The organism is Flavobacterium sp. NLM (assembly GCF_002210235.1).
In the GTDB taxonomy this organism is placed as follows: domain Bacteria; phylum Bacteroidota; class Bacteroidia; order Flavobacteriales; family Flavobacteriaceae; genus Flavobacterium; species Flavobacterium panici.
Genome location: NZ_LIAC01000006.1, coordinates 173,014 through 224,178 on the forward strand (window position 1 = coordinate 173,014; position 51,165 = coordinate 224,178).

The following is a 51,165-nucleotide window of genomic DNA, read 5'->3' on the forward strand; positions in this document are numbered from 1 at the left end:
GGCTTTTGCTTTATCAGCATCAGATTTTGCTTTTTTAGCTTTGGCTTCAGTTTTCGCCTTAGTGTCTTTAGTGTCCTGGGCGTAGAAATTAGTAGATAAAACTACTAAAAAACAAAGTAATAATAATTTTTTCATCTTGGTTATATTTTATAAATTCACATAAAATTAAGCAATTAATTCTTATGTTTTTGTTAAACATTAAAAATATGCACGAAGCTGAATATTTCCTGTATGTATCGTATTTCCAGTCTCACTTTTACGTCCCTGATAGTTTAAATTAACATCTAAAAAGGAAGTAATATTTTTCTGCAAAAGCAATTTCCAGACTAAATTCTGCCCCGCCTGAAGTCCTTCAAGCATTTGAAAACCAACAGATGAAAACTCATTTCCCGTAAACTTATTTTCATAAAAAGAAAACTCACCATTTACCGTTACCTTCTTTTCACCCGCAAAAGAAAATGAAGTTCCCAATCGGTTTTGGACTAAATTCTCCTGATTTCCAATTTTGTTTTCTTTGTTCTGAAATTCATAAAAGAAATCGAGGCTCGTATTTTTAGAAAACAAATAACTAATTTTTGGTGCCACCTGATACCCTTTTAAATCATAATTCTTTTCGACAAAATCCTCCGAAATCAAATCTGTTTTTATCGTTTTGGTAAACAAATTAAACAGCCAGCTTTTTTGGTATAAATGGGTATACTGCAATTGGTGTGAACTGTTTTTGACATTTTGCGAACCTATAGAAAGCAAATTTTTACCATTATTAATAAGGTAAGAATACGTAACAGAATGTTTTTGCTTACCGCGATTGTAAAACAAACTATTCCTGAAACTGGAATTTAAACCCAGAATATTTTCTTCAGAAGAATAAAAGGGATTCAGCTCTAAACGATCGCCATTGCTTCGCACTTTACGATCCATAATAGACGAAGTCTGATTATAGAAATAAGAAAGCAATTTCTTCCAACCCTTTTCATTCTGCCATTGCAGCGGATTCAGAATAACCGATTGCGAAAATTTATTCTGATTCGTTTTAATATAAATTTGATTCGGCAAAAAGATTCGAATATATTTCGCCTGATCCGGAAAAGCTGCAATTTCAAACTCTTCCAATTCCTGAATTCCGTTTCCGTTATAATCGTTCCAGGTATAAACGCCTTGTCCCGTAGGAACTTCAACATAAGTAAATTCCTGTTGCGCAATAGTTCCCGAACTCGTCTCATAAGCCGTTCCAATCTGCATAAACTGATTAAAAAAGCGATCGTTATACAAAATTCTCGAATTTAACGAAGGCTCATTTTTTCTGCTCGAATCTGTAAAATCAAGATTTCGATAACTCGCATAAACCGCTAAATCAGTCGTTTTATTTTGGATTAATTTTGACTTTAAAAAGTACGTCTGCGAATTGTTTACATGCTGCAAAAGCCCATTTTGCAAACTATCGTTTCTACGTTGCAAATATCCCAATTCAACAAAAACCTTTGTGCTGTCGCCGCGTCCAACAAAAACGCCATATTCAGAAAACCTTTGGCTTAAAGCCGAAAACTGATTCGTAACTTTATCTTTTTCCTGATTATCTTCAAGCTGTAAACTTCCGCCAACCCAGTTTTTGCCAAAATGATATTTTGCTCTGGTTTGGTTTCTGATAAATTTTGAAGTCGAAGCCGTCGCATCAGAATTTAAAAAACTGCCCTGATTTTGAATCGTCCATTTCTTCAATTTAAACAAAGCCGTTGTTGTATGTCGAGCTCCCGAATAACTTTCGGTAAAATCTAATTTCTCAAATTGATAGGTAAACAAACCAATATTTGAAGTTTCTTTTTTAGCAAATAAATCAAAATTAACGCCCGTAACCAATAAACTCTGATTGCCTAAAAGTGTCGAATTTAAATTCCAGTCGCGGTTAAATTCAATATTATACAAACGCTCAACCGATCTGAAATCTTTCTGCACAAATTGATAATTTGCAAAACCGTCCAGAGTCCAGTCTCTGGTAAAAAGACGTTTTTTAATATTCGTTTTAAAAGCAATTCCTTCGTTATCAGAATCGTCAATTCCGGAAAATAAATTTTTATCATTGTTGCTCATCGCGATTTCAAAGTCAACAAGTGTTTTTTCGTCAGGATTGTATTTCCCTAAAAAAGTCGCAACCTGAATTTTCATAGGCGCAACCAGCTGTACAATTGGTTCGTAATTTCCCTGCGGAATACCGCCAACAGGCGAAACATATTCGTAAATTCTTTCCACAGAATTCGTGTTCTGAATACTATAATTTCCCAGATTATTACCAACAAGACTAAACTTTACATTGTACAAAACATCGGCAGAATTGTTGGAATATTCATAAACTTCAATCCCGTTTACTATCGTTTTTTTATATAATATTTTATTGTCGGCATATTTATCTTCATAAGCAGAAGGAGCCGTCATTTTAGTTTGGTCATCTCCAGCCTGACCTAAAATCTGAACTTGTTCTGTCGATAAATTTTGCTGTAAAGGCTGATTTTTTAAATCATTTTCAGAATACAAATAACCGCCAAAACTCCAGCTTTTATTTTCGGTTGTTGCTCCCGCGTAGGTAACTAATCGGTTATAATTTCGTTCAGAATATTGATATTCAACATTAATCCTCATTTCTGAAGTAATAGGAAAAAGCGAAGTAAAAACAATTTCGCCCGCATTATAATCAATAACGTAATCATTGTTTTCGCCTCGTTTGAGCAAAACACCGTTTACATAAACACGCTCAGAACCAGAAATGACCAAAACATACAATTCGCCATTTTGACCTTTTAATTTATAAGGTCCCTGATTTCCTTCCTGACCCGTAAACGTACTTTTGGCATATTGTCCTTTTACAAACGAAACCGAAGCAAAAACATTGGTTTTACTTTTTTCTGTATCAAAATCAAAACTGGCAGAAAGTCCCTGAACTTTTTTATTGAAACTCAGGAATTGCGTTTTCCGATTCTCCAGAAAAACATCTCCCGCCCGAATGTTCCAGTCATCTGTAAAAAGTTCCATAAAAATATTATCAAACTGATCGAGTTTTTGCGAATAACCACCATCCTGAAGCGGAATATTATTATCCTGAAGCGAAGCCCGCAAACTTACTTTATCTGAAATTTTCCCCGTAATCTGCAAATCCAGATTAGAATTCAAAACCGTACTTTGATTATTTCCAATCGTAACGCCGCGGGTAATACTCCCGGAAGTGTTTAGACCATCAAAAGGCGTTACTTTTTTAGCATTGTTATTATCAATTTTGTATAATTTTTCAGTTCCAACATCATTGCTTACAACCTGACTGTCTTTGTAAAGTCCGTATTCTTTAGTTAGAAAATCAGGATAATTGAGATAATTGACAATTAAAGTATCAGAAACGGAAGTGAATTTTTCGTTTAAAAGAAGCGTTCCTTTTTCAAAATCAATTTTGTAAAAACTCGAATCAATTGGTTGGTTTTTACTGTTTAAAATTTCAAAAAAGCTGGAGTTTATACTGAAATTCTCAAGACGAATTGTGTCTTTTACGGCAATTACTTTTTTTGTTTTGTACAGCGATTCCGTATCCTGCGCCATAAGCCCGGAATACCAAAAAAGCACCGCAAAAAACAGTAATTTTTTCAACATAAACATTTTAACTCTAAAAATTCAAAAGTAGTATATATAATCAAGAAATTACGAGGCTTTTATTTATTGGGAAACCAGCTGATTTTGAACTCAATCGCTCATTTTATATATGATATTTAATTATAATTTGAAGCAGAATTCTCATCACACATCAATCTTTTTTTTAGCTTTGTTCAGTATAAAACGAATTTAAAATATGGATACTGGCAAAGAACTTTTATTCTTTTTTAGTGCTTTGGGAGCTTTCAATGGAGTAATTCTCGGGATTTATTTTTTCTTTTTTACCAAGAAAAAATACCTGACCAATTATTTCCTTGGCGCACTTTTGTTTGCTTTAAGCATCAGGATTGGCAAGTCTGTATTTGTTTATTTTCATCCCGAACTTCCCAAAATGTATTTGCAGTTTGGATTAACAGCCTGTTTTTTTATTGGCCCTTGTTTGTATTATTTTCTAAAATCGGCAGTAGAAGAAATCAATGTAATGCCAAAATCATGGAAATTCATGCTCCTGTTTTGGGGAACCATAATTGTTGCTGTGGGAATTTTATATCCTTATGAATACTATCCTGAACTTTGGAGAGGGTATTTTATAAAAATCATTTACTTTCAATGGTTTGTTTATATCATTTTTTCAGCCTTTACAATTAGAAATATTATAAAGAAAATCGCGAATACAAAAGAAAAAAGGACACCATCAGAAATGTGGTTCGGAATGCTTTTTCTAGGAAATTTTTTATTATTTCTTTTTTACTTTTTAGCCATTATGGGCGCTTCAGGAGCAACTTATATAAGTGGCGCAGTTGTTTTTTCGTTTATTTTATATCTGATAATTTCTATTCTTTTATACCGAAAAAGAACTGACGATTTGTTTTTACTGAATGCCCAGAAAATTTCGGGTAAAAAAATAGATTCGGCGGAAGCCATAATTATTTCCGAAAAACTGGAAAATATAATGAACGATAAAAGTTTGTATAAAAACCCGAATTTAAATTTGCAGGATTTATCCAAAGAAATTAATATTTCGAGCCATCAATTATCCCAGTTTTTAAATAACAATCTCGGAAAGAATTTTACCAGTTTCGTAAACGAATTCAGAATAAATGAAGCTTGCAGAATCATCACTTCAAGCGATAAACTGACTTTAGAATCTGTGGGTTATGATGTGGGTTTTAATTCAAAATCTACATTTTTCGCCGCTTTTAAAAAACATACCGGAACAACACCGCTTAATTATCAGCTTCAGGCATTACAAACTTAAATATGAGTTTAGGTAAAGAAATATTATTCTTTTTTGGTGCTTTAGGCGCTTTCAACGGATTTATTCTAAGTCTGTACTTTTTGTTTTTTACTAAGAAAAAATACATTTCTAATCTATTTCTTGGCGCACTTTTATTTGCTTTAAGCACCAGAATTGCCGTTACCGTTTTTGTGTATTTCAATAACAATCTGCCCAAAACTTATTTACAAATTGGTCTTTCGGCAGGTTTGTTAATCGGGCCGTTTTTATATTTTACTTTAAAATCAGGAATCCAAAATACGATTCCGATAAAATGGAAATCGCATTTAGCCATTTGGATTTTGACTATTTTGATAATTGGTTTTGTATTTCCGTACCAAAATTATCCCGTTTTATGGAATGATTATTTTGTGACTTTTATTTTTCTTCAATGGTTTACTTATATTTTTATTTCAGGTTTTGAAATCAGATTATTATTGGAGAAAATAATTCAGAACTATCAAAATACATTTCCTTCAGAAAGATGGTTTGGAACAATTTTCTTCGGAATTGCTTTAATATTTATATCTTACTTTTTAGGATTTGCCAGAGTTCCGTTTGTTTCCTGTATTACCGGAGCATTGGCATTTACTTTTATTTTATACCTGATAATTTTAGTTCTTTTATACCGAACAAAAACTGATGATTTGTTTTTGCTCAACATTCAAAAAGACAAAAAACTAAACGAAGAAGAAGCTTTCATTTTGTCTCAAAAACTGGAAAAAGTAATGAACGAAAAAGCATTATACAGAAACCCGAATTTGAGTTTAAAAGATTTATCTCAGGAAATAAATATCCCAAGTCATCAATTGTCGCAGTTTTTAAACAATAATTTAGGAAAGAATTTTACCAGTTTCGTAAACGAATTCAGAATCAATAATGCCTGCGAAATTATAACATCAAATGATAAAATAACTTTAGAATCTGTTGGTTATGATGTGGGTTTTAATTCTAAATCTACATTCTTCGCTGCCTTTAAAAAACATACCGGAACCACACCTTTAAATTATCAAATTCAGGCTTTACAGCCATAAAACGGAGTATTAATTTATAAATCCGTACTCCTGATTTCGCTTTCTAAAACCTTATTCACAGATTTTCAGATGACTTTTGTTTCAAATAAAGTCAAACCGCTAATCTTTAAAGTTTATGAAATTTCTTATTGTTGTTGTTGTTTCTATTTATTGCCTGATTTTTTCATCAATCGAAGTAAAAGCACAAGCCGTAAAAAATAATCGGGATAAATCCTATGTTGAAGAGGATAAACTAATTGAAAAAACAACATTATCAGGCTCTGCTTCGGATTCTATACCCAAGGATCAAGATCATAATCAGTTAAATGAAGTTGTGGTAAAAAGCAATCCGTCATTATTAAAATATGGTGCAAACGGAACAATCGATGTCAATGTTAAAGGAACAGTTCTCGCAACAAGCAGTTCTGTAAACGAATTATTGAGCCGCGTTCCCAATGTTGTAGCTGCCGAAGGACAAATCAGTGTTCTGGGAAAAGGCGAAGCAATTATTTACCTAAATGGAATCCTGATTAATTATGAACGTTTTGCTGCAATTCCGGTTTCACAGATTGCTAAAATTGAAGTGATTTCAAATCCATCTTCAAAATACGATGCCGAAGGAAAAGCGGTTGTCAATATAATTACCAAACAAAATATTGAAAACGGCATAATGGGATCAGCAAGTCAGCATGTTACTGTTTCGAAATTTGCAGGAACAAGTACAAACACACTTCTTGATTTTAATTATTCAAAAGGAAAATTCTCCTTTATAACCAATTATGGTTTGCAATTAGGCAAAGGCCGAGAATTGTTATACACCACACGAACACGCCCCAATCCCGACGAATATATGAAATCAGTTTTAACAACAGACTGGAGAAGGGAATTTAATAATTATTCCAATTTTGGATTTGGACTGCAGTATACTTTCTCTGAAAAAAGTTATGTTTCATTAGCTTACAGCGGAAATATTGAAGATTTGGGCGGCGAGGTCGAAAGCAGAAACTCCATTGCTAATAATACCGGAAACAGTTTTTATGCCACAGATATTGCAAAAAATGATGTTTTGCTAAATCAGTTTGTAAACCTGAATTATAATTTGATCACAGATTCAAAAGGTTCGTCGTTATTTATAGGAACGCAATATTCCAATTACAACGGAACGATAAGAGATTTTATTGAAGAAAACAGTTTGGTTGATGAAAGCAACATTCAGAAATACCTTAAAAATAATGTGGGAAGTACTATAAATATTGTCGCTGCTCAAGCCGATTATTCGAAGAAAATAAAAGAAAATACCAAACTCGAAATGGGTGCAAAATACAGTTACGCCACCATAAAATCAGGAACAGATTTTTTAATCGCCAATGCTGATGATATGATTTTTGAACCGGATGACGAGCTTTCGAGTGATTTTAAATACAACGAAAAAATTGCCGCCGCCTATTTTACTTTTGGAAGTACATGGGGCGAAAAAGTCAATTTTTCGGTAGGAGCCAGAGCCGAAAGAACTAATTATGATTTGTACACGAATGCAAACGGAATTCAGAAATTCGGAAAGAACTACAGTAACTTTTTTCCAAACCTGCTTTTGAATTTTGATTTTTCAGAAGATTGGAAAGGGCATTTCTCTTATGTTTCCAGAATTACGAGACCAAGATATCAGGCTTTGAATCCGTATGTTATTTATCAGGACCCATTTACGACAATTGAAGGAAACCCAAATTTACTTCCTGAAAAAGTGCACGCTTTTGAAATTGGAACGATGTACAAGAAATTTGATTTTAAAATGGGTTATACTTATAAAATTGATCCTATTTCTGGCGCTGCTTTGCGAGGCGATACGCCAAACAGTTATATTTTGCGATCATTAAATTTAGAAAAAGAGCACACCTTTTTTACTTCACTTTCCAGATCTTTCAATGTTAAATGGTGGAATTCTACTAATACCGTAAGTATGAATTTAACGAAAGCAATAGACGATTTTTATGAATATGCTACGGGTCCGGTTAAACCGCAAATCTATTTGTATTCGAATAATACTTTTACAATTCCGGATCTTTTTAAAGTGCAATTATTAGCCTGGTATTTAGGCAATAAAAGTTACGGATTACGAAGTGACAATTCTCGTTCAACACTAACGTTAGGAATCGAAAGAAACTTTTTTAAAGATGCCTTAAAACTAAATTTTACGGCAAATGATATCTTTCACAAGTTTATGGTTTCGGGCGATTATGAAGTGGGGCAGACTCAAATTTATTATCACCGAACGTATACCACAAATTATTTTAAGCTGATTGTAACCTATAGTTTCGGGAATTCAAAAAAGACAAATTATAAAAAAACTGAAATTGAGCAGTCTGAGAATAATAGAGCGAGGTAAAAAAACAAAGATTTTCACTTCAGTGAAATCTTTGTTTTTGATTTACCATTTCATTTTGTGGTTTTTTGGCTTAAACCAAAAAACCACAAAATAGTGTATAAAGATAGTTGAAGCTAAGGAATATAATAAACAAAAATACATTTCTGGATCTTTTCGATGATTGAATACAGTTTCTTTAGTAAACTCCTTATCAGAAAAAAAGTAAGCCCAAAAAAATAATAATGTTCCTATAATTATATACAAAAAGCGCCAATATATAGGGAAAGTATATTTGTTTTTAAAAAATCGCATTTTATAATGTAAAAGTTAATTTTGTTTCTGGATAAGAATCTAATACATTATTAATGAACTTAATATCTTGTTGATCTAATTCTAAACGATCTTCAGGAAATTTTTCTAGTAAAGGTTTTGCCTCTGGCCAACAATCTACCGCAGCCCAAACTGTTGCGGTGGTAGCCCCACCTACGGCACCTGCAGCTGCTCCGAAAACAGCTCCACCTATTGCTCCAGCTGCAGTTCCAATTCCCGGAAAAGCTACAGTACCTCCTGTTGCGCCTGTGTAAGCCCCTGAAACCGCTCCTGTTATTGCTCCTGTTGCTATGCCTCTCGAAATATCTTTTCCTTTTCCTTCCATGCAATCCCAAAATCCTGTAGTTTTAGAGTAAGGTGAGCTTTTCTTATATAGTAGAGGATAGATTTTTAGTGTGGTTTCTTCTATTACATCAATAATGAGATTTACTTCTTCTTTAAAACTAGAATCGAATGATAATTTTTTGAGAGCTATTCTTTTATTATCGAGCAAGTTTAAGATATTTTCATCATAGCTATTAGCAAGATCTTGATAGAAATCCAGCATGAATGCGGCTTCATTAATATCATAATGTGGGGCTAAAGTAATTTTAAAAACTGTTTGATTTGATGATCTTTCGGGATTCGTTAATGATTGTTCTCCAACTTTAAAATATTTTTTCAGATCATTTTCTATTGCTCCTTTGTTTCCAATTTTTTGTTGCAGGATAGAAATATTTGCCGATGCATCTTCTTTAATTTCAGAATAATTTACCTTTTTTAAAGTATTATCATTTTCCATAGAATCTTTCTCTTCACAAGAAGAAAATAAGATTAAAAGCATCATAATAGTTAAGTGTGTTAATTTTAAATTTTTCATAAGCATTTGATTAAAAATTAGAAATAGATTTTTAAGTACTAGAAATACCTGTCAACAAATTTAATTTCAGTTTAGGAAAAATCTTAGTCTAAAATCGGTTATTTAAAACCTAAATTTGGTTAATTGTAATTCGTTTCCTATGTTTATATTTGTAAAAATGTTAATTATGAATATAATTATAGGAAATAACTTAAAAATGTTGCGTAAAGCCAAAAATATGTCACAAGAAGAGGTTGCAGATCATTTAAATATTTCGCAGTCTGCTTATGCAAGGATGGAGCGAGGAGAAAGTACCTCTTGGGCAATTCATTTTAATAAAATCTGTCAGGTTTTTGAGATAACTCCAGAAGACTTAGTTAAAAAAGAATTAGGTATTGCTACTTATGAAAGTTTAATGAATACAGAACGTCAAACAGAAATTGCGATGATAAGCATTTACAGAAAAATAATAAAGAAATATGAATTGGAAATTGAAGATTTAAAAACAATTATTAAATATTTGAATAAAGGCAAAAACTAAAAAAGCTTCACAATAAAGTGAAGCCTTTTCAAAAAATATCTGAATTTTAATAATTACCTTTTAAAGTATTAATTTAGTTCTTTAGTTACAATCTGCATGGTTTCGCGGCTTACTTGTTTCAATAAAACCTCTTTGTTTTCTTCAACCGTTTGTGCAGCATTTTCTGTAAAGTGACGAATCGTATAAAGTGTTACATTCTCGCTGTAATCTACTTTGAATTTTTTCGAAAGAATCGCATTCAATTCATTAAAGTTTCCGAATTTATCTTCCACACAAACAGAAAAACTAATTGCAGAATTCTGAATCAGGTTTACTTTGATTTTGAATTCGTGGAATAATCCAAAAATCTCACTAATGTTTTCCTCCATAATGAAAGAGAAATCAATAGACGAAAGCGAAATCAAAAGCTGTTCTCTCTTTACAATAAAACAAGGATATTGCGGCTCCAAATCAACGCCTTTAGAAACACAAGTTCCTTTTAATAATGGATTGATAAATGATTTTACGTATAACGGAATTTCTTTTTTCTGTAAAGGCTGTAATGTTTTTGGGTGAATAACCGTTGCTCCGTAAAACGCTAATTCGATCGCTTCACGATATGAAATTTGGTTTAACAAACTTGCATTTTCAAAATAACGCGGGTCAGCATTCATAACTCCCGGAACGTCTTTCCAAATTGTAACACTTTCGGCATTTAAACAGTAAGCAAAAATTCCCGCAGTATAATCAGAACCTTCACGGCCTAAAGTAGTGGTGAAGTTATTTTCATCGGCACCTAAAAATCCCTGTGTGATATTTAGTTGTTTTCTTGGTACATTTTTGCTGATGTTTTGCTGAGTCGTTTCCCAGTCAACTTCTGCATCTCTGTAATTTGCATTAGTTTTAATGAAATTACGAACATCAAGCCATTGCGTCTGAATTCCTCTGAAATTCATATAATGACTTAAAATATTTGTAGAAATCAATTCTCCAAAACTTACAACCTGATCGTAAACAAAATTGTAGTTTGGCGATTTATTATGTGCCAGGAAATACTCTAATTCTAAAAACTGCTCGTTAACTGCAGCAAATACAGCATGTTTTTCATCATCAAATAAATCTAATAATATTTGATTGTGGTATTTTTTTATTTCTTGTACAGATGAATTCAACTCTGCCGATTTCTCAAAATAATTCTTGATTACAACCTCAAGAGCATTTGTGGTTTTCCCCATTGCCGAAACGACCAAAATCACATCTTCATAACCCACTTGTTGTAAAACGTCGTATACGTTTTTAATTCCTTCAGCATCCTTTACCGATGCACCACCAAATTTAAATACTCTCATTTTTAATTTTAGATTTTTAATTTTAGATTTCAGATTGAATGAAATCTGGTATTTTTTTATGTTTTTTTGCCACAGATTATAAGGATTAAAATGATTTTACAATCTGTGTCGGTTTGCCACGAATTTCACGAATTTCCACTAATTTAATTCGTGCTAATTCGTGAAATTCGTGGCAAACTAATTTTTATAATTTTTCTAAGAACGAATCAATTCCTGTTTCATCCATTTGAACAACCTGCCAGCCATCAAGAATTCTCGCGCCGGAATTCTTGTAAAAATTAACGGCCGGAGTATTCCAGTCTAAAACATTCCATTCCACTCTTCTAACATTATCTCTTTTTCCCTGTTTCATTATTTCGGCATAAAGTGCAGATCCTAAACCGGTACCGCGCATTTTTTCCTTCACAATTAAATCCTCAAGATGTATTGTTTTTCCTTTCCAGGTCGAGTAGCGGTAATAGAACAATGCAATTCCTACTATTTCTTTTCCTGTTTCGGTTTCGTTTGAATCAATCTCAGCTACAAAAACCTGAAAAAGTGGTTTTTCTCCAAATCCGTCACGTACTAAATCTTCCTCTGTAATGACTACAGCATCAGGTTCTTTTTCGAATATTGCCAGCTCCTGAATTAATCCCAAAACCGATTTCATGTCCTCAGGATTTCCTTTTCTAATATTCATAATTTATTTATTTGAGCTTCATAAAATTGCTTTGTATTTTAAAACTATTCAAAGCACACTTTCTTTAGAAGCAATTCATTTATTCTTATTATTAACTGCATATTAGCCAAAAAAAAATGTATTTACTGCATTCTTTTTGTCTTTAATTAGCAAATATACAATTGTAGCAAACTAACGAAATAATTTTTAAATCATTCTCACAAAATAAACGATATTTGTGACTTAAAATTAAAACTACAACGATATAGTAATGGAAGAACGCAATAAAACACTGGGAGAGTTTATTATTGAGAACCAAAAAGCATTTCAGTATTCGTCGGGAGAGCTTTCCCGTATCATCAACTCAATTCGTTTGGCAGCCAAGGTTGTCAATCACAAAGTAAACCAAGCTGGATTGGTGGATATTATTGGCGCCGCAGGCGAACAGAATATTCAGGGAGAAGACCAGCAAAAATTAGATGTCTATGCAAACGAAGTATTTATCCAGACGTTAATAAACCGTGAGATTGTCTGTGGTATTGCTTCTGAAGAAAACGACGATTTTATAACTGTTCAGGGGAGCGACAACAGTCATAATAATAAGTACGTGATCTTAATGGATCCGCTTGACGGATCTTCAAACATTGATGTAAATGTTTCTGTAGGAACTATTTTTTCTGTTTTTAGAAGAATAACTCCAATAGGAACTCCGGTAACAATCGAAGATTTTTTACAGCCGGGAATTAATCAGGTTGCAGCCGGTTATGTAATTTACGGAACTTCGACAATGCTGGTTTATACAACTGGTTATGGCGTAAACGGATTTACATTAAATCCTGCAATTGGTACATTTTACCTTTCGCATCCTAATATGAAGTTTCCAAAAGACGGAAGTATCTATTCTGTAAACGAAGGGAATTATATTCATTTTCCGCAGGGAGTAAAAAACTACATCAAATATTGTCAACGTGAAGAAGAAGACCGCCCTTATACTTCAAGATATATAGGAAGTTTAGTGGCCGATTTTCATAGAAATATGATTAAAGGAGGAATTTATCTTTATCCAACAAGTTCAAAAGCACCAAAAGGGAAATTGCGTTTATTATATGAATGTAACCCAATGGCATTTCTGGCTGAACAAGCCGGAGGAAAAGCTACGGACGGTTTTGGAAGAATTATGGAAATTCAGCCATCAGAACTGCACCAAAGAGTTCCGTTTTTCTGCGGAAGCTATAATATGGTAGAAAAAGCGGAGGAATTTATGGCGACTGCGGAGTAAGTATTCAGTGTTCAGTGTTCAGTATTCAGTTTACAGTCACAGTCGCAGTTTTCAGATAAAGCAAACCCGACAGATTTTTAAAATCTGTCGGATTTAAAATTTTTCGGATTCTCACATGTCAAACCGGACTAAAGTCCGGCCCTACAATATAATTCGTTCCTTCGGAACTTTAAAAAGAGCCTTTGGCTCGAGCCATATTGTAGGGCTGGACTTCAGTCCAGTTGAATGAAGAGATATTTCGAAATTAAGCAAAACCAAATTTGCATTTACAGATTTGCTAAAAAACAAACCCGACAAATTTTAAAAACCTGTCGGGTTTGAAATTTTTCGTATTCTCACATGTCAAACCGGACTAAAGTCCGGCCCTACAATATAATTCGTTCCTTCGGAACTTTAAAAAGAGCCTTTGGCTCGAGCCATATTGTAGGGCTGGACTTCAGTCCAGTTGAATGAAGAGATATTTCTAAATTAAGCAAAACTAAATTTGCATTTACAGGTTTGCTAAAAAACAAAACCAGACAGATTTTGAAAAACCTGTCGGGTTTATAATTTTTCGCATTCTCATATGTAAAACCGGGCTAAAGTCCGGTCCTACAACAGGATCGAGCCAAAGGCTCTGTTAAAGTTCCGAAGGAACGAATTATATTGTAGGGCTGGACTTCAGTCCAGTTGAATAAAGAAATATTTCGAAATTAAGCAAAACCAAATTTGCATTATAGGTTTGCTAAAAAACAAAACCCGACAGATTTTTTAAAATCCGTCGGGTTTATAATTTGATATAAGCATGAAGTTTCAGCACAAAATGTAAAATGTGACTGAAAACTGCAAACTAAATATTATTTGTTCATATTCTCCATTTCGAAAAGGAAAGTATCTAAATCAACTTTTTTGTCAATTAAAGACAAAGCTTTTCTAATAATATAATTTACGTTTCCTGGAGTAAATCCTAAAGCTAATCCCATGCGGGTTAACATTACTTCCTGCTGATCTCCTAAATGGTGATCAACATGAATCATCCTTCCCAAATCATACAAACGCTCTAATCGCTGCGAGTACAAGTACGGCGGATTTATTGGATATTTCAAAGGATTTTTAAGAATCTCAGTATATTCTTCTTCTGAAATCTCTAATCTTGAAGCTAATTTGTCCAAAAAGTCTTTTTCTTCTGGACTTACTTTTCCGTCAGCAAACGCTACACGCACAATTGCAGAGAAATGACCTCTGTTTCTTTGTTTGAATTCGTTATCAAATAATTCTGAAAATGGCATAATTAAAATAAGTTTTTATTGAGCAAAGATAAATCTTATTTTAATTTAACGATTTTAAATTTCTCATAAATTTAACTTATTTTTACTTATTGTTTTAAGAATCCGCATCGTAAATTCTTCAAAATAAATCGTAAGTTTACAACCCCTAATCATTTAATAGTATTACCCGTATGTCGCAATTTTGGATTTATTTTCAAATAGGATTAAAGCATGTATTAGATATCAACGCTTACGATCACGTTCTTTTTTTAATCGCATTAACTGTTCCATATTCATTTAAAGACTGGAAACGTATATTGCTTTTGGTTTCCGTTTTTACAATTGGACACACCTTAGCTTTAATACTTTCTGTTTTCGGAATAATTGCCATAAAAGTAAATATCGTTGAATTTTTAATCCCTATTACGATTTTAATTACGGCATTGTACCATCTTTTTACTGCAGGAAAAGCAACTAAAAATGACGGTGTGAATGTGGTGTTTTTTGTGACTTTGTTCTTTGGAATTATACACGGACTTGGATTCTCAAACTATTTTAAAACAATTTTGGGAGGATCGGCAAGTTCAAAATTATTGCCTTTAGGAGAATTTGCTTTAGGAATTGAAGCCGCACAGCTGGTAGTTGTATTTGTCGTTTTAGTAATCTCTTATATTGTACAAACAGTATTTCGTTTTTCAAAACGCGATTGGGCACTGGTAATGTCAGCTTTTATTATTGGAGTTGTAATTCCGATGATTATTGAAAGTCCAATTTGGAACAGATAAAATAAATGGAAGTAAAAAAATTAAATAAATATGATAAAGCTTATTTGCGAATCGCTAAAGAATGGAGTTTATTATCCTACTGCAAGCGAAAACAAGTTGGAGCTATTATCGTAAAAGACAGAATGATCATTTCTGACGGCTACAACGGAACGCCATCGGGATTTGAAAATTGCTGCGAAGATGAAGAAGGATTAACACGCTGGGATGTTTTACACGCCGAGGCAAATGCAATCCTAAAAGTAGCAAGATCAACGCAGTCTTGTGAAGGCGCAACCTTATATATTACACTTTCGCCTTGCAAAGAATGCAGTAAATTAATACACCAATCCGGGATAAAAAGAGTGGTGTATCAGGATGGATACCGCGATGATTCGGGAATTCAATTTTTAATAAAAGCAGGCATCGAAGTCGAACATATTCCTGTTTTAGAAGAATAATGAAATTTAATCCAAAATATCTGCCAATGATTATCGGGGCAACTCTTGCCATCGGAATCGTAATCGGAAGTTTAACAAACTCTTCCGCAGATGATCAGCTTTTTGCTAAAAATTACTCCAAAACCAAGCTGAATAAACTCATTGATTTTATCAATACCGAATATGTTGACAGCGTTAACACAGATTCGATTGTAAACCTTACAGTCGATAATATACTCTCAAAATTAGATCCGCATTCTGTTTATATTCCGCCAAGCGAACAAGCCGAAGTTGCCGAAAGCATGAAAGGTGATTTCGTGGGAATCGGGATCAATTTCTATATGTACAAAGATTCTGTTGCGATTATAAAACCAGTCGAAAATGGGCCTTCTGCGAAAGCAGGACTAAAATCGGGGGACAGAATTTTATATGCCGGAAAAACCAAATTGTACGGAAGAAGATTGCCGTCTGACAGCTTGTTTTCTAAATTAAAAGGAATCAAAGGTTCTGAAATTGAACTGACCGTTTTTAGAAAATCAGAACAAAAGAAACTGAAGTTTAAAATTAAAAGAGATGTTATTCCGATAAAAAGTGTCGATGCTTCTTTATTAATTGGAAATAATACGGGTTACATCAAAATCAATCGTTTTGCCGAAACCACTTTTAATGAATTCAAAACCGGTTTAACACGCTTAAAACAAAAAGGAATTCAGTCGCTTGTAATTGATCTACGTGATAATGGCGGCGGTTATATGGAAGAAGCGATTGCAATTGCTGATGAATTTTTAAAAGACAAACAGCTGATCGTTTTTACCAAAAATAAAAACGGAACAACTGAAAAAACATACGCTACAAAAGCTGGAAGTTTTGAAACCGGAAAAGTATATGTTTTAATTAATGAAAACAGTGCTTCTGCAAGTGAAATTCTGGCTGGAGCAATTCAGGACAGCGACCGCGGAACAATTGTTGGACGTCGTTCTTTCGGAAAAGGTTTAGTACAACGCGAAATGGATTTTAACGACGGATCTGCCGTTCGTTTGACGGTTGCGAGATATTACACGCCAACCGGAAGATCAATTCAAAAACCGTATAAAAAAGGAAATGAAGAATACTTTAAAGAATCTGAATCAAGAATAAATTCTGGCGAATTGTATGCAAAAGACAGCATAAAAGTTGCCGATTCTTTAAAATTTAAAACGCCAAAAGGTAAAATCGTTTACGGCGGCGGCGGAATCGTTCCGGATGTTTTTGTTCCGATGGAAGCAGAGCACGGAAACGAAAATGTGGCTTATTTGCTTCAAACAGGAATCGTTGGCCATTTTGTTTTTGAAGAATTAGATAAAAACCGAAATGCTTTTGCAGGACTTAAGTTCAATGAGTTTTTGGAAAAAATGAAAAGCTCTGATGCTTATTTCAAAAAGTTTAAAAACTATATTTTACTAACTGGTTTAGATCTTAAATTAGACAAAACCAAAGCATTGGTAAACCGATATATTACGGCTGAATTTGCCCGCCAGTTATATGGTGAAATGTATTATTATGATGTTATTTTAAAAGATGATGCCATGATTAAAACAATTTTGAATCCGAAGAAATAATCCTTAAAATTCTAATTTGATGGAAAAAGATCTAATTGTAAATGCCGAAATTGAACTTTTAACCGCAATTAAAAACGCTGATGTTTCTGTTTTAGAACGAATTCTTCACGACGATTTGCTTTTTAATTTACCAACTGGAGAAACCATCACAAAAGAATTTGATTTAAATTCCTATCGTTCGGGGAAAATGAAAGTTGATTCTCTCGAAGCTTCAGACCAAATTATAAATATTATAGGTGATGCTGCTGTAGTTGCTGTTTCTGTTTCATTAAAAGGAACTTACGACAATAATCCCATTAATGGCGTTTTGAAATACATAAGAGTCTGGAAACAATTTGATGGTAATTTAAAAGTTATTGCCGGAAGCTGCGTTCAGCTGGCATAAATTTTGAAAGGAAACTTAATAGTAACATAAAACAAAACTTAGCGAACATCGCATAAATATTAGCGTACTTCGTTGTTAAAATCTCAAACATGAAAAATCTAAAAAGAATAAGTTTCCTTGTCGTTTTAATGACTTTTGTAATCTCTTGTACAACTATGAAAAATGATAAAAATAGTGCAGTTTCAGGAAAAGTAGAATCAATAGAATCTGGAAAAGATGGTTACACGGCAAAAATTAATACTGACACAAAAGAAGTATATTTTGCAACAATCAGCATTGTAAATGTTGGCGGTCCGCAAAATTACAAACAATTAAAAATTGGAGATGTAGTGTCATTAAAAGGAGAAATCTGGAAAACAGACGACGAAAACCATATCAAAGTAACACAGATCGTTTCGGTAAAGTAGCCTAACATAAAATATTTTTTTAAACCATATAAGTTATATAAGTTCATTTAATTTTTATACGCAAAGTATAATATGAACTTATATAACTTATATGGTTTAATAATTTTATCGAATGCTGTCGTGCGAGTGAGTCTGTATTCCGTTATTCCATAAAGTTAGAATATCTGTGGCAACAGCAGCGCCGCTTCCAGCAGCAATCGCCAATTGACTTCTCCAGCCAGCTAAAGTTCCAATAACATAAATGCCGTCAGCAACTTTATGATCTTCGTTTTTAAGCTGAATACGCTGTTTTTCCGGAAGTGCTTTTTTATGCGGTTCAATATATTTTGTCAAACCTTCAATATCAAATGTATTGGCAGAACCAATTCCCACAACAATACTTTTTGTTTGATAAGAGTTTTTGTTAGTAATAACAGTAAACGAAGGAAAAGAACCTTCTACTTTAATTACTTTTTCATTTGCAATCTGTTCGATATGCGGATAAGATGCTGCTAAATCCTGCGTACTTTCTTCAAGTAATTCAGAACCTAATTTGCCTGGCGTAATGCCATAAGCGTTGTAGAAAATTGCCTCTTGTAAAGAAGAGTTTTTCTGATGAGTAAAAATTCCGATTTTTTTGTCGGTAGCAAAAGCTTTGTTTTTAGCAGATCCCAAAACTAAGGCACAAGACATGCCTGATACACCCCCGCCGATAATTAAAACGTCAAACATATATTATCGACCGTTTGTTTTTTCTTCAATTCTTTTTGAAATTCTAAAAATCAAAAGAATCAACACGGCGCAAAATGAAGCTGCGATTCCAATAAAAGCTACCATACTGTCTCCTTGAAAAGGATTTGTAAAGTCTAATAGCGTAATATTAAACACAATTAAAGCTAATGCTAAAAGCACTAAGATTGAAGTGAAGATTTTCATATTGGTTGTTTTGTTTGTATAAAAATATCAAAGTAAAACTCTAATAAAAAATGCCTTAAAGTTGTATTTTATAAATTTAATGGGGGTAAAAGTATAAAAATAAATCTTAGACAAACAAACCTTTAACATTAGCAGCGAATAATTTAACAGCAATTGCTAAAAGTATCACTCCAAATGTCTTGCGGACCACGCCAAGTCCGTTTTCTCCTAGTAAATTTTCGATTTTTTTAGAAGATTTCAAAACAACATAAACCAATATAATATTAAGTAAAATGGCAATGATTATATTAATAGTATGAAACTGAGATCGAAGAGAAAGTAAAGTAGTCATAGTTCCCGCTCCGGCGATTAATGGAAATGCCAATGGCACAATAGAGGCAGAGCCCGGCTCTTCGTCACGATAAATACGGATTCCTAAAATCATTTCTAAAGCCAGGAAAAACAATACAAAAGAACCGGCAACAGCAAATGAATGAACATCAATACCAATAAGGTTTAATAATCCTTCTCCAACAAAAAGAAAAACAATCATAATCATTCCCGCAACAATCGAAGCTTTCTCGGATTCAATGTGTCCAACCTTTGCTCTTAAGTTCACGATAATTGGAATTGAACCTACAATATCAATTACGGCAAAAAGTACCATGCTTACTGTAATGATTTCTTTGAAGTCTATATCTAACATATCGCTTTGATTTTAAGGGTTTAAAAAACTGCTGCAAAAGTAGTTAATAAAGTTAGGTGTTTTTTCGGTACAATTCACTTTTGTTATAAAAACATGGTTTTGTGGTTAAAAAAGTGATATTTGTAACAATTATTGTTTTTGCCGCAGAGTATCGCAAAGTTTTCTCGCAAAGATTCACAAAGCTAAAATTGCGAAAAGAGTAAAAACTGAATTATTCTTTGCGAATCTTTGTGAAAGCCTTTGTGAATCTTTGCGGTAAATTTTTTATCCGTTTTCTTTGACTATCTTTGCACTTTATAAATTAGCGTATTTTATTATCATGTTTCAGTTAGGGAAAACTATTGTTTCAGAGGATATTCTGGAAAAAGAATTTGTGTGCAACTTGTCAGCTTGTAAAGGGGCTTGTTGTGTTGATGGAGATGCGGGCGCGCCTTTGAATGAAGCAGAAACTAAAATCTTAGAGGAAATTTATCCAAAAGTGAAACCTTTTTTAAGAAAAGAAGGAATTGCTGCAATCGAAGCACAGGGAACCTGGGTTAAAGGAACCGACGGCGATCTTGAAACGCCGCTTATCGATAATAAGGATTGTGCTTATGTTATTTTTGATGGAAAAACCGCGCTTTGCGGAATCGAGCAGGCTTATAATGAAGGAATCGTAGATTGGAAAAAACCGGTTTCCTGCCATTTATATCCAATTCGTGTAAAAGACTTCACAGAATTTGCCGCCGTAAATTATGACAAATGGGATATTTGTGATGATGCTTGTTCTTTAGGAAAAGAATTAGAAGTTCCAGTTTATAAATTTGTGAAAGAAGCCTTGATTCGTCGTTTTGGTGAAGACTGGTATTTAGAACTTGAAAAGGTAGCTCAGGAACTTAAAAATTCTTAAAGATTAAAGTGTAAAAAATACCTTTTTGAGAAGGTCTGTTTTGACTCAAAAAAATAAAGTTTTACCTCAAAAAAAACTTTTTAAAACAATTTAAAATTTCTTGCTTTTTATATTTAAAAGTCTATATTCTACGGGGCTTCAAGGTGTAATTGATGTATTTAATGTGTTCATTTACAGTAAATTAATTATTGTATGAAAAATGTTTCAAATTTTAACCTTTGTTAAAAACTACATCAAATTGTGAATAAGTTTGGCTTTCATTTTTGGCGTGAAATGACAATCTTTGTAGTCTACTGAATTAGTAAAGTTTCAGTATAAAAATTTAACAAAATTTGTCATGTCACAAGTAGAGCCAATCTTACAAGAAAATAAAAATCGTTTCGTTATTTTTCCTATCAAACATCATGATATTTGGGAATGGTATAAAAAAATGGAGGCTAGTTTCTGGACTGCTGAAGAAATCGATTTGCATCAGGACTTGACAGATTGGAACAATAAACTTAATGATGACGAAAGATATTTCATTAAACACATTTTAGCATTCTTTGCTGCTTCTGACGGAATCGTAAATGAAAACCTTGCTGAGAACTTTGTAAATGAAGTTCAATATGCTGAGGCAAAATTTTTCTACGGTTTTCAAATCATGATGGAGAATATTCATAGTGAGACCTATTCTCTATTAATTGATACTTATGTAAAAGATGAAGCAGAAAAAGCAGAATTGTTTAATGCTTTAGAAGTTTTCCCTGCAATTGCTAAAAAAGCAGAGTGGGCTTTAAAATGGATCGAGTCTGATTCATTTGCAGAAAGACTTATTGCTTTTGCTGCTGTTGAAGGAATCTTTTTCTCAGGTGCTTTCTGTTCAATTTATTGGTTGAAAAAACGTGGTTTAATGCCAGGTTTAACTTTTTCTAATGAGTTGATTTCTCGTGACGAAGGCGTACATTGTGATTTTGCAGTTCACTTGCACAATCACCATTTGGTAAACAAAGTACCAAAAGACAGAATCAAAGAAATTATTGTTGATGCACTGGATATCGAAAGACAGTTTGTAACAGAATCTCTTCCGGTAAGTTTAATTGGAATGAATGCAGGTTTAATGACACAGTACCTGGAGTTCGTCGCAGATAGACTTTTGGTTGAATTAGGTTGCGAGCGCGTATATGGATCTGCAAATCCATTCGATTTCATGGACATGATTTCTCTTCAGGGAAAAACTAATTTCTTTGAAAAACGTGTTGCCGAGTATCAAAAATCTGGTGTGATGAACACAGACAGCGATGCTCAAAAAATTTCATTTGACGCAGATTTTTAGAACAACAGCATTTTTTTAATTCGGGATAATTTTATCTAAAGCCCGGATTAATTTTTACAGAACATTTTAGGTTAAATCTCTATCACCCAAATCGGAGATTTAATAGCAATTTTAACGGCTTTTCGGTTTGATATTCAAATTGGGAAAGGACAACTATTGAGAATCCTGTAATTCTCGAAAAATAATTTAAAAACACGCAATGTTTAAGGACTGGAATTCGTTTTCTAGTTACTTTCATTTATTCAATAACTTTAAAAAGTAAGCTTATGTATGTAGTAAAAAGAGATGGACACAGAGAGCCTGTAATGTTTGACAAGATTACAGAAAGAATCAAAAAATTGTGTTACGGCCTGAATGAGCTTGTAGATCCGGTTAAGGTAGCAATGAGAGTTATCGAAGGATTGTATGATGGAGTTTCTACTTCTGAATTGGATAATCTTGCGGCAGAAACTGCGGCATCTATGACTATTGCACATCCAGATTATGCACAATTAGCAGCTCGTGTGGCGATTTCTAATTTACATTCAAATACAAAAAAATCTTTCTCAGAAACGATGAAAGATATGTATCACTACGTAAATCCAAGAAATGGTCAGGATGCACCATTAATTGCTGATGACGTATTTAAAGTGATTCAGGAAAATGCTGCTTTTTTAGATTCTCATATCATTTATACAAGAGATTTTAATTACGATTATTTTGGTTTCAAAACCTTAGAGCGTTCTTATCTTCTTAAAATAAACGGAAAAATTGTAGAGCGTCCGCAGCACATGTTAATGCGTGTTTCAGTTGGTATTCACTTAGACGATTTAAAATCGGTAATTGAAACTTACGATTTAATGTCTAAAAAGTTCTTTACACACGCAACGCCAACGTTGTTCAACGCAGGAACTCCAAAACCTCAAATGTCTTCTTGTTTCCTTTTGGCAATGCAGGATGATAGTATTGATGGTATTTATGATACATTAAAACAAACCGCAAAAATTTCGCAGTCAGCGGGAGGAATCGGGCTTTCTATTCATAACGTTCGTGCAACCGGATCTTATATTCGTGGTACAAACGGAACTTCAAACGGAATTGTTCCAATGTTGAGAGTATTTAACGATACAGCTCGTTACGTAGATCAAGGTGGTGGAAAACGTAAAGGAAGTTTTGCGATTTATATCGAAACATGGCATGCTGATATCTTTGATTTTTTAGATTTAAAGAAAAACACAGGAAAAGAAGAAATGCGTGCAAGAGATTTATTCTTCGCAATGTGGACTTCAGATTTATTCATGAAACGTGTTCAGGAAGATTCAACATGGACTTTAATGTGTCCTAACGAATGTCCGGGATTGTATGATGTTTACGGAGATGAATTCGAAGCATTGTATACGGATTATGAATTTAGAGGAAAAGGAAGAAAAACAATCCGCGCTCGTGAATTATGGGAGAAAATCCTTGAATCACAAATCGAAACCGGAACACCATATATGTTGTACAAAGATGCAGCAAACCGTAAATCGAATCACAAGAATTTAGGAACAATTCGTTCTTCTAACTTGTGTACAGAGATTATGGAGTTTACTTCTAAAGATGAAATTGCAGTTTGTAACTTGGCTTCAATCTCTTTACCAATGTTTATTGAAAACGGAAAATTTGATCACGAAGCACTTTATAATGTTACAAAACGTGTAACTCGTAACCTGAACAAAGTAATCGACAGAAACTACTATCCAGTAAAAGAAGCAGAAAACTCTAACATGCGTCACCGTCCGGTAGGTTTAGGTGTGCAAGGTTTAGCAGATGCTTTCATTATGTTGCGTATGCCGTTTACAAGCGATGAGGCTAAAACATTAAACCAAGAGATTTTCGAAACATTATACTTTGCTGCTGTAACTGCTTCTATGGAAATGGCAAAAGAAGAAGGGCCGTATTCTACATTTGCTGGTTCTCCAATGTCACAAGGAGAATTCCAATACAATATGTGGGGAATGAAAGATGAAGAATTATCAGGCCGTTGGGACTGGGCTTCATTAAGAAAAGAAGTGGTAGAACACGGAGTTCGTAACTCATTGCTAGTGGCGCCAATGCCAACAGCTTCGACTTCACAAATTCTAGGAAACAACGAAGCTTTTGAACCATATACATCAAACATTTACACACGTCGTGTATTGTCTGGAGAATTTATCGTTGTAAACAAACATTTACTTCATGATTTGGTAGACAGAGGTTTGTGGAACGAAACGTTGAAACAAGAAATTATGCGTAATAACGGATCTGTTCAAAATATAGATGTGATTCCGCAAGATTTAAAAGAATTGTACAAAACAGTATGGGAAATGTCGATGAAAGATATTATCGATATGTCTCGTCAAAGAGGATATTTCATTGACCAGTCTCAATCGCTAAACCTGTTCATGCAGGATGCCAACTATTCTAAACTAACGTCAATGCACTTTTACGCTTGGCAGTCAGGTTTAAAAACAGGAATGTATTACCTAAGAACAAAAGCGGCTGTAGATGCGATTAAATTCACATTAAACAACGATAAAAAAGAAGAAACAGCTCCATCATTAGTTGCAGAAACTGAAGCAATCAGCGTTGAGGATTATAAAGCAATGCTTTTAAAAGCGCAAGCTGCAGATCCTGAGGATTGTGAAATGTGTGGGTCTTAATAATTTTAGATTGTAGATCTGAGATTTTAGATTTTTTTAATTATATAAAAGCAGTTATTGTAATGATAGCTGCTTTTTTAATATAAAGATTTTATGGCAAAAGTAATAATGGAAAGTTGGAGATACGGATTGCAGGTGGTATGTCTCACTAAATTGCAATATGAAAAGCTTGGTTTGTCTTTACTTGAATCTAAAACAAATGCTGATACGCTTTTAGAAGATCAGATAATAATTTTAGAAATTGAAGATGAAAATGTGGCTAGGGAATTTCTTGAAGAGGCGGATAGATTTGGTGTAAATTGTAGACTTTTAAGTTAATTAATTTGATTAAATTTGCAATATTGATAATACTAGTAATACTGATAATATGCAAATCAAAAACTTATCTAAGTATAGTAATGCTGAAAAAATTGTTTTAGCAGAGCAGTTGTGGGACAGTGTTTCTAAAGAAGATTTGGAAATTTCTGATGACGTAAAAAGGGAATTAGATATTCGTATACAAAATTTAGAAGAAGGAAAAACAGAATTATATTCTTGGGATGAGGTTAAAGCTCATTTAAAATCTTTGCGATAAGTGTATAAACTTCATTTTGTAAAAGAAGCTTTATTCGACATCGAAGATATTGTTCTTTGGTATGAAGAGCAAAGAATTGGACTTTCTTATGATTTTGAACTTTGTTTGGAAGCAGGAATTGATTCTATTTCAAGAAATCCTGATTTATTTCAAAAGAAGTATAAAAATATAAGAATGCATTTTATTTCAAGATTTCCTTATGGAATTCATTATCGAGTAGAAAAAGATCAAATATCTGTAATTGGTATTTTTCACACTTCTCGTTCTCCTAAAAATTGGTCTAAAAGGTTAGGGCTGTAAAAAACTCAGAACCTTAGCAACTCAGAATCTTAGCCCCTTAGAAAATCCTCATTGTAAATATCTCATTTTAAGCCCATATTTTTATATTATCATACAAAACGCCCTAAATTTGTTAAGAAATCCCTTTTTGTTTCATAAAATGCAATATTTTTTTTGGTGCAGTAAAAATAATTTATACATTCGCAGAGAATTTACAAAATAACACAAACAAAATGGCAACTAACCGTTTTTATTTTAGCAACAGTTTTTATTTCTTCTTTAGTAGAAGTCAGGATTGTGCTATGGTTATTTGAGAAATATTTCTAAGACAAATAAAACTAATATACAATCCTGATGCAAATCAGGATTTTTTTTTGAATATATGACAACGAAAATTGCAATACAAGGTATTAAAGGATCTTTTCATCATCAGGTTGTGAAGGAGTATTTCTCTGAAAATGTGGATATTGATGAATGTTTGTCTTTTGAAGAATTGATCGACAGCCTTATTGCCGGAAAATCAGATCAGGCGGTTATGGCCATCGAAAATTCAATTGCAGGACCAATTATTCCGAATTATGCTTTGATTGACAAGAATAATTTACACATTATTGGAGAGCATTATTTAAACATTCAGCAAAATTTAATGGCTTTAAAAGGTCAGAAAATTGAAGATATAAAAGAAGTTCACTCGCACCCAATGGCACTTTTGCAATGCATGGATTTCCTGAAACAATATCCAAATATCAAATTGATCGAGGATAAAGATACAGCCGAAACAGCTAGAAGAATTCAGGAAAAGCAGTTAACAGGAGTTGCTGCCATTGCAAGTGTAACAGCTTCTGAAATGTACGATTTGGATATTATTGCATCATCAATTCAAACGATTAAAAATAATATGACACGTTTCGTAATCATTAAAAAGCAAAATTCATTTTTGCCGGAAAGTGAAATCAACAGAGCGTCAATCAAATTTGAATTAGATCATAAAAGAGGAAGTTTGGCAGCAGTTTTAAATGTTATGAGTGACTGCAAACTGAATTTGACAAAAATCCAGTCGCTTCCAAAAATTGAAACACCTTGGAAATATTCATTCTTCGTAGACGTGACATTTGAGAAATACGAAGATTTTGCAAAAGCCAAAACGTTATTAAACATCATGGCAGAATATTTCAAAGTATTAGGAGAATATAAAAATACAAGACCTTAAAAAGGAAATTCCAATTTTTTTAAATTCCAAAGGGTTGAAATAATAAATTGTCAGGCTGAGCGAAGTCGAAGCCCACAAAGTTAGAAAGTTAAAAAAGAGCCTAAAGCATACAGCTTAAAGCCTAAAGAAATAAAAAAAAATGATTACAACAGCAAAAAGATTAGATACAGTTGAAGAGTACTACTTCTCATCAAAATTGAGAGAAGTTCGTCAGCTGATGTCTGAAGGAAAATCGATCATCAATATGGGAATCGGAAGCCCTGATTTGAGCCCTTCAAAAGTAGTAATTGAAGCAGTCGCTGCAGCAATTCAAGACGAAAACGGACATGGTTATCAAAGCTATCAGGGATTACCGGAAATGAGACAGGCGATGGCAGATTTTTATAAAGATCAGTTTGGTGTTGAGTTGAACCCGAATAATGAGATTTTACCATTAATGGGTTCAAAAGAAGGAATTATGCACATTTCATTAGCATTTTTAAATGAAGGAGATCACGTTTTAATTCCGAATCCAGGTTATCCAACTTATACTTCGGTAACTAATTTAGTTCAGGCAGTTCCGGTTTATTATGATTTAAAAGAAGAAAATGGATGGGAACCGGATTTTGAAGCTCTTGAAAAATTAGATCTTTCGAAAGTAAAAATTATGTGGCTTGGATATCCGCACATGCCGACAGGAGCAAGAGGAAGTTTAGCGTTATTTGAAAAACTGGTAGCATTTGCTAAAAAACACAATGTATTATTGATCAACGACAATCCGTATAGTTTTGTTTTGAATGATAACCCAATGAGTTTATTGCAGGTTGAAGGTGCAAAAGATGTGGCTTTAGAATTGAATTCATTAAGCAAAACCTTCAATATGGCCGGCTGGAGAGTAGGAATGGTTTTAGGAAATCCTGAAATTATCGATGCGGTTCTAAAAGTAAAAAGCAACATGGACAGCGGAATGTTCTACGGAATTCAAAAAGGCGCAATCGCCGCTTTAAAATGTGATAAATCCTGGTTTGAAGACCAAAACAAAATTTACAGACGCCGTAGAGAATTAACAGAAAAACTAGCAGAGAAATTAGGCTGTAAAGTTTATAAAGAAGGAGTAGGTCTTTTTGTCTGGGCAAAACTTCCGGAAGGAATAGCATCAGCAGAAAAGTTCATTGACGAAATATTATATGAGAAACATATTTTTATTACACCGGGAACAATCTTCGGAAGCAATGGTGAAGGATATATCAGATTCTCATTGTGTGTGAAAGAAGAAAAAGTACAAGAAGCGATTGATAGATTTTAATATAATATTATGGGAAATATTTGGTTTTTGAGAACAGATAAAATGACACACATAAAGGATATTTCTACAGATAATCCATTTATTTATAGCCAACATGGAGTTTGTGCAGAAAAAGAAATTAATAAACTTCAAAGTGTTATAGAATTTAAAAAACAAATTTTTCCGAAAGCATTAATTTCAGGACGTCAAATACGAAATATTGTTTATGAAATTAAAAACGAATTAATTAAAGATAGATATATAACCTACGAACCAAAACAATGTGATTACTTTATTTGGTGCTGGATTAGTGGGATGGATATTGGTGATATAGTTGTTGTAAGAAATTCTAAAAATGAAATTTTCATATGTGAAATCAATGACTATGTTTCTGAAAAATTTTTAGATGAAAATGGATATTTTGGAAGATCAGTTAGAATTATAAAAGAATGGAAAAAAGAAGCAGAAGCAACAGAAATAAAAGAAATTATTCATAGAATATTAGGAAGAAGAACGCTGGAGAGAAATGCAAATAATGTTGTGAAAAAAGTAATAGAAAAGCACATAGAAGGGGAAGTAGGAAATAAACGATGGAAGTAAAATGAAAGTATACGTAATAGGAATAGGATTAATAGGCGGTTCGATGGTGCTGGACATCAAAGACCAACATCCTGATTCGACGATTTTTGGAATCGACAGCAACGAAAAACATTTGCAGGAAGCCATTGATTTAGGAGTTATCGACGAAGCAGGAAGTTTTGAAGATTTGGCTGAAGCCGACTTTGTAATCGTTTCGGTTCCGGTTGATGTGGCGCTCACGGTTTTGCCTAAAGTTTTGGATTCGGTTGGAGATAAAACAATTGTTTTTGAAGTTGGATCGACGAAAAAGCCAATTTGTGAAGCAGTAGCAAGTCATCCAAAAAGAAGAAATTTTATTGCCACACATCCAATAGCAGGAACGGAGTTTTCAGGACCTTCGGCGGCAATAAAAGGTTTGTTTAAAGGAAAAACAAATATTATTTGCGAAGTGGAAAAAACCACTTTTAAATTGCAGGAAAAGGCGTTAAAGCTTTTCAGCGAAATAGGAATGAGGATTCGATATATGGACCCAACTTCGCACGACAAACACATTGCTTACGTTTCGCATTTGTCGCACATTAGTTCGTTTATGCTGGGTAAAACGGTTATGAATAAGGAAAAAGACGAACAGGATATTTTTGATATGGCTGGAAGTGGATTTGAAAGCACCGTTCGTTTAGCAAAAAGTTCTCCCGCAATGTGGACACCGATTTTTAAGCAGAACAAAGAACACGTTCTGGAAACATTAGAGGAATACATTTCAAATCTCAGTAGGTTTAGGGATTTGTTGAAAGATGAAAATTACAACGCCATTTTTGAAGAAATGGAAAGCACAAATAAAATAAAAGAGATATTAAACGGATTAACAATTAAAAAGTAAACTATAAATTAAGATGGAAAATAAAAAAGAAATGAGAAAGTGGTTAGAAGATTTCAATTTAAATCACCCACTTGTGATAGCTGGACCATGTAGTGCAGAAACAGAAGATCAAGTATTGAAAATTGCTCACGAATTAAAAGATTCAAAAGTTAGTGTATTCAGAGCAGGAATCTGGAAACCAAGAACGCGTCCGGGAGGATTTGAAGGTGTTGGGGAAATTGGTTTAAAATGGTTACAAAAAGCTAAAGCTGAAACTGGTTTATTAATGGGTACTGAAGTTGCAACTGCGGCTCACTGTAAACTAGCTTTAGAACATGATATCGACGTTTTATGGGTTGGTGCCCGTACAACTGCAAACCCTTTCGCGGTTCAGGAAATTGCTGATACTTTAAAAGGAACTGATAAAATCGTTTTGGTTAAAAACCCTGTAAACCCGGATTTGGCTTTATGGTTAGGTGGTGTTGAGCGTTTACACATGGCTGGAATCGAGAAATTAGGAGTTATTCACAGAGGTTTTTCTACTTACGAAAAAACTAAATACAGAAACATTCCAGAATGGCAAATTGCTATCGAATTACAAAATAAATTCCCTGATTTACCATTAATCATCGATCCATCTCACATTACAGGAGATCGTAAAATGATTTTTGAAGTAACGCAAGAAGCTTTAGATTTGAACTACGATGGTATGATTATCGAAACGCACTTCGATCCAGACAATGCTTGGTCTGATGCTGCGCAGCAAGTTACTCCAGATGCTTTGAAACAAATCATCAAAGATTTGACGATCAGAAAAACGGATGATACTACAGATGAGTACAGCCAAAAAATGACTAAACTAAGAGCTAACATCGACGTTCTTGATGCTAACTTATTAGAATTGTTAGGAAAACGTATGAAAGTAGCTGACGAAATTGGTCAGGTGAAAAAAGATGCAAACGTTGCAATTCTTCAAAACAATCGTTGGAACGAAATCTTAGGAAAGATGATTTTAGAAGGTGAGAAAAAAGGTCTTACTGAGGAGTTTGTTTTGAGAATGTTCAAAGCAATTCACCAGGAAAGTATTGGTCACCAAGAGAAGATTTTCAACGCATAATTTTTTCTAAAACCATATAAGTTATATAAATGTTATAAGTTTTATTTGATTTTTGTAAATCCAATTATTAGATTTTCTTATATCACTTATATCGTAAAATTTTATAATCTCCATTGTCGTAAGGCTTTGGAGATTTTTTTTGGAAAATAAGTATTATCCTCCCAACCTTTTGATGTTTTTTGTTCTCTATATCAATATACAACCTTAACTTTCACGTTATGAAATCTAAAACCAATGTTTTTATGCCAGCAATGTTTCAAGTTAACTTCAAATTTTTATTTTGTTTTATACTGTTTTTAGGAACAAAAACTTTTGCACAAAGCCCTGAACTAAATGTTAAAGGTGATGATGCTGAAAAAGTGAGAATGAACAAACTTTTAGTCAATGTAAAAGTTGTGGGGAATATCGCTTACACCACTGCCGAAATGCATTTTTTTAATTCTGGAACTCGACAGATGGAAGCAGAACTTATTTTTCCGTTACCGGAAAATGTTTCGGTTTCAAGATATGCCATTGATATCAATGGAAAAATGAGAGAAGCCGTTCCTGTAAATAAAAATAAAGGGAAACAGGTTTTTGAAGCAATCGAACACCGTCGCGTTGATCCGGGATTGTTGGAGAAAGTAGATGGAAATAATTTCAGAACAAGGATTTATCCTTTAATGCCAAATGGAGAACGAACTGTAATAATTGGTTACGAAGAAGAACTTTCGGCTTTTGATAAAGATAATCTGGCGTATCAATTGGTAAGTCGTTTTCCGAGAAAATTAGATCAGTTTGAAATTAATGTTTCGGTTTTAGGAACTTCAATAGCACCAACCGTTACTCAGAATTCAGGAAACGAAATTGTCTTTTCAAAATGGAATCAAGCTTTTCAGGCTTCAGTTAAAAAAGAAAATTACCAGCCTGCAGAAAAAATAGTGCTAAAAATTCCGATACAGCAAAGCATTCCGAGTGTTTTGATGCAGGACGTTGGCGGACAGCATTATTTTTACGGAAATACTTTTATTGAAGGAAATAAAACGACCAAAAAGGTACCAGCTTCAATTGGATTAATTTGGGATAATTCTTTAAGCTGTCAGAACAGGGATGTAAAGAAAGAATTGAATTTACTGGATGCGTATTTTCAGAAAATAAAAAACACAAAAGTTACGCTGTGCTTTTTGAATTATACTTTTGACAAACAACAAGAATATATTGTTTCTAACGGAAATTGGGATGCTTTAAAAGCAGTTTTAGAGAAAACAAAATACGATGGAGGAACACGTTTTTCGCAGCTGAATTTTACTGGTCAGGATGAATATTTGTTTTTTACAGATGGATTATCTTCTTTAAGTGAAAATCTTCTGCCAAAAACTAAAAAAACAATTTATACTATCACTTCTTCAGTGTCTGCTGATTTTGCTTTTCTGAATTATTCAGCAATGCAGACTGGTGGTAATTTTATCAATTTAAATCAGATCAATACTGAAATCGCTTTGGATAAATTGACAAATACAAATTTGAAATTTTTAGGAATAAAAGAAAATTTAACCGTGACTGATTTGTTTCCAATAGAAGGAACTTCAGTTTCAGGGAATTTTAGTTTTTCGGGAATTTCTTTAAATCCAAAAAACGAAATCACTTTATTATTCGGATATAATAATGAAGCTGTTTTAGAAAGAAAAATTACGCTTGATGGTACTATCCAAAACACTAATGATGTAAATATTGAAAAACTTTGGGCACAGAAAAAAATAGCCAATCTTGATTTTGAATATGCTAAAAATGCTGATGAAATTGAACTTTTGGGAAAGAAATACGGCATCATTACTAAAAATACTTCGTTGATTGTTTTAGAAGATATTCGCGATTATATTTCGTATGATATTATTCCGCCAGCAGAATTACGTGCTGAATTTGACAGAATTAAAAAACAGGAACACGATACTAATTTGGCTCAGCAAAAAAGTAATTGGGACAATATAGACAGTTATTTTAACGGATTAGATAGTTGGTGGAAAAAAAATATTAAGTATAAAGGACAGAAAATAGCATCTAAGTATAAACACAAAGGACAAGTTCTACTGCCACCACCGCCACCGCCGCCAGGGGCAAGAGGTAGAGATGCGGATATAACAATTGGAAGTGAAACTATAAAAGGAGATCCAGATGCTGTTTTGACAATAGATGAACCGATTGGGGCAGGGTCAGCAGCAGAAATGGTTATTGAGGAAGACAATAATGTAATTCAGACATCTCCCGCATCGTCTGCGCCAAAAGCTGATCAGGTAAAATTTGTTGCGCCTACAGTTACTGAAATAAAAGATAAAAAAGTTGGAAGTGAAGTAATACAAAGAGAGACAAATGCTGCTAAATCACAAGAAACAATTGTTGTAGGATATGGAACTCAAAAAAAATCAGATGTTGTTGGTGCTATTTCAGAAGGTATTTCAAAAAATAGAGATATTCCACAAGATTCAAATCTAGATCAGGGATATTTAGCCGGAGATTCAAAAAAGCCTTTAATTATAGTTGATGGTCAGTTTTATGAGGGTGAATTCACCGATTTAAAGTCAGATGATATCGATACCGTAGATGTTTTGAAAGATGCTTCGAGAATTGCTTCTTATGGCAGCAGAGGGGCAAATGGAGTTATTATAATAACAACGAAAAAGCAGTCTTCAAATAGTGGAGTTGTCCAAACAAAAAGTTGGAATCCAGATCGATTGTATTTAAAAGCTTTAGCAAAAGCTCCAAAAGAAAAACAATACGATTTGTATTTAGAATTAAGAAAAGCACAGGAAAGAAATCCAAGTTTTTATTTTGACGTGGCGCATTTCTTCTACAATCAGGGAGATGTTAAAAAAGCATTATTGATTATCAGTAATATTGCCGATTTAGGTTTAGAAAATCATCAGCTTTATAAAACACTAACTTATACTTTACGCCAATGGAAAGATTATAATGATACAGTTTTTACCGCAAAACAAGTTGCAAAATGGAGAGAACATGAGCCACAAAGTTTAAGAGATTATGCATTGACTCTTGAAGATGCTGGAAAATATCAGGAAGCTTTTGATCAATTAATTAAAGCTTTGGAAGTAAATTATTACGGAGAAATGGACGGGCAGTATGAAGGTGTTGAAGATATTATTTTAATGGATATTAATCGATTGATGGCAGAGCATTCAGGTTTGAAAACAGGAAAACTTGATAAAAAATATACAACAAAAAAGCCAGTTGATATTCGAATTATTATGAACTGGAACCAAATGGATGTCGATTTAGACTTGCATGTTATTGAACCAACAAATGAAGAATGTTACTACAGCCATACTTCAACACAAATTGGAGGAAGATTTTCTAAAGATTTTACAGAAGGTTATGGCCCGGAACAATATATAATTCGAAATGCTGTAAAAGGTAAATATCAAATTAAAACCAATTATTTTGGAGAAACAGAATTAACTGAAAATGGCCCAGCTACAATTATGGTTGAAATTTATACAACTAAGGCAGGTAAAACATCCAGAACTTTAAAAACAATTCAGCTTGGAAAAGTGAAAGAAAATGAAGTTTTAGCTGAAATAGTCTGGTAAGATTCATAAATTCAAATTAGAGATTTCAAATTTAAAAGGCGAAGTTGCGTTGTTCAATTCTAAAAACGTAATTTTGCCTTTTATTTTTTAGTTATAAGAGCAATCTAAAATCTAAAATCTACAATCTAAAATTAAAGAATGACAGGAATCGTATATAAATCTACAGGAAGCTGGTACACCGTAAAATCTGAAAAAGGTGATTTTATTGAGTGCCGTATGAAAGGGAAATTCAGAATGAAAGGTATTAAAAGTACCAACCCAATTGCTGTAGGCGATATTGTCGATTATGAATTAGAAGAAACTTCGGATGCCTTAACGGGAACGATTCATAAAATTCACGAAAGAAAAAATTACATCGTTCGTAAATCAGTTAACTTATCCAAACAGATTCATATTATTGCATCAAATATTGATCAGGTTTTTTTACTGATTACTATTGATAATCCACCAACTACAACAAGTTTTATTGACCGTTTTCTAGTTACTGCCGAAGCATACGGAATTGAAGCTGTTTTGATTTTCAACAAAATCGATACGCTCAATGAACAGACTTTAGACGATCAGCTTTACTTACAGCATATTTATACCGAAATTGGATATAAATGCCTCCGAATTTCATCAACAGAAAATAAAGGAGTTGATAAACTTAAAGAAATGATGGTTGGAAAAGTAAGTATGTTTTCAGGACATTCGGGAGTTGGGAAATCAACTTTGGTAAATGCGATGGAACCAAGTCTGCATTTAAAAACAACTGTAATTTCAGAACAAAGCAAACAAGGACAACATACAACTACTTTTGCCGAAATGTATGATTTATCTTTTGATGCGCGAATCATCGATACTCCGGGAATTAAAGGTTTCGGAATCGTTGATATGGAACCATCAGAAATCAGCGGTTATTTTCCGGAATTTTTCAAACTGAAAGACCAATGCAAGTTTAACAATTGTCTCCATAAAGAAGAACCGCATTGTGCCATAAAAGCAGCTCTAGAAAAAGATGAAATTGCATGGTCACGTTACAATAGCTACCTTAAAATTCTTGAAGGCGATGAGGAGCATTATCGTACTGATATTTATGGTGATGATCGTGCAGCGAGTGACGAAACGAGAAAATAATTAAATTCCAATTTTTTTCAAATTCCAAATTCCAAACAAAAAAATCACACAACGTATTCAAATGTATAGATCCACTGCGGTGCATCTAACGCTAGAATTTAAAATCTGTTTAATCCGTGTAATCTGTGGCCTATAAACTACGCCGCATTAGATCAAAATAAAAATGAAAATTGTTCTTCAAAGAGTTTCCGAGGCATCAGTAACCGTTGACGGTCAAAAAACAGCCGACATTAAAAAAGGATTATTAGTTTTAGTTGGAATTGAAGATGCCGACACTCAGGAAGACATTGACTGGCTTGTCGGAAAAATTATAAAAATGAGAATTTTTGGTGACGAAAATGATGTTATGAACTGCTCGGTTCAGGATGTTGACGGAGAAATTATTGTTGTCAGTCAATTTACACTTCATGCTTCTACAAAAAAAGGAAACCGTCCATCTTATATAAAAGCTTCAAAACCGGAGTTTGCAATTCCTATGTATGAGAACTTTATAAAAGCTTTAGAAAAAGAATTTGACAAAAAGATACAAACCGGAATTTTTGGTGCCGATATGAAAGTCAGTTTGTTAAATGATGGTCCTGTAACGATCTTAATCGACAGCAAAAACAGAGAGTAAAAATAAACTCAACAAATGTTAAGAATTTCTAAAAATAATATATATTTGACGAAATTACTGACTAATGAAATCTACCTGTTTTAGGCTTTTTTTTATCTTATTTTCCCTTATTTCTTCTGCCCAGAAGACTAATTATTCTACAGTTACTATTGCCGATAGTCTTAAACAAAATGCTAATGCTGTTGTTCGATTAGATCAAATGGATATTGTTATTGCTTCACAAAGAAGTATGAATATCAAAACCCAAAGAGTGGTTTCTGTTTTAAATGAAAAAGGTTTAAATGATATTGATGCCTATGCACATTATGATAAAACGACTTCAATAAAAAGTATTGAAGCTGTAGTTTATGATGCATTAGGAAATGAAATAAAAAAAATCAGGAAAAAAGAGTTTAGAGATCAAAGTGCAGTTAGCGGCAGTACGCTATTTTCAGATAATCGGGTACTTTATTTAGACTATACTCCAATCTCATATCCTTTTACAATTGTTTACACCTGTGAAACGGAAACTTCAAATACAGCTTTTATACCGCAATGGTATTTCCTGAGTGCTTATAATCTAAGTGTTGAGAAATGTGTTTTGAATGTTACTTTTCCTAAAGAATTGGGATTTAAAAAGAAAGAGTTCCGATTTGATGGTTTCAATATTAAAAAAACGGCTGATACAGATACTAATTTAAGTTATACAGCAACAAATATTGTGGCTCAGAAACAAGAAGATTTAAGTCCTTCTTACGGAGAGCTTTTTCCAAAAGTTATGATGGGATTAGAAAATTTTCACTTGGAAGGAGTTGACGGAAAAGCGACTACATGGGAAGCATTTGGAAAATGGTACGGAGAGAAAATCTTAAATGGAACCACTGTTTTACCCGAAGAAACAAAAGTAAAAATAAAAGCACTTGTAGGAGACGAAAAAGATCCTGTCAAGAAAGCTAAAATTATTTATGATTATGTTCAAAAAAAATCCAGATACGTAAATATTGCAGTTGGTATTGGCGGGTGGAAACCTATGTTTGCCAGCGACGTAGATCGTTTAGGATATGGAGATTGTAAAGCATTATCAAATTATACAAAAGCACTTCTTGAGGTTGTAGATGTTCCATCTTATAATACCATTTTATACGGAGATCGTTATAAGTTAGATATTCAGTCAGATTTTGTTTCGATGCAGGGCAATCATATGATTCTTGCTGTTCCAAACGGTAATAATTATATCTGGTTAGAATGTACAAGTCAGGATGATCCTTTTGGATATCAGGGAATTTTTACAGATGATCGTGATGTTTTGGTAGTAAAACCAGAAGGGGGAGAAATTGTTCGTACTAAAATTTACGATGATAAAGGAAATACTCAGGAAGGAAAAGGAACTTATACAATTGATGAAAACGGCAACTTTTCTGGTGTTTTAAAAATTGCATCGCAAGGAAGTCAATATGCTTCAAAGTCAAGAGTTGAAACCATGCAACCAAATGAAAGAGAAGAACATTATAAAGACTATTGGGATAATATCAATAATTTGAAATTGGGCAAAATAACTTTTACAAACGATAAGGAAAATGTTCGTTTTATTGAAGATGCTCAGATTAATGCTTCAAATTATGGAACAATTTCCGGTACTAAAATGATGTTTGTGGTTGATGCTTTTAATCAATATACAGGAAGTATAAAACGAATCAGAAACCGTAAAAATCCATTTCAAATTCAGCGTGGATATTTAGATACAGATGAAATCGAAATCAATCTTCCAGCAGGTTTTTCAATAGAATTTCTGCCTTCAAACTTTGAATTAAAAGGCAAATTTGGAGAATATAAAACCGAAATTATCAAAAAAGACAACAATAAACTGATTTACAAACGCTCTATGTTTGTTAATAAAGGAAAATATTCAAATAAAGAATATGATGAATACCGTCTTTTTATAGAGCAGGTATCAAGAAACGACAATGCAAAAATTATATTAAACAAAAACTAACCAAAATCAAAAATAAAATAATGAAAATCAAGATTTTTAGCCTGGCAATTCTATTGTTGTTTATTTCAAAAGTAAATGCGCAGGAATTTAAATTAGGAAAAGTTTCTATAGAAGAACTAAAACAAAAACAACATCCAAAAGATACATCAGCAGTCGCAGCAATACTCTTTGAAAAAGGTGAAAATACTTTTGATTATGATGAAGATCATGGTTTTACAACCCAGTTAGAAGTATCCGTTAAAATTAAAATTTATAAAAAAGAAGGATATGACTGGGCAACAAAAAAAGTAAGATATTATACAGCGGGCAATGGCACAAAAGAGAAAGTTTTTGTGAATGATGCTGTAACATATAACTTGATTAATGGAAAGGTCGAGAAAACAAAATTAAAAAGTGAGGGTGAATTTGAAAAAGTAATTAATAAATATTGGTCTCAAAAAGTATTTACAATGCCAAATGTTAAGGAAGGTTCTATTGTTGAATTTCGTTATATAATAAAAAACTGTAGTATTGGAAGTCCACGGGATTGGTATTTTCAGAATCAGATCCCTGTGAATTATTCAGAATTTAGAATGAATGTTCCTGAATATTTTGTTTATAATAATAGTTTTAAAGGATTTATCAGTCCAAAAATAAGTGTGGAGAAAATAAATAGATCTATTTCTTACACCTATAGAGAAGGTAAAAACGGAGTTGTTAGTGCAAGTACATCACAAGAGAAATTAGACTTTTTAGAAACAAGAACAACATATATTGCAGAAAATCTACCGGCGTTAAAAGATGAAAACTTTATTAATAATATTGATAATTACACTGTCAGTTTGAGCCAGGAATTATCAATGACAAAATATCCGCATAGTCCAATTAAATCATTCTCATCAGATTGGAATTCTGTTGCGAAAACAATTTATGATTATGATGATTTTGGTGCAGAACTAAATAAAACAGGTTATTTTGAAGATGATTTGAAAAAATTGCTTACAGGTTTAAAAACGCCTGAAGAAAAAATATGGGCTATTTTTAATCATGTGAAATCTAATGTAAAATGGAACGATTATTATGGGTATAGTTGTGATAATGGTGTTAAAAAGGCATACAAAGAAAAAACAGGAAACATTGCAGATATAAATCTGATGCTTACTGCAATGTTACGTTATGCGGAGCTAACAGCAAACCCAGTTTTAGTAAGTACACGTTCTAACGGAATTCCATTATTTCCTAACAGAACTGCATTTAATTATGTTATTGCGGCAGTAGAAACTCCAAATGGAAATGTTTTACTTGACGCTACAGATAAATTTTCAACTCCCAATATCCTTCCTTTAAGAACATTAAACTGGAATGGTCGTTTGATTAGAAAAGACGGAAGTTCTGAGCAGATTGATTTAATGCCGCAAAAAGTCTCAGGCGATAATGTATTTATGAATTATGCAATTGATGCCGAAGGGAAAGTTACAGGAAAAACCAGAAGACAATATACAGATTTTAATGCAATGGTTGCGAGAGATAATATTAGTAGTTTCAAGGAAGAAGAATATCTTGAAAAACTTGAAAATCTAAATAATAAAATTGAAATCAGCGAGTATTCTAAAACAAATGAAAAAGACATTTTATTGCCTTTAATTGAAACATATTCTTTTGCAGGAGCAAATTTATGTGAAATTATTGCTGATAAGATTTATGTGAATCCAATGCTCTTTTTTACAGAAGATAAAAACCAATTTACACAAGAAGTTAGAGAATATCCTGTAGATTTTAGTTATCCATTTGCTGACAAATATAATATCACAATTCAAATTCCTGAAGGTTTTGCAGTTGAAACTTTACCTGCTCCGGCTGCTATAACTATGGAAGATAACCTTGGTGCTTTTAAATTTAATATAGCAGCTAATGGAAATTTTTTACAATTATCAGTTATACATCAAATAAACGAAGCAATTGTATCTGCTGAAAAGTATGAAATGCTAAAAGAATACTACAAAGCAATGGTAGCAAAAGAGACAGAAAAAATAGTTTTAAAAAGAATCTAAGTATGAAATTTTCAAGTTCAGTATTTATCTTGTTTTTTCTTTTTATTGTAAAGGTACAATCCCAAAACTACGAGTTAGGAAAAGTAAGTATTGCTGAACTTGAAGAAAAAGTACATCCTCTCGATTCAGGAGCGGTTGCAGCAATTTTATTTTGTAAAGGAGTTTCTAAAATTGACAACAGTGATTCACATACAACTATCCAGATACGAATAAAAATTTACAAAAAAGAAGGATATGATTGGGCTAATGCGCAATTCGCATTTCCGACTGGAAAATCAAACACAATTAGTCTAACAGATGTTTTTACATACAATTTGGCTGACGGAAAGATTATAAAATCTAAATTAAAACCGGAAAGTGAATTCATAGACAAAAACAATAAAAATTATTGGTTGAAAAAAATCACTTTTCCAGATGTAAAAGAAGGATCTGTTATCGAATATAAAATTAAAAGCTATGGAGGAGGTATTCGAGATTGGGATTTTCAAAAAAGTATTCCGGTTAATTATTCAGAATTTAAAACAATAATTCCTGACGCATTTATTTTTAAAAGAAATATTACAGGCTTTTTTATTCCAAAAGTGACTACTCAAATAGCAAGTAATACTTATACTTATTTAGCAAAGGAAACGACCTATTGTCTTCAAAATCTGCCAGCCATGAAAGAGGAAGACTACGTTAACAATGTAAAAAATTACTGCGCTTCTATTTCCCACGAACTAGAAACCATTTCTATTCCGGGAAGTTTTTTTAAATCGTTTTCTACAGATTGGCCAACGGTTGCAAAAACAATTTATGAATATGAAGATTTTGGTCCGGAATTAAATAAAACAGGTTATTTTGAAGAAGATATTAAATTGCTTTTAGAAGGGAAAACAAAACCCGAAGATAAAATGGTAACGATTCTTAATTATGTAAAATCTAATATAAAATGGAATAATTATTTAGGATATGGGTGTGAGAAAGGGGTAAGAAAGGCTTATAAAGAGAAATCAGGAAATTGTGCGGACATTAATTTAATGCTCACCGCAATGCTTCGTTACTCAGGTTTAGAAGCAAATCCTGTTTTAATAAGTACCAGATCTAATGGAATTAATTTTTTTCCTAGTACCCAAGGCTTTAATTATGTAATAGCTGGAATAGAAACTCCAACAGGAATTGCTTTGTTAGATGCAACAGATGAATTTTCAACTGTAAATGTTCTGCCTTTAAGAGATTTAAACTGGGTGGGGAGATTAATTCGTAAAGATGGAACTTCAGAAACAGTAGATCTAATGCCTAAGAAAAACTCCAACGACCTTGTTTCTATGATTTTTGATGTTAAAGAAGATGGAAAAATAGAAGGAAAAGCAAGAAGACAATACTCAGATTATAATGCATTCAATTTTAGGACAAAAACAGCTAAAGAGAATGAAGAAAATTATATTGAGAAAATTGAAAATGAAAACGGCAAAATTGAAGTAAGTAATTACAAAAGAATAAATCAAAATGAAATTTCAGAACCAGTTTCAGAATCATTTTCTTTTACAGGATCAAATCTTTCTGAAATAATTGGAGATAAAATATATATAAACCCTATGCTTTTTTTCTTAAATGAAAAAAATCCTTTTAGACAAGAAAAAAGAGAATATCCAGTCGATTTTGGATTTCCTTTTGCAAAACGATACGCTATCATAATTAAAATTCCGGCTAATTTTACAGTCGAAAATTTGCCAAAATCATTAAACTTAGTTATGGAAGATGATTTGGGAGTTTTTAAATTTGATGTTGCAGTTGCAGGGAATACATTGCAGTTGTCAATTGTGCATCAAATCAACGAGGCTATTTTTCCGGTAGGAAAATATGAAATGCTCAAAGAATATTATAAAACTATGATTGCAAAGGAAAGTGAAAAAATAGTATTAAAAAGGATATAATATGAAGCTGCCAAAATTTTTAATTGCTATAATTTTCTTTGTTTTTATCGTAAAAGCCAATTCTCAAAACTATCAATTAGGAAAAGTAACGGTTGCCGAACTTCAGGAAAAAGTGCATCCAATAGACAGCAGCGCTTCAGCGGCCATATTATTTAAAAAAGGCAGAACTTATTTTAGTTATAATAAAGATGCCGGGTTTACGGCAAATCACGTCTGTGAGGTCAAAATTAAAATTTACAAAAAAGAAGGATTAAAATGGGCAGATCAAAAAGTCCGGTTTTATATAGGTTATGAAAACTTAAACGAAGACCGATTAGAATTTTCAGATGCAATTACATACAATCTCGAAAATGGCACCGTAGTAAAAACCAAGCTGGAAAATCAAGGAGCATTTAAGAAAAAAATCAATAATTACTGGAAAGAAAAAGCCATTACGCTGCCCAATGTAAAAGTGGGTTCAATTATCGAATATAAATATATTTTGAAATCTGAGAATATTGTAAAATTCCCTGACTTTGATATTCAATACGATATTCCGGTTAACTACTTTTATTATAAAACAGAAATACCGGAATTTTACATTTATAAGCCAATTTTAATAGGAGGGATTCCGCTGGAAAACGATTCTAAGTTTTCTACAGGAAGCCAGTCATTTGAAAACGAACACAATCAAACCAATTCATTTTCATATCGACAAATCGAAGCCTATTATTCAGGAAAAAATGTCCCGGCTTTGTATGAAGAACCATATGTAAATAACATAGAAAATTACAAAGGAACAATTAAGCACGAGCTGGAAAGAGTAAGAATGCCGGAACAACCCGTAAAAGATTATACGATGACTTGGGAAGGTGTGGCAAAAACAATTTTTAAAGATAACAGTTTTGGGAAAGAACTTAATGAAATGAGTTTTTTAGTCGAAGATGTAAAACGCTTAATTGGAAATGTAGAATCTCAAAATGAAAGACTGAATCTGGTTTTTACCTATGTTCAAAACAAAATGAACTGGAATGAAAACTACGGTTATTATACAGATAAAGGAATTAAAAAAGCATATACAGACCAAACAGGAAATGTAGCCGAAATTAATTTCATTTTGATCAATATGCTTCGACTGGCAGGAATAGAAGCAAGTCCGGTTTTAGTAAGTACAATCGAAAACGGACTTCCTGTTTATCCCACCAGAACCGGATTTAATTATGTCATTGCTGCTGCAGAAATTGACGGAAAACAATTTCTACTAGATGCAACACACAAATATACCTCTCCAAACATTTTGCCTTTAAATGTTTTGAACTGGAAAGGAAGACTTATAAAAAATGACGGAACTTCACTAGAGATCGATTTAGAACCTTCAAATCCTTCTAAAGAAAGTTTTAATTTGATGGCAAAAATTGCTCAGGATGGAAAGATGAGCGGACAGGTCAGAATTCTTCGAACAGATTATGATGCCTATCATTTTAGAATAGAAAACGCAACTAAAACCCAAGATAATTATCTTGAAAAATTTGAAGCAGAATTAGGAAATTTAAGTATTTCAAATTATAAAATTGAGAACCAAAAATCAAATATTAAAGATCCTGTTTTAGAAACTTTTTCTTTCACATCAGGCAGCCAGTCGGATATAATAGGAGGGAAAATTTTCGTAAGTCCGTTATTGTTTTTTACAAGAACCAAAAATCCATTTAATCAGGAACAAAGAGTTATGCCGGTTTATTTTGGATATAAAAATCAGCAAAAATATAATGTCAATATCGAAATTCCAGAAGGTTTTCAAGTACAATCTCTGCCACAGCCTATTAGAATTGTGACAGAAGATAAAAATATAATCTATTTGCTAAATTTTTCTGCCGAAGGAAATAAAATTCAAATAACCTGCGCAAAAGAAATTAACAGCAGTATTTTTGCAGCGGAGCAATATGCTGGACTGAAAAATATTTTTCAAAAAGTTGTTGCCAGTCAAAATGAAAAAATTGTCCTAAAAAAAATGTAATCATGGATTTGAAAAATGCACAACTAGACGTTGATACCTGGATAAAAGAACACGGAGTTCGTTACTTTAACGAATTAACCAATATGGCCCAGCTTACAGAAGAAGTAGGTGAAGTTGCCAGAATTATAGCCCGTCGTTACGGAGAACAATCTGAAAAAGAAAGCGATAAAAATAAAGATTTAGGCGAAGAATTGGCAGATGTTGTCTTTGTAGTTTTATGCCTGGCCAATCAAACCGGAATCGATTTACAAGCCGCTTTTGATAAAAAAATGGACTTAAAATCGGTTAGAGATAAAGATCGTCACAAAAACAACGATAAATTGAAATAATTGTGAAATATCAATGGTGAATTTTGAATTATGAATGAGGAGTGGTAAATTGCAGGCTCGAATTAAATTACACATAATTCGCAACTCATAATTAAAATCATGAATTTAAAATTAAGTACGAATTCACAATTCACCATTGATAATTCACAATTAAATATCACAGGTTCTAAAAGCGAAACCAATCGTTTATTATTACTAAAAGCTTTATTCCCAAATATTACTTTAGCCAATACTTCAAACTCAGACGACAGCGAAGTCATGCAGAAAGCATTAATTGGTAATGATGAAATTGTAGATATTCACCACGCCGGAACTGCAATGCGTTTTTTAACCGCATATTTTGCCGTAAACGAAGGCAGAGAAGTAGTTATGACAGGTTCAAGCAGAATGCAGGAACGCCCAATAAAAATTTTGGTTGAAACATTAGGCCAGTTGGGAGTTGAGATTAGTTATGAAAAAGAAGTTGGTTATCCGCCAATTCGAATTAAAGGAAAAAAAGTTACTGCTTCAAAAGTTAGTTTAGCAGCCAATGTGAGCAGTCAGTATATTTCGGCACTTTTATTAGTCGCTTCAAAACTAGAAAATGGTTTAGAGCTGACATTAGAAGGAGAAATTACTTCAGTTCCATATATCAAAATGACTTTGGCTTTGTTGAATGATTTAGATATAAAAACAAGTTTTGAAGGAAATATAATTAAAGTTTATCCTAAAGAATCTGTCGAATCAAAGGAAATGGTTGTAGAATCTGACTGGAGTTCAGCTTCGTATTTCTTTAGTTTGGTGGCTTTGGCCGATGCTGCAAAAATCACTTTAAGCAGTTATAAAGAAAACAGTCTTCAGGGAGATTCAGAATTAGTTTCTCTTTATGAAAAAATGGGCGTGAAAACCACTTTCCAAAACAACAAAATGACTTTGGAAAAAGTGGCAGGATTTAATTATCAGGATGTAAATTTCGAATTAAACAACACGCCGGATATTGCGCAGACAATCGTAGTAACTTGTTTAGGTTTGGGAATTGGATGTCATTTAACAGGTCTTCATACTTTAAAAATTAAAGAAACAGACAGATTGGAAGCATTGCGAATTGAGCTTACAAAATTAGGAGCAAATATTTCTGTAACCAATGACAGTTTGACTTTAGAGCGTTCAGGAAATATTAATCACGATATTCATATTGCAACATACAACGATCACCGTATGGCAATGGCATTTGCACCGCTTGCGATAAAAGTGCCAATTATTATAGACGATGCAGAAGTAGTTTCAAAATCATACCCGGATTTCTGGAATGACTTAAAATCTTTAAACTTCCAAATCTCAGAATTGTAAAGTTTTTAACCATATAAGTTATATAAGTTCATGTAAATAAAGAGCTAAATAAAACGTAATCCTATAAGCCTCTGGTTTTAACCAGAGGCTTTTTTGTTAAAGGAATCCAAATGAAATGAACTTATATAATTTATATGGTGAAAAAAACATTTTTATGGTGTTCCAAACCACCACTAAATCAAGGACTTTTGAAAATAAACGTCAAAACACTTGACAACGCCTATCTCACAATCGTATATTTGCAGGCGATTTAAAATTTTAGATAAAAAAGTCTAAGATTGATATTTTAAAATCTAACTTCAAATATGAAATTATCACACTTCAATTTCAATTTACCGAAAGAACTTTTAGCTGAATTCCCGGCAGAAAATAGAGATGAATCTCGTTTAATGGTAATTGACCGTCAAAAACAAACAATAGAACATAAAATGTTTAAAGATGTTATCAACTATTTTGATGACGGAGACGTTTTAATTCTTAACAATACAAAAGTTTTCCCTGCACGTTTGTACGGAAACAAAGAAAAAACCGGAGCTAGAATTGAGGTTTTCTTATTAAGAGAATTAAATTCAGAGCAGCGTTTATGGGACGTTTTAGTAGATCCTGCTAGAAAAATCCGTATCGGAAATAAACTTTATTTTGGTGACGACGATTCGTTAGTTGCTGAGGTAATCGACAATACAACATCTCGTGGTAGAACATTACGTTTCTTATACGATGGCTCTTATGAAGAATTCAGAAACAAATTGACAGAACTTGGAGAAACTCCAATTCCTAAATACATCAACAGAGAAGTTACTGCTGAAGATGCGGAAAGATACCAAACCATCTACGCAAAAGAAGAAGGAGCTGTAGCGGCGCCAACAGCTGGTTTACACTTCTCAAAACACCTTTTGAAAAAATTAGAAATCAAAGGAGTAAATTTTGCTGAGGTAACTTTACACGTAGGTTTAGGAACTTTCAATCCAGTTGAAGTGGAAGATTTATCTAAGCACAAAATGGATTCAGAAGAATTGATCATTAATCAACAAGCTTGTGATATCGTAAACGAAGCAAAAGCAAAGAAAAAACGTATTTGTGCAGTAGGAACAACTTCTATGCGTGCAATCGAAAGTTCTGTTTCTTCTGCTAATACTTTGAATCCTTACGAAGGATGGACAAATAAATTTATTTTCCCTCCTCACGATTTCAGTATTGCAAACTGTATGATTACAAATTTCCACACACCAAAATCAACATTATTAATGATGATTTCTGCTTTCTGTGGACATGATTTAATGAAAAAAGCATACGATGAAGCAATCAAAGAAGGATACAAATTCTATTCTTACGGAGATGCAATGTTAATTCTATAATTAGAATTGATCTTATAAAGAAACCCGACAAGTTTTTAAAACCTGTCGGGTTTTTGTTTTTTAATAGTTTCAAGTTTCAGGTTTCAAGTTTCAAGTTTGGCGCTCGCCGCAAGATTTAATCGCAAAGTTCGCAAAGCTTTGCGTTCTTTTGCATTTGGCAAACACAAACTGATTAAAAAACCTTGCGAACTTTGCGTTAAATCACACCAAGCATATCAACTTGAAACTTTAAACTTAAAACAAAACAAACAAAATTTGTTATTTTAGCCGACAAAACAAAAACACAATGACTTTTCAAAATACACGCGAATTTGCACGAGAGCTAGATTCGAAAGACACACTAAATCACTATCAGGAACAATTCATTTTTCCTAAAGTCAATGACAAACGAGTTATATATTTCACCGGAAATTCATTAGGATTACAGCCAAAACGAACCAAAGCTTATATTGACGAAATAATGAATGACTGGGCAGAACTTGCTGTAGAAGGTCATTTTTATGCAGAGAAACCTTGGTGGGATTATCAGGAAAGATTTGCAGAACCGTTGAGTAAAATTGTGGGAGCACTTCCGTCAGAAGTTACCGTTATGAATACTTTGACAGTGAATCTTCATTTGTTGATGGTTTCTTTTTATCAGCCAAAAGGGAAGCGTTATAAAATTATCTGTGAAGAAAAAGCCTTTCCATCAGATCAATATATGTTTCAAAGTCAGGTTCATTTTCACGGATACAAACCAGAAGATGCAATTGTAGAAATCAAACGTCGGGAAGGAGAACATAATATCCGTTTAGAAGATGTTTTAGCAAAAATTGAAGAGGTTGGTGATGAACTGGCTTTAATTTTAATTGGCGGAGTAAATTATTATACCGGACAAGTTTTCGACATTAAAACCATTACCGCAGCCGGACATAAAGCAGGAGCAAAAGTAGGCTGGGATTTGGCGCACGCCGCCGGAAATATAAAATTAGAACTTCACGACTGGAATGTAGACTTTGCTGCTTGGTGCAGTTATAAATATATGAACTCAGGGCCAGGAAATGCTTCTGGAGTTTTTGTACACGAAAGACATCATAATGATCCAGATTTACCGCGATTTGCTGGCTGGTGGGGACACAACAAAGAACGTCGTTTTAAAATGGAACCCAACTTTGATCCTGTTCACGGAGCAGGCGGATGGCAGATTAGTAATCTTCCGGTTTTATCTTTAGCGCCGTATTTAGCATCTGTAGAAATGTTTGCTGAGGTTGGAATGGATGCCTTAATTGCAAAACGTGATAACATAACATCCTATTTAGAATTTATTCTGCACGAAATTGATAAAGAAGTTGCAGGTAATTTTGAAATTATTACACCTTCAAACCCAATCGAAAGAGCTTCACAATTATCTGTTTTCCTTCACGGAGAAGGAAGAAGTTTATTTGATTATTTAATGAAAAACGGAGTGATTACAGACTGGCGTGAACCAAACGTAATTCGTCTGGCACCAGTTCCTTTATATTGCTCTTATGAAGATATGTATGACTTCGGGCAAATCCTAAAAAAGGGAATTTTAGGGAAGTAAGAGGGAATTTTAATCTCGCAAAGTTTTTTTTGCCACAGATTAAAAGGATTAAAAAGATTTTTTTGAATTGCCTCCAGCTTTAGCTGGAGGTATTAAAGATAAAATTTGAAAGGGCTTTAGCCAAACGCGTAGTTTGGCTAAAGCCCTTTTCATTTGATCAAATTTTCATCCAGCTAAAGCTGGACGCTATTGAACTAAGAAAGATTAATCCGATTAATCTGCAAAATCTGCGGGAAAAAATTTCAACGCATTTATTGAATCTTTTCTAATCCTTTTAATCTCTGGCAAAAAAACTTTGCGACTCTGCGACTTTGCGAGATTAAACGATCCAGCTTCCAATAAAAATTCTGCAAGCAAATAGTAAAATCTTCTAATCTTATAACGTTTCTCAAAAATCATGTAATAGTCGGCACGTGATATATTCCGTATTTTGTAATGTATAATTTAAAAACTATAATCATGAAAGGCTTATATATATTATTAGCGGCAATACTTATCACTTCTTGTCAAAATCAAAGTAAAGAAGATTTAAACAAAGCCAAACAAGCCAGTATTGATTCAATGAAAGTTGAGATTAACAAACAGCGTGTTATCGATTCAATGAAGACAGAAATGGCTAAGATAAAAGAGGAGCAGAAAGCTGAATCTCAAAAAGTTGTTGTCGTACACCAACAAGCTGAAAACGGAAATACTACAACTACCACTACTACCAAAAAGAAAGGATGGAGTGCAACTGCTAAAGGTGCTGTTATTGGTGCCGGAGTTGGTGCTGCAACCGGAGCAATTGTAAGTAAGAAAAAAGGTGAAGGTGCCATTATTGGTGGTTTAGCCGGAGCTGCATTGGGTACTGGAACAGGAGCTGTTATTGACAGCAAAAACAAGAAGAAAGAATAGATTTTAATTTCTATATATTAAAAATGCCGATTTAGAATTTCTAAATCGGCGTTTTGTTTTATGCTAATTCAGGTTTCGGAATCTGGATTGCATTTAATTCTGATTTATAAAAATCGAATTGATTTTTGATTTTTTCCTCTTCCTTTTTAAAATAAAGAGTCGACGAAAACAGATTTTGATAATATTCAATTCCTTCTAAAATATTCGTTTTAAAAGAATTCCATTTTTTTAGCTGCATTGCGTTTGCTTCTCCGGAAATAGTTTCAATTTCATTTCGAAAATAATCCACATACATCTTTAATTCCTTCACAAATAAATTCGGGCGGTCTGTTCTTAAAATAGATTTTCCCTGATAAATGTGCTGTACCATTTCTTTTAAAGAAACTTCCTGATCAAAATAAGCCAAATTTGGTCCCGGACAAATTACAACGCCTTGTGCCTGACCTTTTACTTTAATATCATTTTCAAGATAAGAAGCGTTTGCCAAACCTACACATAAACATGATTTTTCGGTTATTTTGATTTTGCTTTTTTCAAATGCATCGACAGATAAAGTATCTTTTATACTTTCTAATTCTTCCAGTTTAATATCCTGATATTTTTTAGAAGCTGTACAAATTCCATGCGGATCATATTCTTTACTTAATGCTAAAAATTTCTTCGGGCAGGAACTTCCGGCTTTATTTTCGTGAATTCTTTTTTGTTTTAAAAATTCATTTGTAGTTCCTTTTAAAGTATTAAACGGAACTCCTAAAGGTGAAATGTTACTTAAATAAAAATCATCTTCTTTTGCATTCATCAATAACTTTCGAGTTTCCTGATCTACAGAAGTGGCTTCAGGAACTAATAAAAATGGAGATCCCCAGCCAACAGAATCTACTTGATATTCGTCTAATAAAAATTCATGTTCTTCTGCAGTTCCAACACCGCCCTGAACGGTAATTTTTAATTCTAAAGGTTTTTCGGGAAAAGCTTCATTTTTTGACTGTAAAGCTTTAATCATTAAATCGTGGGCTGATTGTATCAGTTGTTCTTTTTTCTGCTTGAATTCTTCTAAAATAGTGCCTAATAAGAGTCCATCAGTTGCAAAAGCGTGGCCGCCGCAGTTTAATCCGGATTCAATTCGGTATTCAGAGACCCAAAGGCCTTTTTTAGCCAGGAAATTTCCCTGAATCATTGCCGATCTAAAATCACTTACTTTTAAGATGATTTTCTTTTTAAGTTCGTTATTTTCATTTGGGAAAAAATCTTTGAAATTTTCAAAGTAACCAAACAATCTCGGATTCATTCCTGCAGAAAGTACAAGAGATGATTCCAGATTACTATTTGCAAAACCTCTTAAAGCGGCATGTGCGTCATTAAATTCAATTGGAAGTTGTTCGTTTTTAACGAAATTATCTTTGTCCAGTTTCGTCATAATGTTAACGTCGATTTCTCCCGGAAAAAGATTCGTTTCGATATAATTCTGAATATTTTCTTTAAAAGCAATTCCGTCATCCAGTAAATTCTGAAATCCTTTTTTAATATCAGAAGTATTAGGAAGCATTGACATGAAATTTTCAAGAGAAGTTTTGCTTTCGGCTAATTCAGTTTTAAAATTCTCGAATTTTTCTTTTACAATTTTATCAACTAAATTTAGGTAAGAGGTAATTCTTTCTGCACGATAATCATGAAATTTCTGCGTGATTTCTTCATACGGAATATTGAATTTAGTGCTGTAAAAGTTACGCATCTTCTCAATCAAATCATCATCAGCGAGAGCAACAACAGACGAAATTCCATATTGCGCCACGCGAATTGGGCTGTCAATTGTATATGCAAGACCCATCACAGGAATATGAAAAGTGTGTAAAGGTATTTTTGCCATTTGTTTTCAGATTAAAATAAAGGCAAATATTGAAAAAAGGATTTTTTTAAAAGCTGATAATTGTCAGGTTTGTGGGTTAGCTGCCACGAATTACACGAATTTCCACTAATTTTTATTCGCAGGATTTTAAAAATTAATTCGTGAAAATTCGTGTAATTCGTGGC

The 51,165-nt window shown here is 33.1% G+C and carries 43 protein-coding genes (1 of these 43 only partly in view); 33 read left to right on the forward strand and 10 right to left on the reverse strand.

Annotation, left to right across the window (positions count from 1 at the left end):
- Both APR43_RS09490 and APR43_RS09495 read right to left on the reverse strand, forming a co-directional pair.
- Window positions 1-135, reverse strand: the start of a protein-coding gene (locus APR43_RS09490; protein ID WP_053472491.1) for a hypothetical protein. 435 nt of this gene lie to the left of the window's left edge; only the first 135 of its 570 coding nucleotides appear in the window; it begins with the start codon at window positions 133-135; its stop codon lies beyond the left edge, outside the window.
- Between the two features lie 63 nt (window positions 136-198).
- The gene (locus APR43_RS09495; protein ID WP_053472492.1) at window positions 199-3,630 is read right to left on the reverse strand and encodes a hypothetical protein; all 3,432 of its coding nucleotides are present in this window, start codon (window positions 3,628-3,630) and stop codon (window positions 199-201) included.
- A 196-nt stretch (window positions 3,631-3,826) separates the two neighbouring features.
- Here APR43_RS09495 and APR43_RS09500 point away from each other — a divergent pair, with 196 nt between their 5' ends.
- From APR43_RS09500 to APR43_RS09510, 3 genes are all read left to right on the forward strand, one after another.
- Window positions 3,827-4,888 (forward strand): helix-turn-helix domain-containing protein, encoded by a 1,062-nt coding sequence (locus APR43_RS09500; RefSeq protein ID WP_053472493.1) that lies wholly within the window; start codon window positions 3,827-3,829, stop codon window positions 4,886-4,888.
- Window positions 4,889-4,890: 2 nt separating this feature from the next.
- A complete protein-coding gene (locus tag APR43_RS09505) occupies window positions 4,891-5,940 on the forward strand; it encodes a helix-turn-helix domain-containing protein (RefSeq protein ID WP_053472494.1) in 1,050 nt (349 codons plus the stop codon).
- Window positions 5,941-6,055: 115 nt separating this feature from the next.
- Entirely contained in the window at window positions 6,056-8,302 is a 2,247-nt protein-coding gene (locus APR43_RS09510; protein ID WP_053472495.1) for a TonB-dependent receptor domain-containing protein, read from the forward strand.
- Window positions 8,303-8,594: 292 nt separating this feature from the next.
- On the opposite strand, the gene APR43_RS09515 is transcribed toward APR43_RS09510, so the two are convergent.
- On the reverse strand, window positions 8,595-9,470 hold the full coding sequence (locus tag APR43_RS09515; protein WP_053472496.1) for a hypothetical protein: 876 nt from the start codon (window positions 9,468-9,470) through the stop codon (window positions 8,595-8,597).
- A gap of 166 nt (window positions 9,471-9,636) precedes the next feature.
- Between APR43_RS09515 and APR43_RS09520 the strand changes: the two genes are divergently transcribed.
- Complete coding sequence (locus APR43_RS09520) at window positions 9,637-9,990, forward strand: helix-turn-helix transcriptional regulator (protein ID WP_165590692.1); 354 nt, start codon at window positions 9,637-9,639, stop codon at window positions 9,988-9,990.
- 68 nt (window positions 9,991-10,058) lie between these two features.
- Here the strand turns inward: APR43_RS09520 and APR43_RS09525 are convergent, their stop codons facing one another.
- Together APR43_RS09525 and APR43_RS09530 are read right to left on the reverse strand one after the other, a co-directional pair.
- On the reverse strand, window positions 10,059-11,318 hold the full coding sequence (locus tag APR43_RS09525; protein WP_053472498.1) for an aspartate kinase: 1,260 nt from the start codon (window positions 11,316-11,318) through the stop codon (window positions 10,059-10,061).
- A 184-nt stretch (window positions 11,319-11,502) separates the two neighbouring features.
- The gene (locus APR43_RS09530) at window positions 11,503-11,997 is read right to left on the reverse strand and encodes a GNAT family N-acetyltransferase (RefSeq protein ID WP_053472499.1); all 495 of its coding nucleotides are present in this window, start codon (window positions 11,995-11,997) and stop codon (window positions 11,503-11,505) included.
- 250 nt (window positions 11,998-12,247) lie between these two features.
- Between APR43_RS09530 and fbp the strand changes: the two genes are divergently transcribed.
- Window positions 12,248-13,255, forward strand: a complete 1,008-nt coding sequence (gene fbp, locus APR43_RS09535) for a class 1 fructose-bisphosphatase (protein ID WP_053472500.1) — start codon at window positions 12,248-12,250, stop codon at window positions 13,253-13,255.
- Window positions 13,256-14,091: 836 nt separating this feature from the next.
- Here the strand turns inward: fbp and APR43_RS09540 are convergent.
- Window positions 14,092-14,523: a TerB family tellurite resistance protein gene (locus APR43_RS09540; RefSeq protein ID WP_053472501.1), complete on the reverse strand. Its 432-nt coding sequence runs from the start codon at window positions 14,521-14,523 to the stop codon at window positions 14,092-14,094.
- Between the two features lie 170 nt (window positions 14,524-14,693).
- Here APR43_RS09540 and APR43_RS09545 point away from each other — a divergent pair, with 170 nt between their 5' ends.
- The 5 genes from APR43_RS09545 to APR43_RS09565 all read left to right on the forward strand — a co-directional run bounded on the left by APR43_RS09545 (window position 14,694) and on the right by APR43_RS09565 (window position 18,093).
- Window positions 14,694-15,287, forward strand: a complete 594-nt coding sequence (locus APR43_RS09545) for a HupE/UreJ family protein (RefSeq protein ID WP_053472502.1) — start codon at window positions 14,694-14,696, stop codon at window positions 15,285-15,287.
- 5 nt (window positions 15,288-15,292) lie between these two features.
- Window positions 15,293-15,724, forward strand: coding sequence for a deoxycytidylate deaminase (locus APR43_RS09550; protein WP_053472503.1), 432 nt, complete (start codon window positions 15,293-15,295; stop codon window positions 15,722-15,724).
- Complete coding sequence (locus tag APR43_RS09555; protein ID WP_053472504.1) at window positions 15,724-17,301, forward strand: S41 family peptidase; 1,578 nt, start codon at window positions 15,724-15,726, stop codon at window positions 17,299-17,301. The genes APR43_RS09550 and APR43_RS09555 overlap by 1 nt, the downstream gene beginning before the upstream one ends.
- A 19-nt stretch (window positions 17,302-17,320) precedes the next feature.
- Entirely contained in the window at window positions 17,321-17,686 is a 366-nt protein-coding gene (locus APR43_RS09560; RefSeq protein ID WP_053472505.1) for a nuclear transport factor 2 family protein, read from the forward strand.
- A gap of 89 nt (window positions 17,687-17,775) precedes the next feature.
- A complete protein-coding gene (locus APR43_RS09565) occupies window positions 17,776-18,093 on the forward strand; it encodes a hypothetical protein (RefSeq protein WP_053472506.1) in 318 nt (105 codons plus the stop codon).
- Window positions 18,094-18,198: 105 nt separating this feature from the next.
- Here the strand turns inward: APR43_RS09565 and APR43_RS09570 are convergent, their stop codons facing one another.
- The 3 genes from APR43_RS09570 to APR43_RS09580 form a co-directional block, all read right to left on the reverse strand.
- On the reverse strand, window positions 18,199-18,804 hold the full coding sequence (locus tag APR43_RS09570) for an FAD-dependent oxidoreductase (RefSeq protein ID WP_053472507.1): 606 nt from the start codon (window positions 18,802-18,804) through the stop codon (window positions 18,199-18,201).
- A 3-nt stretch (window positions 18,805-18,807) separates the two neighbouring features.
- Window positions 18,808-19,008 (reverse strand): hypothetical protein, encoded by a 201-nt coding sequence (locus APR43_RS09575; protein ID WP_053472508.1) that lies wholly within the window; start codon window positions 19,006-19,008, stop codon window positions 18,808-18,810.
- Window positions 19,009-19,114: 106 nt separating this feature from the next.
- Window positions 19,115-19,693, reverse strand: a complete 579-nt coding sequence (locus APR43_RS09580) for a MarC family protein (RefSeq protein WP_053472509.1) — start codon at window positions 19,691-19,693, stop codon at window positions 19,115-19,117.
- Window positions 19,694-20,012: 319 nt separating this feature from the next.
- On the opposite strand from APR43_RS09580, the gene APR43_RS09585 reads away from it, so the two are divergent.
- The 23 genes from APR43_RS09585 (at window position 20,013) to APR43_RS09695 (ending at window position 49,134) form a co-directional block, all read left to right on the forward strand.
- Entirely contained in the window at window positions 20,013-20,582 is a 570-nt protein-coding gene (locus tag APR43_RS09585; protein WP_053472510.1) for a DUF3109 family protein, read from the forward strand.
- A gap of 337 nt (window positions 20,583-20,919) precedes the next feature.
- Window positions 20,920-21,897 (forward strand): ribonucleotide-diphosphate reductase subunit beta, encoded by a 978-nt coding sequence (locus tag APR43_RS09590; protein WP_053472511.1) that lies wholly within the window; start codon window positions 20,920-20,922, stop codon window positions 21,895-21,897.
- Window positions 21,898-22,163: 266 nt separating this feature from the next.
- Window positions 22,164-24,557 (forward strand): ribonucleoside-diphosphate reductase subunit alpha, encoded by a 2,394-nt coding sequence (locus tag APR43_RS09595; protein WP_053472512.1) that lies wholly within the window; start codon window positions 22,164-22,166, stop codon window positions 24,555-24,557.
- 93 nt (window positions 24,558-24,650) lie between these two features.
- Complete coding sequence (locus APR43_RS09600; protein ID WP_053472513.1) at window positions 24,651-24,875, forward strand: hypothetical protein; 225 nt, start codon at window positions 24,651-24,653, stop codon at window positions 24,873-24,875.
- A gap of 49 nt (window positions 24,876-24,924) precedes the next feature.
- Window positions 24,925-25,131: an addiction module protein gene (locus APR43_RS09605; protein ID WP_053472514.1), complete on the forward strand. Its 207-nt coding sequence runs from the start codon at window positions 24,925-24,927 to the stop codon at window positions 25,129-25,131.
- The gene (locus APR43_RS09610) at window positions 25,132-25,431 is read left to right on the forward strand and encodes a type II toxin-antitoxin system RelE/ParE family toxin (protein WP_053472515.1); all 300 of its coding nucleotides are present in this window, start codon (window positions 25,132-25,134) and stop codon (window positions 25,429-25,431) included.
- Between the two features lie 361 nt (window positions 25,432-25,792).
- Window positions 25,793-26,620 (forward strand): prephenate dehydratase, encoded by an 828-nt coding sequence (locus APR43_RS09615; RefSeq protein WP_053472516.1) that lies wholly within the window; start codon window positions 25,793-25,795, stop codon window positions 26,618-26,620.
- A gap of 139 nt (window positions 26,621-26,759) precedes the next feature.
- Window positions 26,760-27,905, forward strand: a complete 1,146-nt coding sequence (locus tag APR43_RS09620; protein WP_053472517.1) for a pyridoxal phosphate-dependent aminotransferase — start codon at window positions 26,760-26,762, stop codon at window positions 27,903-27,905.
- Window positions 27,906-27,914: 9 nt separating this feature from the next.
- On the forward strand, window positions 27,915-28,484 hold the full coding sequence (locus APR43_RS09625; protein WP_053472518.1) for a hypothetical protein: 570 nt from the start codon (window positions 27,915-27,917) through the stop codon (window positions 28,482-28,484).
- Window position 28,485: 1 nt separating this feature from the next.
- Window positions 28,486-29,343, forward strand: coding sequence for a prephenate dehydrogenase (locus APR43_RS09630; protein ID WP_053472519.1), 858 nt, complete (start codon window positions 28,486-28,488; stop codon window positions 29,341-29,343).
- Window positions 29,344-29,356: 13 nt separating this feature from the next.
- On the forward strand, window positions 29,357-30,439 hold the full coding sequence (locus tag APR43_RS09635) for a bifunctional 3-deoxy-7-phosphoheptulonate synthase/chorismate mutase type II (RefSeq protein ID WP_053472520.1): 1,083 nt from the start codon (window positions 29,357-29,359) through the stop codon (window positions 30,437-30,439).
- A gap of 218 nt (window positions 30,440-30,657) precedes the next feature.
- Window positions 30,658-34,020 (forward strand): VIT domain-containing protein, encoded by a 3,363-nt coding sequence (locus APR43_RS09640; protein ID WP_053472521.1) that lies wholly within the window; start codon window positions 30,658-30,660, stop codon window positions 34,018-34,020.
- 138 nt (window positions 34,021-34,158) lie between these two features.
- Window positions 34,159-35,136 (forward strand): ribosome small subunit-dependent GTPase A, encoded by a 978-nt coding sequence (rsgA, locus tag APR43_RS09645; RefSeq protein WP_053472522.1) that lies wholly within the window; start codon window positions 34,159-34,161, stop codon window positions 35,134-35,136.
- Window positions 35,137-35,299: 163 nt separating this feature from the next.
- Complete coding sequence (gene dtd, locus APR43_RS09650) at window positions 35,300-35,752, forward strand: D-aminoacyl-tRNA deacylase (protein WP_053472523.1); 453 nt, start codon at window positions 35,300-35,302, stop codon at window positions 35,750-35,752.
- A gap of 64 nt (window positions 35,753-35,816) precedes the next feature.
- On the forward strand, window positions 35,817-37,724 hold the full coding sequence (locus tag APR43_RS09655) for a DUF3857 domain-containing protein (protein WP_053472524.1): 1,908 nt from the start codon (window positions 35,817-35,819) through the stop codon (window positions 37,722-37,724).
- A gap of 20 nt (window positions 37,725-37,744) precedes the next feature.
- Window positions 37,745-39,754 (forward strand): DUF3857 domain-containing protein, encoded by a 2,010-nt coding sequence (locus APR43_RS09660; RefSeq protein ID WP_053472525.1) that lies wholly within the window; start codon window positions 37,745-37,747, stop codon window positions 39,752-39,754.
- 2 nt (window positions 39,755-39,756) lie between these two features.
- Entirely contained in the window at window positions 39,757-41,670 is a 1,914-nt protein-coding gene (locus APR43_RS09665; protein WP_053472526.1) for a DUF3857 domain-containing protein, read from the forward strand.
- 1 nt (window position 41,671) lies between these two features.
- Window positions 41,672-43,663 (forward strand): DUF3857 domain-containing protein, encoded by a 1,992-nt coding sequence (locus APR43_RS09670; RefSeq protein WP_053472527.1) that lies wholly within the window; start codon window positions 41,672-41,674, stop codon window positions 43,661-43,663.
- Window positions 43,664-43,665: 2 nt separating this feature from the next.
- Entirely contained in the window at window positions 43,666-43,992 is a 327-nt protein-coding gene (locus APR43_RS09675) for a nucleotide pyrophosphohydrolase (protein WP_012022600.1), read from the forward strand.
- A 99-nt stretch (window positions 43,993-44,091) separates the two neighbouring features.
- Window positions 44,092-45,321, forward strand: a complete 1,230-nt coding sequence (locus tag APR43_RS09680) for a 3-phosphoshikimate 1-carboxyvinyltransferase (protein WP_053472528.1) — start codon at window positions 44,092-44,094, stop codon at window positions 45,319-45,321.
- Between the two features lie 305 nt (window positions 45,322-45,626).
- Window positions 45,627-46,676: a tRNA preQ1(34) S-adenosylmethionine ribosyltransferase-isomerase QueA gene (queA, locus tag APR43_RS09685; protein ID WP_053472529.1), complete on the forward strand. Its 1,050-nt coding sequence runs from the start codon at window positions 45,627-45,629 to the stop codon at window positions 46,674-46,676.
- A 286-nt stretch (window positions 46,677-46,962) separates the two neighbouring features.
- Window positions 46,963-48,240, forward strand: a complete 1,278-nt coding sequence (gene kynU, locus APR43_RS09690; protein WP_053472530.1) for a kynureninase — start codon at window positions 46,963-46,965, stop codon at window positions 48,238-48,240.
- Window positions 48,241-48,699: 459 nt separating this feature from the next.
- Entirely contained in the window at window positions 48,700-49,134 is a 435-nt protein-coding gene (locus APR43_RS09695; protein WP_053472532.1) for a YMGG-like glycine zipper-containing protein, read from the forward strand.
- Between the two features lie 58 nt (window positions 49,135-49,192).
- Here APR43_RS09695 and APR43_RS09700 read toward each other — a convergent pair whose 3' ends face one another.
- Complete coding sequence (locus APR43_RS09700) at window positions 49,193-51,001, reverse strand: hypothetical protein (RefSeq protein ID WP_053472533.1); 1,809 nt, start codon at window positions 50,999-51,001, stop codon at window positions 49,193-49,195.
- Between the last annotated feature and the right edge of the window lie 164 nt (window positions 51,002-51,165).

Excerpts from the sequence above, each read along its gene's own strand:
- APR43_RS09495 (WP_053472492.1), bottom strand. The coding sequence starts at position 3,630 with ATGTTGAAAAAATTACTGTTTTTTGCGGTGCTTTTTTGGTATTCCGGG.
- APR43_RS09500 (WP_053472493.1), top strand. The coding sequence starts at position 3,827 with ATGGATACTGGCAAAGAACTTTTATTCTTTTTTAGTGCTTTGGGAGCT.
- APR43_RS09505 (WP_053472494.1), top strand. The coding sequence starts at position 4,891 with ATGAGTTTAGGTAAAGAAATATTATTCTTTTTTGGTGCTTTAGGCGCT.
- APR43_RS09510 (WP_053472495.1), top strand. The coding sequence starts at position 6,056 with ATGAAATTTCTTATTGTTGTTGTTGTTTCTATTTATTGCCTGATTTTT.
- APR43_RS09515 (WP_053472496.1), bottom strand. The coding sequence starts at position 9,470 with ATGAAAAATTTAAAATTAACACACTTAACTATTATGATGCTTTTAATC.
- APR43_RS09520 (WP_165590692.1), top strand. The coding sequence starts at position 9,637 with ATGAATATAATTATAGGAAATAACTTAAAAATGTTGCGTAAAGCCAAA.
- APR43_RS09525 (WP_053472498.1), bottom strand. The coding sequence starts at position 11,318 with ATGAGAGTATTTAAATTTGGTGGTGCATCGGTAAAGGATGCTGAAGGA.
- APR43_RS09530 (WP_053472499.1), bottom strand. The coding sequence starts at position 11,997 with ATGAATATTAGAAAAGGAAATCCTGAGGACATGAAATCGGTTTTGGGA.
- fbp (WP_053472500.1), top strand. The coding sequence starts at position 12,248 with ATGGAAGAACGCAATAAAACACTGGGAGAGTTTATTATTGAGAACCAA.
- APR43_RS09540 (WP_053472501.1), bottom strand. The coding sequence starts at position 14,523 with ATGCCATTTTCAGAATTATTTGATAACGAATTCAAACAAAGAAACAGA.
- APR43_RS09545 (WP_053472502.1), top strand. The coding sequence starts at position 14,694 with ATGTCGCAATTTTGGATTTATTTTCAAATAGGATTAAAGCATGTATTA.
- APR43_RS09550 (WP_053472503.1), top strand. The coding sequence starts at position 15,293 with ATGGAAGTAAAAAAATTAAATAAATATGATAAAGCTTATTTGCGAATC.
- APR43_RS09555 (WP_053472504.1), top strand. The coding sequence starts at position 15,724 with ATGAAATTTAATCCAAAATATCTGCCAATGATTATCGGGGCAACTCTT.
- APR43_RS09560 (WP_053472505.1), top strand. The coding sequence starts at position 17,321 with ATGGAAAAAGATCTAATTGTAAATGCCGAAATTGAACTTTTAACCGCA.
- APR43_RS09565 (WP_053472506.1), top strand. The coding sequence starts at position 17,776 with ATGAAAAATCTAAAAAGAATAAGTTTCCTTGTCGTTTTAATGACTTTT.
- APR43_RS09570 (WP_053472507.1), bottom strand. The coding sequence starts at position 18,804 with ATGTTTGACGTTTTAATTATCGGCGGGGGTGTATCAGGCATGTCTTGT.
- APR43_RS09575 (WP_053472508.1), bottom strand. The coding sequence starts at position 19,008 with ATGAAAATCTTCACTTCAATCTTAGTGCTTTTAGCATTAGCTTTAATT.
- APR43_RS09580 (WP_053472509.1), bottom strand. The coding sequence starts at position 19,693 with ATGTTAGATATAGACTTCAAAGAAATCATTACAGTAAGCATGGTACTT.
- APR43_RS09585 (WP_053472510.1), top strand. The coding sequence starts at position 20,013 with ATGTTTCAGTTAGGGAAAACTATTGTTTCAGAGGATATTCTGGAAAAA.
- APR43_RS09590 (WP_053472511.1), top strand. The coding sequence starts at position 20,920 with ATGTCACAAGTAGAGCCAATCTTACAAGAAAATAAAAATCGTTTCGTT.
- APR43_RS09595 (WP_053472512.1), top strand. The coding sequence starts at position 22,164 with ATGTATGTAGTAAAAAGAGATGGACACAGAGAGCCTGTAATGTTTGAC.
- APR43_RS09600 (WP_053472513.1), top strand. The coding sequence starts at position 24,651 with ATGGCAAAAGTAATAATGGAAAGTTGGAGATACGGATTGCAGGTGGTA.
- APR43_RS09605 (WP_053472514.1), top strand. The coding sequence starts at position 24,925 with ATGCAAATCAAAAACTTATCTAAGTATAGTAATGCTGAAAAAATTGTT.
- APR43_RS09615 (WP_053472516.1), top strand. The coding sequence starts at position 25,793 with ATGACAACGAAAATTGCAATACAAGGTATTAAAGGATCTTTTCATCAT.
- APR43_RS09620 (WP_053472517.1), top strand. The coding sequence starts at position 26,760 with ATGATTACAACAGCAAAAAGATTAGATACAGTTGAAGAGTACTACTTC.
- APR43_RS09625 (WP_053472518.1), top strand. The coding sequence starts at position 27,915 with ATGGGAAATATTTGGTTTTTGAGAACAGATAAAATGACACACATAAAG.
- APR43_RS09630 (WP_053472519.1), top strand. The coding sequence starts at position 28,486 with ATGAAAGTATACGTAATAGGAATAGGATTAATAGGCGGTTCGATGGTG.
- APR43_RS09635 (WP_053472520.1), top strand. The coding sequence starts at position 29,357 with ATGGAAAATAAAAAAGAAATGAGAAAGTGGTTAGAAGATTTCAATTTA.
- APR43_RS09640 (WP_053472521.1), top strand. The coding sequence starts at position 30,658 with ATGAAATCTAAAACCAATGTTTTTATGCCAGCAATGTTTCAAGTTAAC.
- rsgA (WP_053472522.1), top strand. The coding sequence starts at position 34,159 with ATGACAGGAATCGTATATAAATCTACAGGAAGCTGGTACACCGTAAAA.
- dtd (WP_053472523.1), top strand. The coding sequence starts at position 35,300 with ATGAAAATTGTTCTTCAAAGAGTTTCCGAGGCATCAGTAACCGTTGAC.
- APR43_RS09655 (WP_053472524.1), top strand. The coding sequence starts at position 35,817 with ATGAAATCTACCTGTTTTAGGCTTTTTTTTATCTTATTTTCCCTTATT.
- APR43_RS09660 (WP_053472525.1), top strand. The coding sequence starts at position 37,745 with ATGAAAATCAAGATTTTTAGCCTGGCAATTCTATTGTTGTTTATTTCA.
- APR43_RS09665 (WP_053472526.1), top strand. The coding sequence starts at position 39,757 with ATGAAATTTTCAAGTTCAGTATTTATCTTGTTTTTTCTTTTTATTGTA.
- APR43_RS09670 (WP_053472527.1), top strand. The coding sequence starts at position 41,672 with ATGAAGCTGCCAAAATTTTTAATTGCTATAATTTTCTTTGTTTTTATC.
- APR43_RS09675 (WP_012022600.1), top strand. The coding sequence starts at position 43,666 with ATGGATTTGAAAAATGCACAACTAGACGTTGATACCTGGATAAAAGAA.
- APR43_RS09680 (WP_053472528.1), top strand. The coding sequence starts at position 44,092 with ATGAATTTAAAATTAAGTACGAATTCACAATTCACCATTGATAATTCA.
- queA (WP_053472529.1), top strand. The coding sequence starts at position 45,627 with ATGAAATTATCACACTTCAATTTCAATTTACCGAAAGAACTTTTAGCT.
- kynU (WP_053472530.1), top strand. The coding sequence starts at position 46,963 with ATGACTTTTCAAAATACACGCGAATTTGCACGAGAGCTAGATTCGAAA.
- APR43_RS09695 (WP_053472532.1), top strand. The coding sequence starts at position 48,700 with ATGAAAGGCTTATATATATTATTAGCGGCAATACTTATCACTTCTTGT.
- APR43_RS09700 (WP_053472533.1), bottom strand. The coding sequence starts at position 51,001 with ATGGCAAAAATACCTTTACACACTTTTCATATTCCTGTGATGGGTCTT.